We start from the raw sequence: 55,950 nt of genomic DNA on the forward strand, positions 1-55,950 counted from the left end.
CCGGTCATGAAACCCGGCCGGTCTACTTCGATCCGGACCTGCGCTCGTGGGTGGTCAGCGATTACCAATCCGCACGCGAAGTCCTGATCGGCGCCGGGTGGAGCAGCGATCCGATGTCCAGCGCCGCCGCGCGCGAGGCGCTGGCGCATATCGGCATCGACGACTCTCCGTTCGGCCGGTCGATGCTGATGATCGACCCGCCGGACCACACCCGGCTCCGCGATTCGGTGCGCGACGTCTTCACGCCGGGCTACATCGAGCAGCTCCACGATGGTGTCGATGCGATCGCCGCCGACACCATCGATCCGATTCCGGCCGACGTCGAATTCGATCTGATGGCCGAGATCGCGCTGCCGCTGCCGGTCGCGGTCATCAGCGAATGGCTGGCCATCGATGTGCGGGTCGCGCAGATCCTGATGAACGAGGCCGGCGAACTGGTACGGGTGCTCGACGGCGTCGTCGCTCCGGACGCCGCGCTGCCGGCCACCGCGCCATTCGCCGCGCTGCTGTCGGAATTCCTGCCGCTCGCCTCCGAGCGCCGGAACGAACCGGGCGACGATCTGCTCAGCCTCATCGCGAGCGACCCGGCGCTGAGCCTGGACGAAGCCGTGGTGAACGCGATCCTGCTGGCGATCGCCGGGCACGAGACGACCGCAAGTCTGTTGGGTGCGTCCATGATTCGGCTTCTCCACGAATCGGCCGGCCACCGGCTGATCGATCGGATCGACATCACGGACCCGGCCGTCATCGACGAACTGCTGCGGCTCGACGGACCCGCGCAGGCGGTCGGGCGGGCTGCGCTGGAGCCGACCGAGTTGCAGGGCAACCGCATCGAGGCCGGCGATCGGCTGTTGGTGATGCTGGCCGCCGCCAATCGCGACCCCGACGCGTTCGACGATCCCGACGAGTTCCGGCTCGACCGGATCGGCGCACCACCGCACCTGGCCCTCGGTTACGGCCGCCATCGCTGCCTCGGCGCGGCGTTGGCGCGGCTGGAGACCGCTATCGCGCTGCGCCGCATCGCATTCCGGAAGCCGCGGCTGGTCGGCACGCCCGGCTGGCGGGACACCGCGATCCTGCGCGCGCCCACGCACGTCCCCGTCGTCTTCACCGAAGGAGCCCGGCCGTGAACAGCGAAAGACTTGGGAGCAACGAGCAGCCCAGCGTGCCCACCGCACAGACGGTTCGCTCCGGCCGCATCCGCCGCACGGTTCCCATCGCCGGATTCGCGGCCCGATCGGCCGGTGGGCGCATGGTCGCCGGCCTGCGGGCCCGGACCGGCGACCCGGACGCCGTCGACAAGTTTCATCAGCGCACCGCCGAGCGGTATGCCGAGATGCTCGGACACTCCAAGGGCGTGCTGATGAAGGCCGGCCAGCTGCTGTCCACCTATGACATCGATCCCGACAGCGGCGCCGTCTTCTCGACGTATCAGAAAGCGCTGCAACGCCTGCAGTCGGAAGCGCCACCGATGGAGTTCGAGACCGCGCAGGCCGCCATCGAGCAAGATCTCGGCCGACCGATCACGGAACTCTTCGAGAAGATCGAAGAGACGCCGCTGGCGGCCGCGTCGATCGGGCAGGTGCACGAGGCCTGGCTGCCGGACGGCACCCACGTGGCGGTGAAGGTCCAGTATCCCGGCGTCGCCCGCGCCATCCATGACGACCTCGCGAATACCGAACTCCTGGCGACCTTCGTGAAACTCGGAATGTCCATGACTCCCAAGTCGATGCGTACCGATCAACGGGCCGCGGCCGCAGAGATATCCGAGCGCATCGTCGAGGAGATCGACTATCGCCACGAAGCGCGAAGCATCAGGCGATTCGCCGACCTGTACCGCGGCCACCCGTTTATCCGGGTCCCGGAACTCATCGAAAGTCACTGCGGTGAACAGGTTTTGACGATGAGCTACGTCGAAGGCGTCAGTTGGTCGGAGGCGCGGAACGCCGACCAGGACCTGCGCAATCAGTGGGCGGAAGCGATCTCCTACTTCGCTTTCGGCGCTTACCGGCACAGCAACCTCTTCAATGCCGACCCGCATCCCGGCAACTACCGATTCGGCCTGGACGGGACCGTCGGCTTCGTCGATTTCGGCTGCGTCAAGCAGTTTCCGGAGCGGGTCCGCATCGGCATCGTGCGGATGCTTCGCGCGGCCGTCAACGGTGATCGCGACGAGCTCTATCGCGTGATGCGGTCGAGCGGCTGGGTATCTGAGGACTCCGACCTGACACCGGACGATGTGATGGCATGGTGGCGGACCATGGCCGGGCCGGTCTTGGGGTCGCAGCCGCATCGCTACACCGCCGATGACGCCACCGCACTGCTGCAATCGCTGTTCGGAGACAATTCGGCGAGCGCGGCGATCCGCAAGATGGACGTTCCTCCCGACTACGTCATGCTTTCCCGTATCAATCTGGGAATCAACGCGATCCTGGCCGAGCTCGGCGCCGAGCTCAATGTGAAGGCGCAGTCGGACGACATCGACGGCATCGGCGAGCCGCTCACCCACCACGGCAAGCTGCATGTCGCCTGGGCCCGCGAACGCGGACTGCCATTCGGGCTCGATCCGCGGTAGAGCCGCGGTGCAATGAGGATATTCGCTACCGGCGGGACCGGCGCGATCGGCAGGCATGCCGTTCCTGCGCTCGTCGCAGCCGGCCACGACGTCCGCGCTCTCGCCCGGTCGGAGCCGAAAGCACGACAGCTCACCGCACAGGGCGCGCATCCGGTGCGGGTGTCGATCTTCGATCGTGACGGACTCGCCACCGCGATCACCGCATGCGACGCGGTGATCAACCTGGCCTCGTCGTTGCCGTCCACCGCCTCGTTCATCCGTCCGTCCGCCTGGGACGAGTGCACGCGAATTCGTACCGAAGGCTCGGCCGCGGTCGTCGACGCGACGCTCCGGGCAGGCGTACCTCGATTAGTACAGGAATCCGTCGCAATGATCTACCGCGACAACGGTGTTCGATGGATAGATGAAGCATCGCCGGTCGATCACTACCCCATCGCGACCGGCAATCACGCCGCCGAGGCCAACGCGCATCGATTCGCCGCGGCCGGCGGGGTCGGTGTCGTGCTGCGGTTCGGCCTGTTCTACGGACTGGGTGCCGACCACAGCGAGCAGATCGTGGCCCTGCGCCGTCGTCATATCGGTACCACCATCGGCGCACAAAACGCCTACCAATCGTCGATATATCTCCCCGATGCGGCCGCGGCGGTGGTGGCCGCGCTCTCGGCGCCGTCAGGCGTCTACAACGTGGTGGACGATCAGCCCGTCACCAGACGGGAGCACGCGGCCGCCTTGGCGGCAGCGACAGGAGCCCGTCCATGGGTGCCCGGGCCGGGTCGTCTCGCGCGGCTGTTCGGCGATCGAACGACGTCGCTGACGCGGTCCTTGCGGGTCAGCAACGCGCGATTTCGAAACGCCACCGGATGGCAGCCGCGGTTTCCCAGTGTGCGCGAAGGCTATCTCGACATGACCGCGCAGATCGAGGCGTCGCGGCGACGCGGATGATTGCGGACTCGGGCCGTACTCAGCCCAGTCGGCTGAGCGCCGCGACCGAGCCGTTCACACTCGCGTCGTACCGGAACATCCACGGCTGCACCACGCGCACGTTGACGTCATCGGCGCTCTGGCTGACCTTGTACCGCCATACCGGCGCACTGCCGTGCTTGGGATCGTAGGCGGAGATGGCGCCCGGACCGGGTTCGCTCGCAGCCATGTCACCGGTGAGATAGATACGGCTGCCGTCGAATCCGGAGTAGTCCATGTAAATGCTCGCCTGCAGCGAGCCGACCTTCTGGCCGGTATGTGCGTCCAGAACCGTCCAATCCTGGCTGTCGCCCAGCCCGCCGCGGTTGTAATACATCACGTAGTCGGACCCGACGAGCTTCAGATTGTTGCCGCCGTCGTAGTCCAGTCCGCCCTGCTGCCACAGAAGCTTTCCGTCGGCGAGCGAGTACGCGCCGGCAATGTCGTCGTTGTCCACCGCTCGGTACACGGGGATCACGTCCCCTTCGGTCGCGTCCGGGATGAACGGCAGCTGCCATCCGTCGAGCACCCGCCGCTGGATACCGAGCCGGTCGAACATCGTGACATGGTCGTTCTGCCCACTGGAATCGGCGAGGCTGACGGCGAATCCCTCGGCGCTGGCGATGATCTGGATCGTGGCGGAGTGCGTGCCGTCGCCCTCGGCCCGCTTCAGATCGGCGGCACCGTCGTACAGCAGTTGTCCGGAGTCCAGCCCGAACGCCTGCGCTCCGTCGTTATAGCTGGCCAACACGACGACGTTGCCGGCCTCGGAGAGCTCGGGGTTGTCGAGATTCGTTGCGGCCTGGCGGGTCCAGCTGCGGGCCCCGTCGGAGCTGAACCAGTTCAGCGTGATCGTCTTGTCCGAGATGTCGGCGGAGTACGCGGACGTCGGGATGAGGAATCCGTCGCCGGCGCGTTCGATAGCGGCGTAGCCCGGACTGTTGATCGGTTTGCTGCTGATCAGGTTTCCGGTCGCCGGATCGATGATGCCCAACACGGCATGCTTCTCCGACCGATCGGTGTACTGGACGCAGCCGATCCTGCCGTCGCGGCTGATCGCGCATTTGCTCGTCTGGAAGCCGCTGGGGGCCGGCCACAGCGCCTTGCCGGTCTGTGGGTCCACCGCCATGATGGCGCCGTTGAGATTCGGGTCGTCCGACTGCGCTTCGACGACCGCGATCTTCTCGTCCGCGGCCACCGTCATCAGATACTTCGGGCTCGTCTGCGGCCCGAACAGGGCGTGCGCATCGACGCGCCACAGCGGGTTCGGCTGTTCCGCAATCGATTTCAGCACCGGATCGGTGCCGGCGTGAATCGGCGGCGCCGCCGGCAGCGCGGCGGTGCCGGCCGTGCTCACCGTGGGCCGGATCGCGGCGACCGCACCTACGGCGACCAGCGCCACTACTGCGATCACCAATGCGCCGATCCCGGCGGTACGCCTTGCCATGCGATCAGCGAATCAGATCGCCGGCAAGGCGCACAATCGGCCCCATAACCGACACCGGCCGGCGCGCGGACCGCGGGCGATCCCCTAGGTCAGTGCGGCGGCATGCCGGCCGGCGCGACGCCCGAAATAGGACCCCTCACCGAGCTGCGAACCGCTGGCGTAGCCCTTGCTGTCCTGCACCAGGTTGGCCGCGCCCGCGCCGGCCGCGTAGAGGCCGGGGATGGCGTTGCCGGCGGCATCAAGCACCTCGGCGTCGACCGACGTGGCCAGGCCGCCGATGGTGAAGCCGGAGTACAGCGCCTTGCCGAGCGACATGTCGAACGCGCCCCACGGGCCGTTGTCCTGCGGCTCAAGCCATTCCGCACCCTTGTGGAACAGCGGGTCTTCCTTCTTCGCGGCGTTGGCGTTGTACTCGTCCAGCGTCGCCTGCAGGTTGCCGACCGGAATCCCCAGCGCCGCTTCCATTTCCGCGACGGTTTCCCAGCCGTCGATGAATGGACACAGCGGGAAGTCGGGGCGCTCCATATGCGCCTCGTCGACGATCAGGAACGCCGCGGCGTCGGGTTGATCCATCACGTAGCCGGAGGTACGCGAGTGGTACGAGTCCTCGGCGACGAACCGCTTGCCCTCCTTGTTGACGACCAGACCGGTCAGCAGCCGCGACGGCGGGTACACGGGTGCGGTGATGAACGGCTGGTCCATGTGCTTCACGGCGCCGCCGACCGACATCCCCATCCGGATGCCCAGGCCGTCGTCGTAGGTGTTGCCCAGGGTGTAGAACTTGGAGCCGAACTGCGGCACGTACTCGGCCACCATCTCCTCGTTCATCACGAATCCGCCGGCGGCGATGACGACAGCCTTCGCCTTGATGAATCCGCTCTCCTGCAGACGCTTCCAGGCGACGCCGACCACTCGCCCATCGTCCACGACGAGCTGCCGCGCACCGACCTCGTACTCGATCGGAACTTTCAGCGCCTCAAGCCGTTTCACCAACAGATCGGTGACCAGCTTGGCGCCGCCGGTGTCGCCGGGAACCGGGACCTTGTGGCCACGGGGCGCCGGCTTGGCCATGGTGTTGTACGGCCACACCTTCTCGTTGCCGGTGAACATCAGCCCCTGGGTCTGCGGCTGGATGACCGCCTTCTCCGGGTAGTAGGTGCGCTCGAACTGAAAACCCAAGCTCTCCAGCCAATTGAAGTGGTCAACGCTGTCCACGCAGTAGGCGTGGATCTTGTCGGGCTCGGGCTCGCGCGAGACCGCGGTGAGGTACTTCTCCATCTCCGCGGCCGAATCCTCATGCCCGGTCGCCTGCTGCACCGCGGTGCCGCCGCCGAGATAGAAGTGGCCGCCGGCCAGCGCGGACGTGCCGCCCGAGACCGCGGACCGCTCCAGGACCAACACGTTGGCGCCGGCCTCGGCCGCCTCGACGGCAGCACAGCCGCCGGACACGCCCAACCCGATGACCAGCACATCTACCTCATGCGACCACGAGGTGACATCGGCCGCCGACACTACTTCTGGGATCTCCGCCTTCATGGCAACCGAGCCTAGCGGTGCGATAGAACATGTTCTAGTTTTTCGACCGAGGTTCCCGGTCAGCGGACCGTCCAACGGCGCGCGGCCGGCGCATTACCTGTCGGGTAATTGCCGGGCCGCGCGGCGGGTCGCACGATCGATCCATGACCACGACGCTGCATCCGATCGCCGACATGTTCATCCACCAGGTCCTCGCGAACTCGCCGATCGCCAAACACCTGGGCATCACCGTCGAGGCGGCCGACATCGATCACGTCGTGCTGGCCCTGCCGTATGACGATTCGCTGGTCACGGTGGGCAACACCGTGCATGGCGGGGTGATCGCCACGCTGATCGATGTCGCCGGCGCCTCCGCGTCTGGATCGGGAATCGCCGACGACGCCACGACCGGCGGCGCGACGACGGTGCTGAACATCAACTACGTCACGGCCGCCAACGGCACCGACCTGACCGCGACCGCGGACGTCATCCACCGAACCCGACGACAGACGATCACCGACGTGGTGGTCCGCGGCGCTGCCGGTGAATTGGTCGCCACGGCTACCGTGACCAGCCGAATCTTCGTCGGGTAGGCCTCAGGTTGCACGAATCGACTACAGGCTGTAGTAGGAAGCGGTGGTAGGAGTAGATTCCACTACATGTCTGAATCGGTGAACACGCAGAAGGTGGAGCGGCCGGGGCCGTGGAACTACTTCCTGTACTGCTACGGCAAGGTTCTGCCCGCGAAGTACCACCCGTGGGTCGAGCGCGACCTGGCCAGCAAGGGTGCACCGATGCGCATCGTCGTCCGGTTCACTATCCCGGCGATCATCATCCTGTCGCCGCTGCTGCTGTTCCCGACGACCCCGCTGGTGCACGCGTCGATGACGCTTCCCATCCTGATTCCGTTCATCTACTTCGCTTTCGCGCTGAACAAGGTGTACCGCCGCCATCGGCTGTCGCAGCACGGCCTCGATCCGGAGAAGGCCGAGGAGCTGCGGCTGCACAAGGAGCGCCACGACCGCGCGGCCTACGAACGCCGTTACGGCCCACGCTGATTCAGCTCACCTGACCGCACCTGCCCGAGGAGGCCGATGCGCTCCATCCGTCGTCGCGAGGTAGTCCTCGCCGCAGTGCTGTCCATGATCGCCGGCTTCATCGACGCCGTGGGGTTCGTTCATCTGGGCGGCTACTTCGTTTCATTCATGAGCGGTAACACGACGCAGATGTCCGCGGATGCGTCGCTGCACATCTGGTCGTCAGCAGGCAAGGCGGCCGGCCTCGTGGGCACGTTCTTTGCGGGAGTCGTGTTGGGCGCCGCGGTCTCCCGCGTCGGCCGATCACGTATGTCCGTGCTGTGGCTGGTCTGCGCGCTGCTTCTACTGGCCGCCATCGTGGGCAACAACGGCGCGGATATCGCCGGGATGCTGCTGTTGTGCGCCGCGATGGGCGCGATGAACTCGGTGTTCCAGCGCGATGGCGAGGTCGCCGTCGGGCTCACCTACATGACCGGCACGCTCGTGAAATCGGGGCAGCGCCTCATCGACGCGTTCACCGGCGGCGATCGCACGCTCTGGCTGCGCCATCTGCTGCTCTGGTTCGCGCTCGCGGTCGGCGGCTTCGGCGGCGCGCTGGCCTATCACCACCTGGGGCTGCACGTGCTGTGGCTGACCGCCGCCGTCGCCGGCTTGGTCACCGTGATCACCGGACTGGTGCGAGGGCAGCTCTGGTGACGTCAGGCGTTGCGCCGCAAGAACTCCGCGGACGCCTCGTCGGCCGGATAGAACGACTCGATCATCAGCTCCGACACCGTCACATCCTGCGCCGTTCCCACCTGGGCCGCGATGCTGAACGACGACAGGACACTGTCGCCATACCGAAACCGCATGGGCAGCACCACTTCTGACGGATGCGGGTGCTCTTCGCCGCCCGGGTATCCGGACACTTCCTCGAGGAGATCCTCGAGTTTCGGGTCGGCGGTGTATTCGACACGGCGACGCAACTGACTCAGCAGATGCCCGCGCCACTGCGGCAGATTCTCGATCCGCGGCGCCAGCCCGTCCGGATGCAACGACAGCCGGACCACGTTCACCGGCGCCGAAAGTAACTGCGGATCAACGCCTTCGAGGAAGATCGCGATCGCCGGGTTCGCGTCGACGATCTCCCACCACCGATTGAGCACCACCGCCGGATACGGCAGATGACCCTCGAGGACCCGCCGCAGGGAGGCGCGCACCGTCGCCAACTGCGGCCCGTCCAACGCATGTTCGGGGTACGCGGGCGCGAAGCCACCGGCCAGCAGCAGGTCGTTGCGTTCGCGCAGCGGGACGTCCAGATGCTCGGCCAGCCGCAGAATCATCTCCGCGGTCGGCCGCGATCGGCCCGTCTCGAGGAAACTCAGGTGCCGGGTCGAGATGCTCGACTGGTTCGACAGATCGAGCTGGGTGAGGCGCCGCCGCTCGCGCCAGCCGCGCAACAGTCGCCCGAAATCCGCATTGTCGGAGGTCCGCGCAGCCGTCGACGCCGTCATGCCTGCGACGCTATCGGGTGCGACGACGTCAGTCGATTACCTCGGAGGTAGTGCGCTGACATCGCCGCACCCGGATAGGGATTCGCCTGTGCGAGCGCTACTTGGAGTCCAGATCCAGACCGCGCAGCATCAGCTCGCTCATCTTGCGTGGCGCCTCGACGAGCAGGGTGGTCGCCATGAGCGCCTTCGGCAGGGTGACGCGCTCCTTGTTGTTGAGGATCGCGTCGGCGATCTCGGAGGCGACGAAGTCGGGCTCCAGATCCTCCTTCGGCAGGATGTGCAGCTTGGCCGCCCGCTCGACCGCCCGCTGCGCCGGCGGGAAGCTGTTGATGTTGTCGATCATGTCGGTCTTGACGTTGCCGATCTGCACGAGCGTCGTGCCGACCGGCTTACCGGCGAGCTCCATCCGGATGCCCGCGGTGAAGTGGCTCAGACCCGCCTTCGACGTGGCGTACAGCGTGACGCCCGGACTGGTGCTGACCGCAGCCATCGACGACACGTTCACGATGTGGCCGCGGCCGCGCGCGACCATCGCGGGAATCGCCTGGCGGCACAGCTCCATCGGCGACAGCAGGTTCACCTGGATCAGGTTGCGCACCTCATCGGCGGTGGCGTCGGGGAAGAGACCGACGTTGTCCAGACCGGCGTTGTTGACGAGGATGTCGATCGGGCCGCCGTCGGCCTCGATCGTGGCCAGCAACTCGGCGACGGCCGCCGGGTCGGTCAGGTCGCAGGGATAGGCCTTGCCGCCCACCTCTTTTGCGGCCTCGTCGAGCTTGGCGCTCTTGCGCGCCACCATTGCGACGTCGACGCCGCGCTTCGCCAGCTCGGCGGCGATGCTCTTGCCGAGACCCCGGCTGGCGCCGGTGACGACTGCGCGAGTGTTGTTGAGTTTCATGCTGATCCCTCCTGATGCGGTCAGTTCGACACGGACCCGCACATGGATGCGATCCCCGTTTCACAGGCCGGCATGGTCGCCCGCGACATCTCTGTGCGATCACGAATGCACGGTGCGCCATGGGCTAAATGTTGGCCGTGAACAGCACGTTAAGCCCCCGCGCACCCGAAGTTCGCCCAAGGTCCCGTTGTGTGGGAAATCACTTTTTCGGACATGCTGTGAAACAGCTCATGATGTCGTGTATAAGCCCGTCGCCGGTTCGCGCGACGGAAAGCCGGCCGGGCATCGAGCCCGGCCTGCTTGTCCGCAAACGGTTTTCGGCGACCTACTCCTTGGTGGCGGCCACCAGCTTCTCGAGCTCGGCCGCAGCCGCATCGATGAGCGCCCACGTGTCGTCCACGAGCGCCGGATCGCCCTGCACGCCCACATCGATCGAATCGAGATAGCTGAAGACGGTGACGTTCATCCCCATACCCATGTTCAGCGGGCCGACCGGGAAGATGTGCTCGACGCGCGCGCCCGCGAGGTACAGCGGGACCGGCGGGCCGGGGACATTCGAGACGATCAGGTTGGTCTGCAGCGGCAGCTTCTGCTCGAGGCCGGCGTCCTGATACGCGCGCATGAAGAGGGTCAACAGAATCGGCGGAGCGATGTCGGTGAAGCCGACCTTCTCCTTCGCGGTCATGTCCTCGGCCAAACGCTTGACGGCCGCCATCCCGTTGTGGATCGCCGACAGGCGCTTCACGGGATCCTCGACGTCGGTGGCGAGGGAGGCCGCCGACGCGTACACCTGGTTGCCCAGCGCGTTGTCGCCGGCCGCACGCGTATTCATCGGCACCGTGGCGATGACCGGCTGCTCCGGCAGCGCGTCACGGTCGACGAGATAAGACCGGACGGCACCACCGACGACGGACAGAATCACGTCGTTGACGGTCACACCGAAGTAGTTCTTGACGAGCTTCACATCGGCCATCGGCAGTGAGGTGTAAGCGAATTCGCGGCGCGGGCTGATGATCCCGTTGAAGATCGTCCGGGGCGCGCTCAGCGGCCGCGGCGGCGGATCGTCGCTCCGGAGGTGGTTGATCGTCGTCGCCGCGCCCTCCACCGTCTGCACGAGGAACTTGGCCAGCTTCGGCGTGTTGGTGACCGCCGTCGCGGCCCCCTGCAGCAGCAGTTCTCGCTTACCGCGGCGCGGCTGCTCGTCCTCCTTCGGCGGCGTCGGCCGGTCCTTCGGGTTGGCGGAGATGTCGCACAGGACATCCGCGAGCCCGGCGCCGGAGACGCCGTCGAGCATCGCGTGGTGGGTCTTGGTGACGAACGCGACGCGGCCGCCCTCGAGTCCTTCGACAAACCAGCACTGCCACAACGGCTGACCGCGTTCCATCGTGCGCGACAGGATGTGGCTCACGATGTCGGAGAACTCTCGAGGGCCGCCCGGCGAAGGGCAGGCGGCGCGATGCATGTGGGCGTCGATGGTGAAGTCCGGGTAGTCGACCCACACCGGCTTATCGATCTGGAAGGGGACCTGCTGGATCCGCCGCCGGAACTGCGGCATGTAATCGAGCCGGCTCTCCAGATGCGCCTTGATGGTCTCGAATCCGAAGCCCTCTATCTCCGAGGGATCGAGAATCATCATCCCTAAGGTGTGCTGTGGCCACGCGCCACCCTCCATGGACAGAAACATTGCGTCCATGCCTGACAGTCGCTTGGTCACTTGGTACTCCAATCACGCTGAGCTTTGCGATTCGAGGAACCTACTGCCAAGCGGGCCCGAAAGCAGCCTCCGGTCCCGGTAAATGAGACTGTTCGTGGTATAGCGGGGTGCCGATTCCTACCCGCTGCGCAGGGCGCTGAGGATCTCCGGCGTCACCGGATCGGCGATATCGGCGTACCCGTCATGCTTCTTGAGGAAGCCGGCGACGACCGGGCAGACAGGCACGACATGCTTGCCGATGGCGCGCACATGATCGAGCTCCTGCTCGGTCAGGATGCCGGCCAGCCCGCGGCCACCGAACTCCGGCGGCACTTCGGTGTGATAGATGATCCGTTGCGGCACAGCCGATCCCGATTCTCGATCGATGAACTCGGCGAACCCCGCCAGCGTCTCGGACTCCCCGTCGAGCACGAAGATCTCGTATCGACTCGCAGCGTCGTTCACCGCGACGCGTACCGCCGCGCCGGACTTGTCGGTCAGGGTCATCGGGCGCTCCTCCTCAATGCAGCGGCGGATTGCGCCGCGGCTTCATCTGGACCGTGGGCAGTACCGGGGCGGGCAGCCAGCGTGGTTCGCCGACATATCCGACGACCTTGCCGAAACGTTCGGTCTGCTGCTGCCAGTCCTCCCGGAACTGCTCTATCTCAGCGTGCGAGCGGCCCACGAAATTCCACCACATCACGAGTTCCTCGTTGAGCGGTTCACCGCCGAGGATCAGCAGCCGAACGGGTTCGGTTCCGACGGCCTTGAGCGTCAAGGAATCCCGGCCGACGCCCACGCATCCGAGGTCGGCGCGCCCCAGCCGGGTCCCGTTCAACTCGACGACGCCCAGGTCCACCAGCACGCCATGTTCGAAGTCGGTGTCGACCGCGAGCGCCAGCTCGGCGCCGGGCTCGATCGTGAGCTCGGCACCCAGCAGCGGCGTGTAGGTCCGCGCCGGCGACTGCTGTCCGGCAAGCTCGCCGATGAACACCCGCAGCTCGCCACCATCGAGCGAAACCGGTTGCGTCACATAGTGTTCGAAGTCTCGTGCACCGTGGCGGGCCGATTCCGGAAGCGCCACCCAGAGCTGCGCCCCATGCAGCGGCTCGGCCGACGTGGCCACCTCGCTATGACAGATGCCGCCGCCGGAGGTCATCAGATTCAGCTCGCCCGGACGGACCGCCTGGACGCTGCCGATGCTGTCCCGGTGCTCGACGGTCCCGGCGAACAGCCAGGTCACCGTCTGCAGGCCGGTGTGCGGATGCGGCGGCAGATCCATCGAGGCGCCGTCGGCACGATCACCCGGCCCGCCGTAGTGGTCGGCGAAGCACCAGGCACCGACCATCGTGCGGTCGTGCGTCGGCAGGGTGCGACGCACCGTCATCGCGCGTGGCCCGCCGAGCGGCACCTCACGCGGCTCGACCACCTGGACCGGACCGGCGACCGCCGTCGACCCGCACCGGATCTCGTCGGGACGACTCTCCAAGTTGCTCATCACACCCCTGCCGACGAAAGACGCTACCGCTGACAGTGTAGGTCGCCGGCCCGGCCGATCTGCGTCAATCCGCCAATTGCCGCATATCCGTTCTTTGCGATATACGCGGCGGGACAAAGGATTTGACGTATGCTGGCGGCCCATTCCGGCGAGCGGCCGCGTAGCGTGTTCCTGGTGAGTGCGGCACTTTCCTGGCATGCGATAGCCACGTCGTGGACTTTGGACATCCACGCCGTGCTGGCGATCGCCGCCGCCGTCGGCTACAGCCTGGTCTGCAGCAAGGGCGCGCGGATCCGGCCCGATCGTGTCGTCGAACCGGCTCGGCGCGTCAGCTTCTATCTCGGCACCCTGGTGTGGCTGCTGGCCTCGATCAGCTTCGTGGGCGACCTCGCGGCCGAGCGATTCTGGGTGCGCGCATTGCAGATCGTCCTGCTGCTCTATGTGGCCCCGATGATGATGGCGGCCGGACGCCCGATCTCCGCGATCGCAGCGACGTTGTCCCCCGCGGGCCGGTTGGCCGGAATCCGACTGTTGCGCAGCGGATTTCTTCGGACGATCACCAATCCGATCACCACCTCGGCGGCGATGCTGGGCCTGCCCTGGGTGCTGATCTTCAGTCCGTGGAACATCACGTCGGTGCAGCATCAGTGGCTGGACGCGGTCACCCGGCTGATCATCCTCGTGGTGGGATTCGGCTACTTCTACGCCCGGCTGCAGGTCGACCCGGTGCCGCACCGGTACCCGCAGGCACTCAGCCTGATCATCACGCTGGTCGAGACCATCGCCGACGGCGTCCTCGGAGTCGTGCTGTGGCAGGGTCCGACCCTGAATCTCGCCTACTACGAGCGGGTGACCGGCGCGGACGCCGCCATGGTGCGCACCGACCAGATCGCTGCGGCCGGCATCCTCTGGATCCTCGCCGACGTGGTCGGCCTGCCCTTCCTCGCCCTGCTGATGGTCGCCCTCCGCCGCGACGACCGGCGGCATACCGCCGACATCGATGCGCAGCTGGACGCCGCCGACCGGGATCATGCGGCGGAGGCCGACGGCGAGCCCGAGGGCGGCGGGCTGTGGTGGACCCAGGACCCGACCCTCGCGCAGCGTTTCGGCGGCGAGCACTGACGACATCCGTCAGTGCGACGGCTTGGCCTCCGGCAGCTCCAACCATCGACCGACCCCGGCCGGCGCGTGCCGCAGGAGCACGGGCCACACCGCATCGACGACCACCGGCGCGACCAGCACGCCGATCACCCCGACCAGCAGTCCGGCGACCACGTCGCTGGGCCAGTGCGCACCGGCGTACACCCGACTCGTCGCCACGACTATCGCGATCAGCGCGGCGGCCACGACGGCCGCCCAGCGCCACAGGCGATTCGCGACGCCGGCCGTGAGGCTCAGGGCGACGATCAGCACCAGCGCCGTGGTGCCCGAGACATGGCCCGACGGATACGACTGCGACGCCTCCGGCGAGAGCTGGGTCCACGCCGGTGGACGGGGCCTATCGACCGACAGCTTCAGCACCTCGCAGAGCGCACTCGACACGGTCACGGCGCCGAGGACGGTCACGCCGCGCTTGAGCGCTCGATCCCGCCAGCAGAACAGCGCCGCCACCGCGAACGTGATCACCACGATCGCTCCCGGGCTGAAGACGTCGGTGAGCAGATTTGCGAAAGAGTTCATCCCCGCGCTGCGGTGATCGACCACCCAGTGGTTGGCCGACCGGTCCGGCGAGGCGAACGGATTGGCGTGGACCGCGATCAGCACGCCCTCGACCAGGATCACGACCAGGGCGAGGGCCGAAACCCACAGACGCCACGATGTTGCACGCATGCGGCCACTGTGTCCGAACGTCGCTGAGCAATCGCTGAGTCCGATTTCGGCCGCCGGCTCTAGACTTCCGACATGGTCAGCCCCGACGCGCCGCGTCGATCCATTCCGGGAATGCTCGGGTGGGTCCGACGCCACGGCGGCGGCGTCCGGATCCGGCTGACGGTCATCGCCACGGTGCTCGTCGCCCTGGCCCTCGCCGCCGCCGGCGCGATCGTGCTGCTGCTTCTGCACCGCTCCCTCATGCACAACGCGACGAACACCACTGCGGCCAAGACCTCCGACATCGCCGCGGCCATCGCGCCGCACGGGGTGGCCGGCGCCGATCTCGACGGACTGCTGGCGCCGGGCGGGATCGACGTCATCCAGATCGTCGATGACCGCGGCGCGGTGATCGCCGCCGACCCCGCGCATCGCGGGTACCCGCCCCTCGCGGGCGGTCGGCCCGCGCCCGGGCACACCGAGCAGGTCGAGGACGCCGATTTCCCGAACCGGGACACCGACTATCGCGGCACCATCCGGGGTGTGGCGACACCGCAGGGGCCGGTCTGGGTGATCGCCGGAATCGACGAGGATCCGCTCGATCGCACGGTGATCACCGTGGCGATACTGCTGTGCGTCGCCTTCCCGGTGATCCTGCTCCTGGTGGTCGCGGCGGTGTACTGGTTCGTCGGCCGCGCTCTGCGGCCGGTCGACTCGATCACCGCTCGCGTCGGGGAGATATCGAGTTCCGATCTGTCCCAGCGAGTTCCGATGCCGCCAGGGAGCGATGAGATAGCCATGCTGGCGACCACGATGAACGACATGCTCTCCCGGCTGGACGAATCGCAGCGCCGGCAGCGGCAGTTCGTCGGCGACGCGTCGCACGAATTGCGCAGCCCCCTCACGACGCTGGTCGGCATCCTCGATCTGGCGCGAAACACCAAGGAACCCATCGACATCGCCACCGTCGACGACGTGCTGCTGCCCGAGGCGCATCGGCTGCAGGGCCTGGTGGACGACCTGTTGACGCTGGCCCGGTCGGATGAGCAACGGCTGCTGGTCGAGCCGGTCGACGTGGACCTCGACGACGTGGTGAGCGACGAGATCCGGCGGGCGGAACCGCTGCTGGGCGTCGAGCCGGCCGTCACCATCGCGGCAGCCCGGGTGCGCGGGGACCGCGCCGCGCTCGGCCGCGCGATTCGGAATCTGATCGACAACGCATCGCGATACAACCAGGGACACATCAGTATTCACATGTCGACCGATTCGGCCACGGTGTCGGTCGCGGTCAGCGATGACGGTCCCGGTATCGCCGACGCCGACAAGGAGCGCGTGCTGCGCCGGTTCGTCCGGCTCGATGACGACCGTGGACGCGCCGCTGGAGCCCACGCCACCGGGACCGGGCTCGGCCTGTCGATCGTCGACGAGATCGTGCGCGCTCATGGCGGATCGGTGCGCGTCGGCGATACGCCCGGGGGCGGTGCGACGTTCACCATCACCCTGCCGCGGCAGCACGGCTAGCCGCGTCGGCGAAGGTTCAGACGTTCACCTTCCGCGGCCACGCGCGATGCTCCTTGTCGATCACGTACGGATGCGAGTGCACGTAGCCGCAGTCGATCGGAATCGCGTCCACGACATGGTCGTGGTCGACCGGTTCGGCGTGAAAATGACTGAGCTGCTCGGGTTCCCGGCTCGGCCACACCCACCACGCCAGCGCTACGCCGAGCACCGCCAGAACGCTGAGGACGATCCAGGTGGTCGTGAAACCCGCTGCCGTGGCGACCCATCCCGCGATCGGATAGGCGATCAGCCAGCAGGCATGTGACAGCGAGAACTGTGCGGCGAACAACGCGGGCCGGTCCGGCGCACTCGACGATCGGCGAAGGACCTCACCCGCGGGGGTCAGCACGGCGCCCGTCCCGACACCGATCAACGCCCACAGGAAGAACAGGGTCGGCCACCAGGCGCCGTGCGGGACGCGTGACAGCACGACCGCCACGATGCCCGCAACAGCGAGCGCCGTTGCGCCCGAGAGCATTACCGTACGGTCGGTGAACCTGACCAGTAGCCGCGGCGTGACGAACGCGATGACCAGCACCCCTGCGCCGTTGGCCGCGAGCAGCCACGCGACATCGGCCTGCGACCGGCCCAGTTCCTGCTGCACCAGGTTGACGGTGTTCACGATGACGATCGCGCCCACCGCGGCGACGGCCAGATTCAGCCCCAGCAGGCCGCGTAGTCGTGGCGTGGCCGCGAAGATCCGCATTCCGGAGAAGATCCGATCGACCACGCCGTGTCGGTCGGACCACGCCGCGTCAGGAATCCGGCTCGACACCACCATCGCCGCCGACAGCAGAAACCCGACCGCGGTGCCCGCGAATAGCCAATGGAACCCGGTGACCGTCACCAGCACCGCCGCGAGCAGCGGGCTCAGCAGCGTCTCCATCGTCGACGCCAGTTGCGAGTACGACAGGGCGCGCGTGTAGTCGTTCGCGTCCGGGAGGATGTCGGGCAGCACCGCCTGGAAGGTCGGCGTGAACGCCGCCGATGCCGACTGCAGAACCGCGACCAGCACATAGACCTGCCAGATCTGATCGACGAAGGGCAGCACGGCGACGGCTGCGGCCCGGGTCAGGTCCAGTCCGACCAGCAGCCGGCGGCGCGAGAATCGGCCAGCATAGGCACCGGCGATCGGCGCGACGATGACATAGACGACCATCTTGATGGTCAGCGCCGTGCCGAGCACCGCACCCGCGCGTGCCCCGGCGAGCTGGAAGGCGAGTAGCCCGAGGGCGACGGTCGCGAGCCCGTTGCCGCCGAGCGCCACCAGCTGCGCCCCGAACAGGTGCCGGTAGTCCCGGATCTGGAACAGCGACATGACGTTTCGCGAACCGTCAGCCCGCGGTCCGCGGCCGGTCCGCGAGTCCGAGCCGGAGATGCTCGGAGTGATAAACCGCCTCGTCGAGGAGTTGGGCGACATGGTTGTCGTAGAGGCTGTATTTGATTGATCGGCCCGCTCGGGTCCCGACGACGAGACCGAGATTGCGAAGCAACCGCAGCTGATGGGAGACGGCGGACTGTTCCATGCCGATCGCATCGGCCAGATCGGTGACGGCACGCGGGCCGTGGCGTAGCTCGGTGAGGATCAACAGCCGACTGGGGGTGGCCAGCGCCTGCAACGTGGTGGCGACATGCTCGGCCGAATCCGGGTCCAGCCGTGCGGCGGGACGGTCGTGGCCTTCGACTCCGTGTCCCATGCGGAAAGACGTTACCCGCCCACCTACATATGAAGACATCTTCATATGTTCTGTTATTGTCGAGTACGCCCTGTCGTCCGATGTGGAGGTGAGTGATGACCGCGTCCACCGCGGCCGCCCGAGAGGCCGGCGATGTCGGCGCGCCCGCGACGGAGCGTCGAACCCGCTTATGGTCACTGCCGGAAATACGCTGGGCAACAGCTGCTTTGACACTCTTCATGCTCGGCCTCGGCGCCCAGCTGGCGAGTGGGTCGAGCTGGTTATGGTGGGTGCTGTACCTCGCTTGTTATGCCTGCGGCGGCTGGGGCCCCGGGCTGGCGGGGCTGCGTGCCTTGCGCGAGAAAACGCTCGACGTTGATCTGCTCATGGTGGTCGCGGCGCTCGGTGCGGCCTCGATCGGGCAGGTCACCGACGGCGCACTGCTGATCGTCATCTTTGCCACGTCGGGTGCGCTCGAAGCCTTCGCGACCACGCGTACGGAGGACTCCGTCCGTGGACTCCTGCAGCTGGCACCGGAGACGGCCACGCGGGTGCTCGCCGACGGCACCGAGGAGGCCGTCCGCGCGGCTGATCTGGCGGTCGGCGACGTCGTGGCAGTCCGCCCGGGCGAACGCATACCCGCCGATGCCACCGTCGTCGGCGGCGCCAGCGAGGTTGATCAGGCGACGATCACCGGCGAACCGCTGCCCGCGGACAAGAGGATCGGCGACGAAGTGTTCGCTGGCACGCTGAACGGCACCGGCGTGCTGCGGCTGAGAACCGCTCGCCGCGCGGCGGATTCCGTCGTGGCCCGGATCGCCGCCCTCGTCGAGGAAGCCGGCCGGACGAAGGCCGGCGCCCAGCTGTTCATCGAGAAGATCGAGCGGCGCTACTCGATCGGCATGGTGGCGATCACCGTCGCGGTCTTCGTCATCCCGCTGCTGTTGGGGGACTCTGTGCAGGGCGCGCTGCTGCGGGCGATGACCTTCATGATCGTCGCCTCGCCGTGTGCGGTCGTGCTGGCGACCATGCCGCCACTGCTGGCGGCGATCGCCACTGCCGGTCGCCATGGCATCCTCGCCAAGTCCGCCGTCGTGATGGAACGACTCGGTACCACCACGCGCATCGCGTTCGACAAGACCGGCACGCTCACTCGCGGCATGCCGGAACTAGTCGAGATCCATGGCTTCCGTGTCGAATTCGATGACACCGAGCTGCTCCGGCTGACGGCGGCGGCCGAACATTCCAGTGAACATCCGCTCGCCTCGGCGATCGTCCGCGCCGCACGCGAGCGCGGGATCCGGCTACCTCAGGTCTCCGATTTCGTCGCTCGACCCGGACGCGGCGTACGCGCCCGCATCGACCACGGGATCATCGAGGTGGGCTCACCGGAGATCCTGCCGGTCGACGGATCCGCGCGCGCCAACGTCGCGATCGACGCCGTTCAGCAGCAGGGCTATACGGCGGTCGTGGTCGTCCGCAATCGGGAGCCGATCGGCGTCCTGGCCATCAGCGACCGACTGCGGCCCGACGCCCCCGCCGCGGTCGCCGCGTCAACCGCAGTGACCGGCAGCGCACCTGTCCTGCTGACCGGCGACAACCCCGCGACCGCCGCACAGCTCGCCGGCCGGGTGGGCATAACCGACGTCCGCGCCGACCTGCTGCCCGATGACAAGGTCGCCGCGGTACGTGCGCTGCAGGCGGGCGGCGCGCATGTCGCCGTCGTCGGCGACGGGATCAACGACGCCCCCGCCCTCGCCGCCGCACATGTGGGCATCGCAATGGGCGGCGCCGGCAGCGATCTCACGCTGCAAACCGCGGACGCGGTGGTGATTCGCGACGATCTCACCACCATTCCGACCGTCATCAGACTGGCCCAACGGGCGCGTCGGATCGTTGTTGCGAATCTGCTGATCGCCGCCGCATTCATCGCCGTGCTCGTCGTATGGGATCTAGTCGGAACGCTGCCGCTGCCGCTGGGTGTGGCAGGCCACGAGGGATCGACGATCATCGTCGGACTCAACGGTTTACGGCTGCTTCGCACCGCGGCCTGGTGCCGCGCCGGGCGAACCGACTGACCCGGCGCCGACCTACCCGCCGTCGGCGGCGAGACGGTAGCCGACACCGCGCACGGTCTCGATCGCCTTGCGCCCGAACGGGATATCGATCCGTTTACGCAGATAGCCCGCATAGACCTCGACCACGTTCACGTCACCGCGATAGTGTGGATCCCACACTTCACGCAGGATGTCGGTCTTCGACACGACATTGCCGGCGTTCTCCATCAGGTATTCGAGCATCGCGAATTCCTTTGGTGTCAGCTCGATCTCGACCTCGCCTCGCCGGCAGCGGTGCGCGGCCGGATCCAGAGTCAGGTCGCCCGCGGTCAGCACTGTCGGGCGCTGCGGGCCACCCCGCCTGGCCAATGCCCGCAGCCGCGCCACCAGGACCACCACCGAGAACGGCTTCACCAGATAGTCATCGGCCCCGAGGTCGAAGGCGTCGGCCTGGTCGTAGTCGCCGTCCTTGGCCGTCAGCATCAGCACCGGCGTCCAGATGCCGCGGGCGCGCAGCTGCCGCACCACCTCGTAGCCGTTGAGTCCCGGTATCATGATGTCGAGAATGATTACGTCATAACGGTTTTCGGTCGCCTCGTGCAACCCGTCGATTCCGTTCGACGCGAGCTGCGCGGTCCAGCCCTGGGCGACCACGGTCCGTCGCACCGTTTCGGCGACTCCCCGATCGTCCTCGACCACCAGCACCTGCATCGATCGAACCCGATCCTCAGCCTTCGGCGGGGCCGTCGGCCAGGTCGAGGGCCGGCCGGCGGCGGTCCGAATCGTCGTTGAACCACCGCGCCACCGAATTCGGGAACAGCGTGTGCGCCCATGGCCAGACGAGTTCGATGACCGCGGTCACCAGCAGGGCGCATGCCAGCGCGATCAGCACCGCGGCGATCTGATCGCTGGCCCAGCCGGCGCCGATGTAGACGCGGCTCGACGTCACAAATCCGGTCGCGATGGCGGCCGCATCGAGCGCGAGACGCATCCACAGCTTCACCGAGTACGCCGTCGCGACCCACGCGATGATCACCATGAACGCGGTACTGCCGGTCGAGTGCAGCGATGGATACGACGGCGCATCGGACAGCGAGATCAACCGCGACGAGGCCGGCGGCCGCGGGCGGTCGACGAATACTCGCAACACCTGAGCGATGGCCTGGGCGATCAGCACGGTCGCGATGATCGTCACGCCACGCTTCAGGCCGCGGTCACGCCAGATGAAGAAGGCGCCGATGAGGATCGCGAGCACGGTGGCCAGGATCGGTTCGGTGAGGTATTCGATGAGTTTGGCGCCCCACGTGAAGAATCCGTTGCGGTTGTGCAGCGCCCATTGATGCGTCGCATCGTCCATCGTGTCGAGCGGGCTGTTGTCGTCGCGAAGCAGCACGCCCTCGAGAGCCACAACGGCGAATACGGCCACTGCGGCCAGCACTCGCCACCAGGATTCCCGCATGTGATTACAGTGCCGTATCGACCGTCCAAATGTGTAGTTCTACCACTGTGATCGCGCTCAATTTGTGTCCGCGCACACCGTGCGATCACCACGCTTACACCGAACGAGCACATCGGCCGAACCCGAACCAGCATCTCGGCCCAGCCGAACGAGCACCTCGGCGGAGCCGAACGAGCACTCGGTATCGCGTATGGTTCACCCATGGGAATCTTGGACAAGTTCCGGCTCGACGGCCGAGTCGTCATCGTCACCGGCGCCTCCTCGGGGCTGGGTGTGTCATTCGCGAAGGCGGCCGCGGAGGCCGGGGCCGCGGGCGTGGTGCTCGCCGCGCGCCGGGCCGACAAGCTAGCCGATACCGCCGAGCTGGTGTCGGCGGCCGGCGCCAAGCCCCTGGTCGTGGCGGCCGATGTCGCCATGCCCGAGGACGCGACCAAAGTCGTCGAAGCGGCGATGGCGGAGTTCGGGCGGGTCGACGTACTGGTGAACAACGCGGGCATCGGCACCGCGGTCCCGGCCACCAGGGAGACCGTCGACGAGTTCACCCGGGTGGTCGACATCAACCTCAACGGTTCCTATTGGATGGCCCAGGCCTGCGGACGCGTCATGCAGTCCGGCAGCTCGATCATCAACATCGCCAGCATCCTGGGCATCACCACTGCCGGGCTGCCGCAGGCTGCCTACGCCGCCAGCAAGGCCGGCGTCATCGGCCTCACCCGCGACCTCGCCCAGCAGTGGGGCGGCCGAAAAGGCATCCGTGTCAACGCGATTGCGCCGGGCTTCTTCAAGTCCGAGATGACCGACAGCTACAAGCCGGGTTACCTCGAGGCGATGGCGCCGCGGCTGGTCTACGGCCGCACGGGCGACCCCGAAGAGCTTGCGGCGACGATGATCTGGCTGGCCTCGGACGCCGGCGGCTATGTCTGCGGCCAGACGGTGACCGTCGACGGCGGCGTCAGCATCACCTAGCGACCGCCTGGCGCCCGCGTCAATCCGGCGGGTTCCGTCGCCCCGCGATGACACAATCGTCGGGTGTCAGTACCGCATCTCGACCAGGCCGATCTCACGCTCAAACTCAGCCGCGACCAGGAGGCCGAGCGACTGAAGGTCGCGCAGGATCGACTGCTCATCCTTCGGCTGCTGCTCGGCGGCCAGATCGGCACCGGCGAACTGGGGCCGCCGCTGTGCGTGCTCTTCGAAGGCTGGGACGCCGGCGGCAAGGGCGGGGCAATCAAACGCCTTGTCGCGCCGCTTGATCCGCGGCATGTCCGGGTCGCACAGTTCGCCGCGCCGACGCATGACGAGAAGCGGCACCACTTCCTCTGGCGGTTCTGGCCGGCGCTGCCGGGCTGGGGCGGCATGGCCGTGCTGGACCGCTCCTGGTATGGCCGCGTCCTGGTCGAACGCGTGGAAGGCTTTGCAACGGAAGCGGAATGGCGCCGGTCGTATACCGAGATCGTCGACTTCGAACGCAGCCTGGCCGACGAGGGCATGATCATCGTCAAGTTCTGGCTGCACCTGTCGCCGGACGAACAGCTCCGGCGATTCGAGGCGCGCGCCGCCGATCCAACCAAGCGCTGGAAGCTCACCGACGAGGACTGGCGCAACCGCGAGCGGCACGACGACTACGTGGCCGCGGTGAACGAGATGTTTGCGCGCACCAGTCACGACAAAGGCCCGTGGACGGTCGTGTCGGCCGAAGACAAACGCTATGCGCGCGTGCAGGTGGTCGAGACCGTCGCCGACGCGATCGAAACCGATCTGCGTCAACGCGGCATCGAAATTCCCGACCTCTAACTGGCGCCAGCGCAGCGACCGGCCGCGTTATGGCGAAGGCCCGCAAGGGAGAGCGCCTTTGCAGACCTCCGCCAACCTTGCCGGATCGTCCACCTGATCACCAGTCGGTGATGGATCAGGCCAGCTTGGCGAAGTGCTTCGAGGTGCGCTTCATCGCGGTGGCCAGGACGCCGTCGAGCACCTTGCCGGCGAACTTCGGGTTGCCCATCGGACCCGAGCCCTCGAGCGCGAAGGTCCACTCGAAGCGGGCACCGGTCTCGGTCGGCGTGATCACGTAGTCCTCGGCGAAGACCTTCAGCCCGGGGACCGGGAGCGGCAGCTTCTCGATGTAGAACGCCTTGCGCTTGCCCTCTTCCCAGACGAAGAACGTCTCGGTGGCCGCCGGGCCGACGGGCGGTCCGGCCTGGCGGGTGGCGCCGACGCCGGTGCGCTGCGGACCCCACACGACCTTGAGGCCGACCCACTTGAGCGCGTTGTCGCCGGTCAGCTCGCGCCAGACGACGTCGGGCGATACCGGGAGCTCGACCGACTTGGTCACCTTGACCGGTGCGTTTGCCAGAAATGCTTCGTTGGCGGATTGCAGAACAGCCATCATCGGCCTTTCGTCGGGGCAGGCGAGACGATCTCGCCGGGTTGTCTCGGAGTCTAAATCGCTATTGTCTCCGTGTCCAACAAGGATCCGCGGCGCGGTGAATTCCATGTTCCCGCCCGCGTCGCTCTACCCTTTCCCGTATGGCAGCTGTGCACAAGGTATTCGCGGCCCGGCTGGCCGGAATGGTGGTGCTAGGACCCGACGGCGAATCCATCGGCCGAGTGCGCGATGTGGTGGTCTCCATGCGGATCGACAACCGCGAACCGCGGGTACTCGGGCTCGCAGTCGAAATGATCACCCGCCGAAGAATTTTCGTGCCGATGCTGCGCGTCGCGGCGATCGATCCCAGCTCGGTGCATCTGAACACCGGAACCGTCAGCCTGCGCAAGATCGAGCTGCGTCCCGGGGAGGCCCTGGTACTCGGCCAGATTCTCGACTCACCTGTCCAGGTCGACGACCCCGAACTCGAAGATCTCCACGGCCGCGACGTATTCGTGGTGGACCTCGGTCTCGAGCAGACCCGCACGCGCGACTGGCTGATCTCGCGGGTTGCGGTGCGCGCCCCGCGCTCACTGCTCGGCCGACGCGGCGAGACCCATGTCGTCCCGTGGGGCCACGTCCGCGGCCTGACCAGTACCGCGCTCGGCGTACCCGGACACGGCGTCAGCACCGCGTTGGCCCAGTTCGAGGGGATGCGCCCGGCCGACGTCGCGAACGCCCTGCGTGAGCTGCCCGACCAGCGGCGGCACGAGGTAGCCGCGGCACTCGACGACGAACGGCTCGCCGACGTCATCCAGGAGCTCCCCGAGGGCGACCAGACCGATCTGCTCACCCGGCTCGGATCGGCCCGCGCGGCCGACATCCTCGAGGCCATGGACCCGGACGACGCCGCCGACGTCCTCGGTGTGCTGCCGATCAGCGACGCCGAGAAGCTGCTGCAGGAGATGGATCCCGTTGAGTCCGAACCGGTTCGACGACTGCTCACGCACTCCCCGGATACCGCCGGCGGTCTGATGACTCCGGAACCGGTCGTGCTGACCGCGGCGGCGACTGTCGCGGAAGCGCTCGCCCGCGTGCGCAACCCCGACCTGACACCGGCGGCCGCGAGCCTCGCATTCGTCGTCCGACCGCCGACCGCGACGCCGACCGGCAAATATCTCGGCTGCGTGCACCTGCAGGCGCTGCTACGGGAGCCGCCGGCCAACCTGATCGGCGGGATCGTCGATGCCGACCTGCCTCGGCTCAGTCCCGAGGACCCGATCGCCGCGGTCACCCGCTACTTCGCCACCTACAACCTGGTGTGCGGTCCGGTGGTGGACGAGGACGGGCATCTGCTCGGCGCGGTCACCGTCGACGACCTCCTCGACAAACTGCTGCCCGACGACTGGCGTGAACGCGAACCCGAAGCCACGACGGTGGAGGCCGAGTGATGGCGACGGAGAAGCGGTCGGGCAAGAAGCAGCGTCCCGACAAGCCGAAGCGCAGTGCCCGCGCCACGACCACCCGGCTCGGCGGCCTCGACATGCCCGGGGTGCGGCGCCGTCGGCTGAGCCTGGACGCCGAGATCATCGGTGTCTACAGCGAACGCGTCGCCCGATTCCTGGGCACCGGGCGCTACCTGGCGATGCAGACGATCTTCGTCGTCATCTGGATCGCGCTGAACCTGTCGGCCATCGCGATCCGCTGGGATCCGTACCCCTTCATCCTGCTCAACCTCGCGTTCTCGACCCAGGCCGCCTACGCCGCGCCGCTGATCCTCCTCGCCCAGAACCGGCAGGAGAACCGCGACCGCATCGCGCTCGAAGAGGATCGAATGCGCGCCGCACAGACCAAGGCCGACACCGAGTTTCTCGCCCGCGAACTCGCCTCGGTCCGGTTGGCGGTCGGCGACGCCGTCAGTCGCGACTATCTGCGCAAGGAACTCGACAATCTGCTCGACGAGCTGACCGACCGGATCGAGAAGCTCCGCGAAGCACCGCAACCAGGCCCGACCCCCTATAAGTCGGACGAATAGGCCCAATCGGTCGATCGTTTGGACTCTGTGTTAGGTATGGCTTAACTTAATCGCGTGGTGTGGGCAGACGCGGTACCTAACCTGCTGATCGGGCTCCGAGAAGGTCTTGAAGCCGGATTGGTGATCAGTATCCTTCTGGCTGCTCTGCGCAAGCTGCCGCCGGCCGATTCGACGGACGCGAACGCACACCGCTCCAGCGCGCCGATCTGGCTCGGCGTGCTCGGCGCGCTGTCGCTGTCGGTCAGTTTCGCCGCGGTCCTGACGTTCAGCACTGACGTACTCTCCGGCGGCGCGCAGGACGCCGTCGCCGGCGTCCTGAGTGTTCTCGCCGTCGGCCTGGTCACCGCCATGATCTTCTGGATGCGGCGCACGGCGGCATCGCTGTCGGGGCAGCTCCGCGGCGAGGTCGTGACTGCTCTGAGTCTCGGCGCCGGCGCACTCGCGCTGACCGCGTTCCTCGCGGTCGGGCGCGAGGGACTGGAGACCACACTCTTCCTGTGGACCGCAGCCAAGGCATCCGGCCACGCCGTCGAGCCGATCATCGGTGCCGCGATCGGCATCATCATCGCGATCGTGCTGTGCTGGCTGCTCTACCGCCAGGCAGTGCGACTCAATCTCGGGGTCTTCTTCTCGCGCACCGCGATTCTGCTCATCGTGATCGCCGCGGGTGTGCTCGCCTACGGGCTGGGCGACCTGCAGACGGCGGGCTGGCTGCCCGGAGCCCAATGGATCGCCTTCGACTTCAGCACGCACATCGACAGCAATTCCTGGTGGGCGTCCATCATCACGGGCATCACTCAGCTGACGCCGAAAATGACGGTGCTGCAGGTGACCGCATGGGTGGTCTACCTGGTCATCGTGCTGGCCCTGTTCCTGCGACCGCAGCCGGCACCGGTCGCGAAGCCCGCCGCCGCGGTTTCCGACGAGCAGTCGGCCACCTGGCTCGAAAAGGTCGCCGGTCGCCGGCTGTGGGCCACCGCCGCGACGCTTGTCCTGGTTCCTGCCGTCATCGCCGTGATCTTCATCGTGGCGCTGCCCTCGGCGAAGTCCACCCGCACCGACGTGACCCTGACCAAGAAGGACTGCGCCAAGAGCTGGCGCTCGGCGCATTCGGGCAAGCAGACCATCTCGGTGGAGAACAAGTCGGGCAAGGCCGCGGAGATCAACATGGTCAACGGGTCGGGAGCCGTTGTCGCCGAGATCGAAATGCTGGGCCCGGCCACGACCGCCGACATGCCGGTCACCCTCACCGAGGGCAACTACACGATCAAATGCTTGATGGCCGGACAGAAGACGCTCAGTTCGGCCACCCTCGCCGTCAGCGGCGGCAGCCATCTGCAGGCGCCGCCTCCGGTCGCCAAACTGACCGATGACGATCTGAAGGCGCCCAACGACCAGTACCAGCAGTACGCGGCCGGCGAACTGACGACGTTCAACGGGCTCGTCACGACTCTGCGCAATGACATCGCGGGCGGCAATCTCGATGCCGCGCGGACGGATTGGCTACCGGCCTACCTGTCCTGGGAGCGGGTCGGCGCGTCGTACAACAGCTTCGGCGATGCCGGCACCGCGGTCGCCGGGTTGCCCGATGGGTTGCCGGATGGGGTCAACGACTCCGGCTTCACCGGTCTGCATCGTCTCGAATACGGGCTCTGGCACGGCCAGAACGCGGCGCAGTTGACACCGGTCGCCGACCAATTGCTCTCGGATATCGCGTCACTGCAGAAGAATCTGACCTCCGATGACGTCGCCGGTGATCCGACAAACCTGCCGCTGCGCGCTCACGAGATACTGGAAGACGCTCTACGCGATCATCTTTCGGGCATGGACGACCAGGGTTCGAATGCCGCGTTCCCGGCCACCTACGCCGACATCGCCGTCACCCGTACGGTGCTGACCGAAGTCGCTCCGCTGGTGAACCCGCAGCGACCGACATTGATCGCGGCCGCGAACCAGAAGCTTGATGCGCTGCAGGCCGCGCTCGATGCGGTCCAGGCCGGCAGCCCGACGCAGTTCGTGCCCTTCAATCAGGCGACACTCGCACAGCGGCAGCGGATCAACGGCGCAATCGGCGACGCATTGCAGACGCTGGCCGGAATACCGCCGCTGCTCGACACGAAGACTCCGCAATGACCGAATCCGATACCGCCGGAACAGAACCGACAGAGGTACCAGAGCCAACAGGGAGCACCTCGATGAACGTCAATCGCCGCCGATTCCTGCAGGGCGCGGCCGCCGGCGTCGGCGGCACCGCACTGGTGGGCGGCATGGTGATCGGCGGTATCCAGGCCGACAACGATGCCGCCGACCACAGCGTGCCCACCAAGGGCGACTACCCGTTTCACGGGAAGCATCAGTCCGGCATCTTCACTCCCGGTCCGGAGGAGAAGCAGGCCGCGTCGAGCTACGCGTCCTTTGATCTGTTGTGTGCCAACAAGGCCGAGTTGACCGCCCTCATGAAGACGCTGACCGATCGGGCTCGCGTGCTCACGTCCGGGGGCGCACCGACCGACCTCGGCGTGGGCGAACCGCCCGCGGACAGCGATGTGCTCGGCCCGGATATGCCGGCCGACGGCCTCACCGTCACCATCGGCTTCGGCGCCAGTGCCTTCGATGACCGATACGGCCTGGCCGATCGCAAACCGAAACTGCTGCGCGCGATGGACGTGTTCCCGGACGACTCGCCGGACCCGAAGTGGATGCACGGCGATCTGATCCTGCAGCTGTGCGCGAACCACCAGGACACGGTGCACCACGCGCTGCGTGACATCACCAAGCACACCCGGGGCGCCATGCAGATGCGGTGGAAGATCGACGGCTACGCCGCCCCGCCGCGCCCGTCCGGTACCACTCGAAACCTGCTGGGATTCAAGGACGGAACCGCGAACCCCACCGGGTCCGAAGCCAAGGATCTGGTATGGGTGACCGACGACGCCGGCGAGCCGGCATGGGCCGTCGGCGGCAGCTACCAGGTGATCCGGATCATCCGGATGCTCGTCGAGTTCTGGGATCGCGTGTCGATCAACGAGCAGGAGAACATGTTCGGACGTCGACGCGACTCCGGGGCGCCGCTGGACGGCAACGCCGAATTCGATGAGCCGGACTTCAAGAAGGATCCCGACGGCGCGGTCATCCCGCTCGATTCCCATATCCGCGTCGCGAATCCGCGCACGCCGGAGACCGAGAACCAGCGCCTCATCCGCCGCTCGTACAACTACGACCTCGGCGTCGACCTGAACGGCAACATGCAGACCGGCCACGTCTTCGTCTGCTACCAGCAGGACCTGGAACGCCAGTTCGTCACGGTGCAGAAGCGTCTGGCCGGCGAGCCGCTCATCGACTACGTGCAGCCGTTCGGCGGCGGATACTTCTTCGTGCTGCCCGGCGTGCGGGACGACAAGGACTGGTACGCCAGCGGTCTGCTGACCTGACCGCCCGGCGCCCCGATCCGACCTACGCGGCGCCCCCGGTACCGCCGGACCCGGCGGTCGCTACTGACCGTCGCCGCCGTTGTCGTCCGGGTCGGTTCCGGCGCCATGGTTCGGATTGGTGCAGATGGTGCCCTCGCAGGGCACGTCCTGCCCGTCGCCATTCGGGTTCTGCATATCTGACCCGCCGTTCTCGCTGGGGTCGGTCCCGGCACCGTGGTTCGGGTTGGTGCAGACCGTGCCCTCGCACGGGACTAGGTTGCCCTGTCCGTTCGGGTTCGGCATCACACTCTGCGCAACGTACGAACCTGCCGGGCATCCCGGATCCTGATGCGTCGCACAGTAATTGCGCGTCAGATTGTTGCCCGTCGAGCCATCCGCCCCGCGTGGCCCGCCGTTCACCGGGTTGCCGTTGGCGTCCCAGGAGCCGGCAGCCGGCGCCGGACCGGAGTTGTGGTTGCCCGGCGTGGAGCCGTGCGCCGCGGTGGTACTGGTCGCCGACGATGTCGCCGAGGCCGATGAGCTCGCGCTCGATGTGTCGCCGTTGCCCGACGACGATGAACAGGCGCCGACGAAAGCGACCACGAGACAGAGAAATCCGATCAGCACAGAAAACCGACGCATCAAACACGCTCCCCTTGGCAATGTGAATCTGCTGTGCTTCGGAACATACAACGGCGGTTGTCGACATTTCCGGCGAATTGCAGCATTGCTCGCGTACGCCCCGTTGGGCGCGTCTACGCCTGTGCCCGCGACCTTTCCGCGTGCGGGACGGGGCAGCCGGTCGGAAAGGTCCCGATCCTGCTCAGCTCGAAGCCATTGGGATAGCTGCGAACTCGGTAGTCGTCGGCCATCAGTTTCGCCTTACGCCGCGCCGGCAGCGCCCGGGTCAATTGCGACCGCGCCCTCAACGCAGCGGCCGACATCCGTCGCACCGGCAGCGACGGCCGGCGGTACCGGAACGCGGTCAGCAACGGCTCGTCCATCAGCGCCCGGCTGAAGAGATCGACGGCCGGCGCCGCGACGCGCGGGTAGAAGGACGTCAGCAGTTCGAGGGTGGCGTCGGCGACCTTGCGGGCGCCGTCGTCGTAGGCGAAGTGTTGGCGCTCATAGGAATCGAGGAAGTCCTCGAACTCGGCATAGTCGGCCGGGATGTCCTTGATATTCATGTGTCTGCCGACGGACTGGTAGTACCGCACCACCGCGGTGAGCTCGTCGCGCGACAGCGGACGCCAGCAGTAGTCGTCGAACCAGCGCTTCGGCACCACGACGAAAGTCGCCAGCACATAGCGCATGTCGTCGTTCGAGATGTCGTAGCTGTGGTGCATGGCGTTGATGCGGCGGAAGGCATCCCGCGCCTGCGTGCTGCCGAAGCCGTACTGCATCGGCGCCTCCAGCAGCAGCGCGGTGTCGTCGTAACGCTGCTGCGTGCGCTCGGTGAATTCGCCGGTCTCATAGAGGAGTCGGCCGATCGATGGCACCGCATAGGTCCGGAACAGCGCGAAACTCAGTGCCTGGTTGATATCCCAGGGGAATTCGTACAACGCCAGATTGCGGTAGATCTCGGCATAGTCCGTCTCCGGATCAAGACCGTGGTTTCGACTCGATGTGCGCACGACGCGCTCCCTTCGGCTGTGCAGCCACTATAAGTCGACTTATAATCGGGAGGCAAGGGTTGATTTCACTGGAGGAAAACGATGTCGACAGCCGAGCAGCGGCACACCCGGTTTCTCGACGCCGGCCTGCGGATTCTGGGCACCGACGGCTACCCGGGCCTGAAACAGTCGGCCGTGTGCACCACCGTCGGCGTCACGACCGGCTCGTTCTACTACGCGTTCGGCAGCTGGGCCGATTACACATCCGCACTGATCGGCTACTGGCGCGACCAGGCGAACGACCTGCTGATCGCCCGGGTCGAATCGATCGACGACCCGCAGGAACGAATCGATGCGCTGACTGAGGTCGGCCTCCAGCTGCCGCATGCCTCCGAGGCGGCGATCCGCGTCTGGGCCGCGCATGATCCGGACGTGCACCGTGCCATCACCGAGGTCGACGACGCGCGTATCGCCGTCATCGCCGACAGCTACACCCGGCTCGGGTTACCCGCCGTCACCGCGCGCCACTACGCGGTCACGGCGGTCCTGATGATGATCGGCTACCAATCGGCCGGCCGATCCGACATCGTCGACCTGGACTGGGCGTTCCAGTCGTTGCGCGCGCAAGCGGCCGCGGCAGCGGACGTCGCCGGCTGACAAACGAATTCGGCCACCGATCCCGAATGGGCCGGTGGCCGAACGTCCTTGCCCGGTCAGGCTGCGGCCGCGACCTCCTCTTCGGCCTGCGCCTTGTTGAAGATCGCCTGGTAAACGAGAGCGGCGATGATGCCACCGACGATCGGGGCCACCCAGAACAACCACAGCTGACCCGGCGCACCGTTGCCGTTGAAGAACGCCACGGCGGTCGACCGCATCGGGTTCACCGAGGTGTTGCTGATCGGGATCGAGATCAGGTGGATCAGCGTGAGCGTCAAGCCGATTGCCGCGGGTGCGGCAGACGCCAGCTTCGAGCTGGCGGTGACCGCCAGGATGACGAATACGAAGATCGCGGTCAGCACGATCTCGGCGGCCAGCACCGCGCCGAGTCCGTAGCCGTCGGGCGAATGCGATCCATAGCCGTTGGCGGCCATGTGCCCCTTGGCCTCGAAACCGTCTTTGCCCTTGGCGATTCCGAAGACGGCCAGTCCGCCGATCAGACCACCGATCACCTGCGTCACGATGTACGGGATCAGCAGCTTCGGGTCGAGTCGGCCCGCGAGGGTCGCCCCGACGCTCACCGCCGGATTGAAGTGGCCGCCGGAGATGCCGCCCACCGCGTACGCCATGACGAGTACCGACAGTCCGAACGCAAGCGCGACGCCGACGTACCCGATTCCCACCGGGATTGAATTGTTGTCCTTGTCGGTCGCGACCTGTATGGCAGCGAATACCGCGCTGCCGCAGCCCGCGAACACGAGCCAGAACGACCCGACCAGTTCGGCCGCAAGGGCCGGCACGAGTTTCACGATTGCAATTCCTTTCAGAAGATTCCGGTCATCGACCGACTCACGTCCACTCGTGCGAGCCGTGTCCCTTCCGAAGGGAATGTATGTTGCACAGGACCGCTTTGCAGTCCGGTTTGCCTAATCGTTAGATTTCGTAGCCGAAAGTTTTCGATCCGCTTCCATATCAATGCGCAATTCGTCATATTCAATGTCGACAACGCTCGTTTTCGTCGGCCTCTCGGCCCCGATTCGCAGCAGCCCCACAGCGCTGATCGCCGCGACGACCGACGTTCCGGCCAGCCAGGCGAACACCTGTGTGAATGAATCCGCGCTGTTCATGCCGCTGGCGGTGGCCCGATAGAGGACAACGGCCAGTATCGCCGACCCGACCGAGCCGCCGATGCGCTGAGCGATATTCACCAACGCGGCAGCGTCGGGCAACTGGCTTCTTTGCACGGTGGCGTAGGCCGCCGTGATTACCGGCATCGCCGTCAGACCGATCGCAAATCCCCGAATCAGCAGCAGGGCCTGGAGCAGAATCGCGTTCGGATCGCTACTCAGAAAAATGAACGGAAAAGATGTGACTGCAGCCAACGCAGCACCAAGGAAACCGATCCGGCCGGCGCCAAAACGCTCCGACAGCTGGGCCGCGACCGGCATCGCGATCATTCCGCCGACGCCGAAAAGAATCAATGACACCCCGGTCGACACCACCGATTCATGCCGCACCTGCTGGAAATAGAGCGGCAGCACCAGCATCGTCCCGAATAGCGCGGCACCGTTGAACGCGGTCGCGATGGTTGCCGCGCTGAAGGTTCGATCCCGGAACACCGCCAAGTCCAGGATCGGATGTTCGCTGCGGCGCGCGACCACCACGTAGAGTGCCAGCAGCACGACACCGGCGAGCGTCGGAAGCCAGGCCGAAACTGCTGTGACACTGCCCTTCTCGCCGATCTCGGTCACGCCATATACCAGCAACGGCACTCCGAGTGCCGTCAGGACCAGGCCGCGGACGTCCAGCGGGCCCGCCTGGCCACCGTCGCCCCGCGGGATCACGCGCAATCCGAGTATCACCGCCATGATCCCCAACGGGATGTTGATCAGGAACAACCATTCCCACGACGACCAGCGCAACAGCAACCCGCCGACGGTCGGTCCGATCGCCGGGCCCACCACCACCGCGATACCGATCAGGCTCATCACCCGGCCGAGCCGTTTGGGTCCGGCCGCGGCGCCGATGATCGCCTGGCCGGCCGGCAGCAGCAGCCCGGCCGCAAGACCCTGCAGCACCCTTATCGCGATCAACATCGGCAGCGTCGTGGCCGCCGCGCACAGCGCGGAGGTGATGGTGAAGGCGGCCATCGCGCCGATCCAGACCGGCGCACCCCCGAATCTGCGGATCAACCAGCCGCACACGGGCAACGACACCGCCAATGCCAGCAGATAGCCGCTCGCGATCCACTGCACCGCGCCGAGATCGGCATGCAGATCGACGCCGATGGTGTGCAGACCGATGGTCACCAGTGAGGTGTCCAACGTGCTCATCAGGGCACCGAAGACGATCACGCCTGCTATCCGCCACACGTGCCGCGGCACGTTTCCGGTATCCGCTTCCACCGCGTCCGATTCCATCCGCCGACTCCGATCGATAGTTGCGTACTCTTACAATTGCGGACGCTATCAACAATTGAGAGGGTCGACAAGCGCTATTCTGTGCTCATGCCTGGCGTTCCGACTCAGCCCACCGCCACGACCGAGGTGCAATCGTTGTATCGCTGGCCGACCTACGTCCTCGGCCGCTTGCATCAGGACTTTCACCGACGCATCGGCTCGAACCTGCGCGAACACTGGATCCTGACCGTGCTGGACGAGCACGAGCCGCTGACGCTTTCACAGCAGGATGTGTGCAACGCACTCGACATCGATCGCAGTGAGATGGTGCGGATCATCGATCGGCTCGAGGCCGACGGCCGGGTCGAACGAGTCCGATCGGCCGAGGACCGGCGCCGCTACGCGCTGCGCATCACCGATGTCGGCCGCGCACAGCTTGCGGCGACGCTGCAGGAGTTCGCGGAGGTGAACGCGCAGACCTTCGCCCGCCTGACCCCGGACGAGCTGCGCTCGCTACATCGCCTGGCGCTCAAGGCCGTCGGCGCCTCGGAGACATTCGCCGACCACGGCTAGTCTCCTTTGAACGGCTCCGTGCCGAGTACCAGCTTCAAGCCGTCGATCCCGGAATTGGCCCGGGCGTACTGCAATTCGTGATTCAGGTCGCCGATGTTGTTGAGCACCGGCCAGCTGAGGCCGACCGTCGACAGCACGCCCAGCGCGCGGCCCTGCGAATCGAGATAGGCGCTGCCGCTGTCGCCGGGGATACCCGGGATGCGCATCTGCACCGTGTGCGACCAGCCGTCCGTGACGCTCCGATCGATGCGACCGACGCCGTGCTGCTTGGACAGTCTCGCCAGACTGAACTTGAGACTGGAGCTGCCGTAGCTGTAAACCTCTGCGGGACCGATGATTCCGCTGGTGTTGAGGCCGGTCGGGCCGCCCCAGAACGGCACCGAAGGATTGACCTTCGAGACATCGTCCGGGTTCACCTCGATCAGCGCGAGGTCGTTGTACTGACACGTCGCCGGGTCGCTCTCGCCCCGGCGCTGCATGGTCAGCCAGCTGTCGTAAACGAGGGTGCCGGACCCGAGTTCCGTGCCCTCACCGGTGATCGGATTGCCGCCCTTGTTGAACGTGACGGTGGTGCCCACCGGCAGGCTGTCGATCTGGCAGCCGTTGGTCTGGGTCTCCTTGCCCGTGCCCGAACAATGTGCGGCCTGGCCAAGGTAGACCTTGCCGGCATTGTCGACGAAGACGTAGTTGGTGGTGCATTGCGCGTCGTCGGTATAGGTCTGCACGCCCGGGGTGATGGTCGCCGAATCGGCGTCGGCGAACGGGACCTTGGAGTCGGCCGCGGATACCGTCAGCTGCGGCGCGGGTGGGACGCTGGGCGACTCGCCCAGCGAGCCGGTGCCGTCGTCATTGCACGCGGTCGCCGCAACCACGATCAGCGCGACCGCGCCTGCGGCAGAGATGGCCTGCCGCAGCCGGGTCCCGGTGTTCGTCATTCCCACTCGCGCAGCGTATCGATCATTTCCGCGCGCCGGTGTCGTGCGATCGGCTAGAGGCGTTCGATGCCTAGAGACGCTCGACAATCGTCGCGTTGGCCATACCGCCGGCCTCGCACATCGTCTGCAGGCCGTAGCGGCCGCCGGTGGTCTCCAGACCGTGGAGCATCGTGGTCATCAGGCGACCGCCCGAGGCACCCAGCGGGTGGCCGAGGGAGATGGCGCCGCCACGCGGGTTCAGCTTGGCCGGGTCGGCGTCGAAATGCGACTGCCAGGCCATCGGCACCGACGCGAACGCCTCGTTGACCTCGTAGTGGTCGATGTCGGAGATCGACAATCCGCTGCGCCGCAGCGCTTTTTCGGTCGCCGGGATCGGTCCGGTGAGCATCGTGACCGGGTCGTCGCCGGCCAGGCCGAACGCATGGAATCGGGCGCGCGGGCGCAGGCCGAGTGCGTTCGCCTTCTCCTCGGACATGATCAGCACCGCGGAGGCGCCGTCGGTGAGCTGCGAGGAGTTGCCGGGCGTGATCTTCCATTCGCCGATCTCCGGGAAGCGCTCGTCCATCTCGTCGGTGCGGAACACCGCATTGAGCTGGCCCAGCGACTGGGCAGTCGTCTGCGGGCGGATGGTCTCGTCGGCCGACACCACGGTGCCGTCGGGCAGCGTGATGGGGACGATCTCGCCCGACCGATCGGCCGCATCGGCACGCTGGTGCGACCGCGCCGAGTACTCGTCCAGCGCCTGCCGGTCCAGCTTGTAGCGGGCGGCGACCAGCTCGGCGGACACGCCCTGGGTGATCAGCCCGGGCGCGTAGCGGGCTGTGGCCGACGGGCCGACCGGATCCATGCCGACGCGTGCGGTGCCCATCGGGACCCGGCTCATCGACTCGACGCCGGAGGCGATGACGATGTCATTGGCGCCGGCCAGGATCGACTGCGCCGCGAAGTCGCAGGCCTGCTGGCTGGAGCCGCAGGCGCGGTTGATGGTGACGGACGGAACGCCTTCCGGCAGCCCGGCGGCCAGCCACGCCCAGCGGCCGACGGTGCCGGCCTGCTCGCCCGCGCCGCTGACGCATCCGGTGATGACGTCATCGACGGTGGCCGGATCGAGGTCGTTGCGCTCGACGAGCTGCCGCAGCACCTGACCGAGCAGCTCCACCGGGTGCAACGTGCTCAGGGAGCCGCCGGGCCGGTCGCCCTTGGCCATTTTTCCTTTGCCCATCGGCGAACGGACGGCATCAACGATTACTGCAGTGGTCATGGTGTGATCATCGCACCGGGCGAGACGCGCATGTGCGCCCGGTCTCATTCAACGGACCGCTGTTCGATGCCCGCCCGAAATCCGCGCCGACTTTGTGGATCCGCGCCGGTTGCAGGCGGCGCGGATCCACATTTCGGGCGCGGATTTCGCAAAGGGCGCCGCCGAACTCAGATGACGCCCGCGTCGTGCAGCTCGCCCAGCTCACTGTCGGTCAGGCCGAGAATCGATCCGAGGATCTCGTCAGTATGTGCACCCAGTTCCGGTGCGGGTACGGTGCCGCTGTACTCCGCGTCGATCCGCAGGGGTGAATGCGCCGACACCACCTGCCCGATGCCCGGCTGCTCCAGGTCGGCGAGGACGGGAAGTGTTGCGCCGCTACGCAGTTGATCGACGACGCCGGCAAGCGTCCGGTACTGGCTCCACAGCGCGCCCGCTTCCGTGAGTCCCGCGCGCACCTCGTCGATCCCGTGCGCGTTGAACCATGGCCGCAGCACTGCGGCGATGACCTCACGGTGCCGATACCGCTCCGCTTCGTCCCGGAAGTCCGCATCCAGCGACTTCTCCAGCGCGGCAAAGACTTCCGTGTTGCCGGTGGCCGTGCCCAGCGCCGCCCACTGCCGCGGCGTGAGAGCCACCACCATCACCCGCTCGCCGTCGCTGGTGGTGAAGTCGACGCCGAAGCTGCCATACATGTAGTTGCCATGCCGCGGCCGGTCACCACGCTCGGCAACCTCCGAGAGCCAGCCCAGGTTGGCGACGCCGGCCAGCGTCACGTCCGCGAGCGCCAGCTGCAGATACGAACCGACGCCCGTGCGCGATCGTTTGTGCAGCGCCGCAAGCAGCCCCGTCGTCGCGGTCATGCCCGCGATCAGGTCCCACGCCGGCAGCACCGCGTTCACCGGCGTCGCCGAATCCATCGGCCCGGTCAGCTCGGCCACGCCGTATTCGGTGTTGACGGTGTAGTCGACAGCCGCCCGACCGTCCGCGTGTCCCTCGATATGCACCTGGATCATGTCCGGCCGCCGCGCCGCGAACGCCTCGTAGCCGAACCAGGGACGATTCGGATTGTTGTCGATCACCAGCCCCGTGTCCGGACCGGGCGCGGTGGCGAGCCCCAGCACCAGCTCCTGGCCCCGCGGATCCCGCACATTGATCGCGACGCTGCGCTTTCCGCGGTTGAGCGAGTTCCAGTACAGGCTCTTGCCCGTCTGCTGCGATACCGGCCAGCGGTTGTAGTCGGCGGCGCCGCCCAGGGGGTCGATCCGGATGACATCGGCACCGAGTTGGCCGAGCGTCATGCCGCCTGACGGACCGGCGACGAAGCTGGCGAACTCGACGATTCGCAGCCCCACCAGCGGCTTGTCCGACGATGCGTGCACATTCTCAGGCATTTCATCCCTTCAGACGGCCACGCAAACCGGGGCCATCGCATCCCGCTGAACCGATAATATATATTATCAACTAGCGACCGACATCTCGGCAGGAGGTACCGATGTCCGCTCCCGGCGCGAATCGACTCGCCGCTACCGACGGGCTCACCGACACCCAGCGCGACATCCTCGAGACGGTCCGCAGGTTCGTCGACACCGAGGTCCTTCCGGTCGCCACCGAGTTGGAGCATGCCGACGAATACCCGACCGACATCGTCGCGAAGATGCGGGAGCTCGGCATCTTCGGCATCACCATCCCCGAGGAGTTCGGCGGCCTGGGCGAGTCGCTGCTGACCTACGCGCTGTGCGTCGAGGAGATCTCGCGCGGCTGGATGAGCGTCTCCGGCATCATCAACACCCATTTCATCGTCGCCTACCTGCTGCTGAATCACGGCACCGTCGAACAACAGCGGAAGTTCTTGCCGCGCATGGCGACCGGCGAACTGACCGGCGCGTTCTCGATGTCCGAACCCGCCCTCGGCAGCGACGTCGCGGCGATCACCACGACCGCAGCCGCGACCACCGACGGCGCATACGAGATCACCGGCCAGAAGATGTGGCTCACCAACGGCGGCTCGTCCAGCCTGGTCGCGGTGCTGGTGCGGACCCCGCTGGGACACGATCGACCGCACCAGAACCTGACGACCTTCCTCGTCGAGAAAACGCCCGGCTTCGGAAAGGTGCTACCTGGTGTCACCATCCCCGGAAAGATCGACAAGATGGGCTACAAGGGGGTCGACACCACCGAGCTCATCTTCGACGGCTACCGCGCCGACGCCGGCCAGATCCTCGGTGGCATACCGGGTCGCGGCTTCTATCAGATGATGGACGGCGTCGAGGTCGGGCGCGTCAACGTGGCGGCGCGAGCTTCCGGTGTCGCCCAGCGCGCCTTCGAACTCGGTGTGGCCTACGCCCAGCAACGGGAGACCTTCGGCAAACGCATCGCCGACCACCAGGCGGTGCTCTTCCGGATCGCCGAGATGGGCACGAAAGTCGAAGCGGCACATCAGATGGTGGTGCGCGCGGCCCGGCTCAAGGATACCGGTGCGCGCAACGACCTCGAGGCCGGCATGGCCAAATACCTTGCGTCGGAATACTGCCGGGACGTTGTCGAGGACGCGTTCCGCATTCACGGCGGATACGGCTACGCCAAGGAGTACGAGATCGAACGCCTGTACCGAGAGGCGCCGATGCTGCTGATCGGCGAGGGCACCGCCGACATCCAACGAATGATCATCGGCCGACGATTGCTGGAGAACTACGCGCTCTAGCCCACCCATCGATATCCGAGCCACCTATATTGGGTCTGCGGACCCGCAAGCGGAAGCGAGTGCACATGACCGAGGTCAGCCCCGAGGACTTTTCGATGATCCTTGAGCAGGTGCGGGATTTCGTCAGGTCGACGGTCGTCCCGCGCGAACAGGAGATCGCGGACACCGATGCGATCCCCGATGATCTGCGCCAGATCTGCAAGGACATGGGGCTCTTCGGGTTCGCCATCCCGCAGCAGTGGGGCGGTCTCGGGCTCGACCTGAGCCAGGACGTCGAGCTGGCAATGGAATTGGGCTACACCTCGCTCTCGCTGCGATCGATGTTCGGCACCAACAACGGCATCGCCGGGCAGGTGCTCGTCAACTTCGGTACGCCTGCCCAGCAGGAGGAATGGCTGCCGAAGATCGCCTCCGGCGAGGTGGTCGCGTCGTTCGCGCTCACCGAGCCGGGCGCGGGCTCCAACCCCGCCGGGCTGCGCACCAAAGCCGCACGCGATGGTGACGATTGGATCATCGACGGCGAGAAATGCTTCATCACAAACGCCAACACCGCCGACCTGTTCGTCACCTTCGCCCGCACTCGGCCGGCCGACGAAAAAGGCACCGGCATAGCGGTTTTCCTGGTACCGGCCGATGCCCACGGCGTCACCGTCGCGCCCAAGGACAAGAAGATGGGTCAGGAGGGATCCACCACGGCCGTCGTCACCTTCGACGGTGTCCGGGTCCCGGCCGGCGCGCTGGTCGGCGGCGACGTGGAGCAGGGCTACCGAGCGGCGATGACGTCGCTGGCCCGCGGGCGCGTGCATATTTCGGCCGTCGCGGTCGGAGCCGCGCAGCGCGCACTCGACGAGTCGGTGCGCTATGCCGCGACGGCTACGCAGGGCGGCACGCCGATCGGCGACTTCCAACTCGTCCAGGCGATGATCGCCGATCAGCAGACCGATGTGCTCGCCGGCCGCGCGCTGGTCCGCGATACCGCAGCCAAGTGGGTGTCCGAGGAGGACCGCCGGATCGCGCCGTCGGCCTGCAAGCTCTTCTGCACCGAGATGGTCGGCCGCGTCGCCGATCTCGCCGTCCAGGTGCACGGCGGCAGCGGCTATATGCGCGGAGTTCCTGTCGAACGCATCTACCGCGACGTCCGGCTGCTGCGCCTGTACGAGGGCACCAGCGAAATCCAGCGGCTCATCGTCGGCGGCGGCCTGGTCCGCGCCGAGAAGAAGCGCTCCTGAACTTCCCGACAAACACCGAAACACGTACGGAGGCATCATGTCCGGCCCATTGCTAGACGGAAAGACCGCGGTCATCACCGGCGGTGCGCAGGGTCTCGGCCTCGCGATCGCCACCCTCTTTGTCGCCGAAGGCGCCCGCGTCGTACTCGGCGACATCAACGGTGACGCTGCCGCCGAGGCCGCTGCAGCGCTCGGCGGGTCCGACGTCGCCGTCGGCGCAGCCTGCGACGTGTCGGCGATGGCCGACATCGACTCGCTGCTGAAGACCGCGATCGACACCTTCGGCAGCCTCGACGTGATGGTGAACAACGCCGGCATCACCCGCGACGCGACCATGCGCAAGATGACCGAGGAGCAATTCGATCAGGTCATCACCGTGCACCTGCGCGGAACCTGGAACGGCACCCGCCAAGCCGCCGGCATCATGCGCGAGAACGGCGGCGGCACCATCGTCAACATGTCGTCGATCTCCGGCAAGATCGGCAACCTCGGGCAGACCAACTACTCGGCCGCAAAGGCCGGGATCGTCGGCCTCACCAAGGCCGCGGCCAAAGAGGTTGCCTACCAGGGTGTCCGGATCAACGCGATCCAGCCCGGGTTGATCCGCACGGCGATGACCGAGGCGATGCCCCAGGCGGCGTGGGATTCCAAGCTGGCCGATATCCCGATGGGCCGCGCCGGCGAACCCGACGAGGTCGCGAAGGTGGCGCTGTTCCTCGCGTCGGACCTGTCGTCGTACATGACCGGCACCGTGCTCGAGGTGACCGGCGGAAGGCATATGTAGTGCCGGCCCCGGACTATCCCGGCTGGCATCCGCAGGCCGTCGCCACCGTCGAGACCATCGACCCTGGCCCGATCGCCACGCTGGCGTCGCTGTTCGACGACGGGCTGGCGGCACCCAGCGTCGGCGATCCGCTGCCGCCGCTGTGGCACTGGGTCGCGCTGTCCCGGTGGGCCGCATCATCCGAACTCGGACCCGACGGACATCCGGCGCGCGGCGCGTTCATGCCCCCGATCGACCTCCCGCGGCGGATGTTCGCCGGCGGCACTGTGCAGTTCGGTGCGCCGCTGATCGTCGGCGATCAGATCCGGCGTGAATCGATCGTCGAATCGGTGACGGAAAAGCAGGGCAAGTCGGGGCCGCTGGTGATCGTGGTCGTCCGCACCGTGCTCTACGGACCCGACGGCTCGGTGTCGGTGGACGAACGGCAGAACATCGTCTATCGCAATGCGGCACAGGCTGATCCGGCGACCGTGCCCGACGCCGCGGAGCCGGCGGCCATGCTGCCGGTCGAACGCGCGATCAGCCCGGCGAGCGTGGGCGTGTGGGATTTCCGCACCGACCCGACGCTCCTGATGCGCTTCTCCGCCGCTACGTCGAACGCCCACCGCATTCATTACGACTGGCCGTACGCGACCCGGATCGAGGGGTACCCCGGGCTGGTCGTGCACGGCCCGTTGATGACACTCGCGCTGGTGCAGACCTACCGGTTGACCGGGTCGCTGCAGCCGATCGCCAGCCTGCGCCACCGCAATCTGGCACCGTTGTTCTGTGGTCAGCCCGCACAGCTTCGAGCGACCGCGACCGATGCCGGGACGACGGTCGACCTCATCGGCCCGGGCGGGGCTGAGGCGGGGCCGCACACCACCATCGACCTCACATTCGGCTGATCCCTCGCAATCAACCCGCCACCCGAAAGGACCACCATGCCACGCATTTTCACCTCCCTTGACGAGATCCGCGCCGCCATCGGCGAGGAGGTCGGTCCCAGCGACCCGGTGACGATCGAGCAGGACCGGATCAATGCCTTCGCGGACGCCACCGGTGATCATCAGTGGATACATGTCGACACCGAGCGCGCCGCGGCCGGTCCGTACGGCGCCACCATCGCCCACGGGTATCTGACACTGTCGCTGTTGCCGATGTTCGCGCAGAACCTCTACCAGCTGGACTTCGGCAGCTCCCGGGTCAACTACGGCAGCAACAAGGTCCGCTTCCCGTCGCCGGTGCCGGTGGGGTCGACGCTGCGGGCAACATCGACCTTCACCGACCTGTCCGAGGGCGCCGGCAGCTTCGTGCTCACCACCAAGTTCGTCGTCACCGCCGATGGGGCGAGCAAGCCCGCCTGCGTGGCCGAGACCTTGACGGTTCTGGTCCCCTGACCAGCGCATACCGCATAATCTCCACGAATCCCCGTGTCCGCGCGGTCATCCCCGATGGTGCCGGGCCGCCGCCCGTCGCACCGCTTAGGCTGAGCGGATGGGTCACCCGCACAGTCACGGCAGCACCGGACCGGTCCCGCTGTCCCCGTGGGTCGCGCGCGCCGTCGTCGGCGTGCTGGTGGCTGCCACGGTCGCGGTCGTCATCGGCGTCGTCATGCTGTGGCCGCAGAACCGGCACCATGACATCCCGCTGCAGTTCCAGTCGGCCACGGGCGGGCCGGCCCAGCTGACCACCGGGACTGTCACCGGTCAGACCCAATCGGACTGCCGCACCCCGGGCGCCGGTCAGGCGACCGACACCCCGCCGACCATCACTCCGGTGCCCGACGGCCCGTGCCTGAGCAGCATCGTCTCGCTGACCTCCGGACCCGACAAGGGCTCGTCGGTGGTTCTCCAGATCCCCACCCACCGCGCCGGCGGCGGCCTCACCCCGGACAGCGGCAGCCCGGAGATGTCCCAGCAGCAGCTGAACAGTCCGCAGGCCAATCAGCCGGACCTGAAGATGGGCAACCATATTCGGCTGGTCATCTTCCCGAGCCCGACCGGCCGCAACTACGCGTTCTACGATTTCGACCGCGGCGCATCCACCATCTGGTGGATCGTCGCGTTCGCGGTCGCCATCATCGCGGTCGCGGCCTGGCGCGGCGTCGGCTCCCTGCTGGGCCTGGCATTCGCCTTCGCCGCACTCATCTGGTTTGCCCTGCCGTCCCTGCTCGACGGGCATTCGCCGGTAGCGGTGGCCCTGGTCGCGTCGGCGGCAATCCTCATCGTGGTGATCTTTCTGGCGCATGGCGTCAGCCTCCGCACCAGTGCCGCCCTGCTCGGCACCCTGGTCTCGCTCGGGGTGGCGACAGGGCTGTCGCAGCTGGCGGTGACGACCATGCACCTGTCGGGATTCTCGGACGACAACAGCGCGCTGCAGGCGTATCAGAACGGCATCTCGATCAAGGGAATCGTGCTGGCGGGCTTCATCATCGGCGCCCTCGGTGTGCTCAACGACGTGACCGTCACCCAGGCCTCGACGGTCTTCGAATTGGCGAATATGGGCAGCTCCGGCCGATGGCGCACCTTCGGCTCGGCGATGCGGGTCGGCCGCGACCACATCTCGAGCACCGTCTACACCCTGATGTTCGCCTACGCCGGCGCCGCGCTTCCGCTGCTGATGCTGTATTCGGTGTCCGGACAATCATTTTCGACGAGTGCCACCCGAGACACGATCGCGATCGAGATCGCGCGATCGTGTGTCGGCGGTATCGCACTGGCCCTGTCGGTCCCGCTCACCACCGGAATCGCCACCCTGCTCGCCGATCATCGGCGCCCGACGCCCACCCCGGTTCACGACGATCATCGCGCCGCGACCCCACCGCCATCGCCCAGCCGGGGACGGCATTCCCTCCCCGAGTGATACCCGCGGCAACTAATACCGAGTGCGTCCGTGGTACCCGGAGGATGGCCTATATTGCAGGTCAACGGACCAGTCCATGACGACACTGAAGGAGCCGGCCCCCATGGCAAGCGCGGAGGACATCGCCGGCATCCCTGCCCGCGACCGGCGACGTCAGCTCCCTGACGAGGTCGCCGCCTACGTGCGCGAGCAGATCATGTCGGGCAATCTGCGGCCCGGCGACTTCCTCCGGATGGAACCGATCGCGGCTGCCGTCGGCGTCAGCAACACGCCCGTTCGCGAAGGCCTGCTGCGCCTGAGCAGCGAAGGCTTCGTGACGCTGGTCCCGCGGCGAGGTTTCGTGGTGGCACCGTTCACCCGGCAGGACGTCACCGATCTGTTCTGGGCGCTGGGCCAACTGGTCGGCGAGCTGGCCGCGCGCACCGCCGAGCACATCACCCCGGAACAGATCGCACGGCTGGAGGCCATCGAGGACCGTTTCGATCAGGCGATCGCCGACCAGGATGGCCATCTGATCGCCGAACTCGGCCATGCCTTCCATCGCGAGATCAACCTGGCCGCCGATTCGCATCGGCTCGCTTTGGTCGCCGGCGGCGTCGCCAAGCATCTGCCGAATCACTTCTACGCGACCCTGGAATCACAGGTCACCGAGAGCCGCAGCGATCACCGCGCGATCATCGACGCCCTGCGTGACCACGACGGCGACAAGGCCCGAGCGGCCATGCGATCGCATATGGCCCGCAGCGCCGAGCATGTGGTAACCATCCTCGAGGAACGCGGGCTCTGGGCCTAGACCGCCTCGAAGGTCGCCGCCAACCCCTGTCCGCCGCCGATGCACATGGTGGCAAGGCCCTTACCGCCGCCTCGGCGATGCAGCTCGTGCAGCAGGGTCGTCACCATCCGGACTCCGGTGGCGCCGATCGGGTGGCCCAACGAGATCCCGGAACCGTTGACGTTCAACCGATCCTGGTCGTCCCAACCCCATCCCTTGAGTACTGCCAGTACCTGCACGGCGAACGCCTCGTTGAGCTCGATCAGATCGAGTCCGCCGAGGAGTTCGGACACCGAAACGCCGCTACGGGCAGCAAGTTTCGCGACGGCCGGCACCGGTCCGAAACCCATGCGTGACGGCTCGCAGCCCGCGGCGGCCCAGCCGTCCAGGAAGCCGATGGGCTCCAGCCCGAGCGCCTCCAGCCGATCCTCGGCGACCACCAGGCACGCCGCGGCCGCATCGTTCTGTTGGCTCGCGTTGCCCGCGGTCACGGTGCCGTTCGGCATCACCGTGCGCAGCTTGGCCAGGGTCTCGACCGTCGAATCGGGCCGTACGCCCTCGTCGGTCTCCACCAGGACCGGATCACCCTTGCGCCGCGGCACGGTCACCGGCACCACCTCGTCGGCGAACTTGCCCTCGGCCCACGCCGCGGCCGCGCGCTGATGGCTGCGCGCCGCGTACGCGTCGGCTGCCTCACGAGAGATGTTGTGGTCCTTGGCCAGATTCTCCGCGGTCTCGATCATCCCGGAGATCTTCCCGAACCGATCCTCCGGCTGCGAACGCTCGCGACCACGGTCGAGCCGGTCGTACAGCATCGTGTTGCCCGACCGCGCGCCCCATCGGGTGCCGGTGCTGTAGTACTCGATCCGGCTCATCGACTCGACGCCGCCGGCGAGGACGGCGTCGGCCGCCCCGGTCTGCACCATCATGGCCGAGGTGACCAGCGCCTGCAGTCCACCTCCGCAGCGACGATCGAGCTGCATCCCGGGGACCTCGATGGGTAGGCCCGCGTGCAGCGCCAGCCAGCGGCCCACGCAGGGCACCTCCGAGTTGGCATAGGACTGGGCGAATACCACATCGTCGATGCGCGCGGGGTCTATTTTCGATTGCTCCACAACGGCTTTGACGATGTGGGCGCCGAGGTCCTCCACCGGCACGTCACGGAGCGAACCGCCGAAGGTGCCGACCGGGGTACGCAGCGGCGCAACGATGGCGGCGCGGCGCAGGGTGTTCGATGCCATGTTCTGTACGGCTCCTGAATCGTGTCGCGGCTAGATCTTGTTGCGGGCGACCAGCTGCCCGGCGATGACGTTGCGCTGGATCTCGTTGGTGCCCTCACCGACGATCATCAGCGGAGCGTCGCGGAAGTAGCGCTCGACGTCGTATTCGCGGGAGTATCCGTAGCCGCCGTGCACGCGGATGGCATCCAGCGCGATCTGCATCGCCGCCTCGGACGCGAAGAGCTTGGCCATGCCGGCCTCCATGTCGACCCGCTTGCCCGAGTCGAGCCGCTCGGCGGCGTCCTGCGTCAGCAGCCGCGCCGCCTGCTGTTTGGTCGCCATGTCCGCCAACAGGTTTCCGACCGACTGATGTTTCCAGATCGGCTTGCCGAACGATTCTCGTTCTTGCGCATAGCGGATCGCGTCGTTGAGCGCGGCCTGTCCGACGCCGAGGGCGCGGGAAGCCACCTGAATGCGGCCGACCTCGAGCCCGCGCATCATATGTCCCCAGCCGAGATTCGGTTCGCCGCCCAGGATCGCGTCATCGGGCACGACGCGACTGTCGAACACCAGCTCGCAGGCCTCGACTCCGCGGTAGCCGAGTTTCGGCAGCTTCTTGCTGATCGTGAAGCCATCGCCGGGCTCGACCAGGATGACGCTCATACCCTTGTGTGCCGGCGAGACATCTCGGTCGGTGATGCACAGCAGCCCGAAGAGACCCGAGTGCGCGGCATTGGAGATCCAGGTCTTGGACCCGCTGATCGACCAGCCGCCATCGACCCGAGTTGCATTGGTACGCATGGCCTGCAGGTCGCTGCCACCGCCGGGTTCGGTGAGCGCCATGGTCGCGCGGATCTCTCCGGTGGCCATCTTCGGCAGGTACTTGGACTTCTGCTCGTCGGTGCCGAAATTCCTGATCAGGTAGGTGATGACGGAGTGACCGCCGATCGCGCCGGCCAAGCTCATCCAGCCGCGCGCCAGCTCCTCGGTGACCCGCGCGAAGCAGGCCGTGCTCACGTCGACGCCGCCGAATTCGGCCGGAGCCAGCATGCCGAAGAAGCCCAGCTCTTTCATGGCATCGATGAACTCGGCCGGGTAGATGTCGTCCTGCTCGAACTCCCGCACCCGCGGACGCACCCGGTCGTCGACGAAGTCGGCGACCAGCGCGACCATCTGCTCCTCGTCCGCGCTCAGCCCCATGATTCGATCCTTCCCGGCGATCGGTGTCGCAACACCCTCGCGGCCGCTTGACCCGTTCGGCGTATAAAATAAAATATCATAATTGCGGGAGGTCGGTTCCCGCGCACCAACGACCAGGGGGCTGACATGCCGACACGGGACTCAACGACACCCGCGGCCCGGCGCCAGTCGCTGCCTACGAGTCTGAAAATCGTTGCGGCCGATGAGGTCCGGCGACAGATCTTTGAGGGTCGGCTGCGCCCGGGCACCCGCATCGACCAGGACCGCATCGCCGAGCAGCTCGGCATCAGCAAGCTGCCCGTACGGGAGGCCGTCATCGAGTTGTCGGCCGAAGGCATCGTGCAGCTGGAGCCGCGACGCGGGGCCTTCGTCGCGACGCTCGCCCGCGAGGACATCCTCGACCAGTACTGGATGCTCGGCGTCATCTCCGGGATGGCCGCCGAACGATCCGCGGCCCGTCTCACCGACGCCGACCTCGACACCCTCGCGTCGATGGCTGCCGACATGGAGTCGGCGACCAGCACCGAGGCCGAGGAGCTGCTCAATCACGAGTTCCACCGGGTGATCAACCGGGCCACCGGTTCTCGACGGCTGACCGCCGAGATCAAGACGCTCAGCCGGGCCATCCCGCAGGGCTTCTACGAGTCGCATGCCGGCTGGCGCGAGTCCATGACCCACGATCACCACGAGATCGTCGAGGCGCTACGGGTCCGCGACGGCGCGGCCGCGCGACGACTGACCGAGGAGCACTTCCGCCGCGGCGGCGATCAGGCGGTGGCGCTGCTCGAGGCGCGCGGATTCTGGTCGGACGCCGGGGCATAGCGCAGCACGCCGTCATCGTCGACGGTCTGCGCCCGACCCTGTAGGCGGAGCATCTCCAGATGCGCGCGGATCTCACTGATCGCGATCATCTGATGCTCGACCGGCAGATCGTCCAGGGCCCGCGCCCGCCGCGTCCATTTCATTTGGCGCGCAACCTCATACGACGACGACGGCCGGCGGCCGATCAGTTCCAGCACTTCGGCGAGCCGTTCGTCGTGATGGGCGATCTGCTCTTTGACGCGCGCATGCGTGCTGCCCAGGACCGGGCCGTGCGCCGGCAGCAGCGCACCGTCCGGGAGCTCCAGCGTCTGGCCCAGGGATCGCAGGAACGATTGCAGCGGTTGCGGTTCCGGCGACCACTCGAACCCGATCGACGGCGTGATGAACGGCAGCACGTGATCGCCCGTCACCAGCACGCCGCTCGCGGTGTGCCGCAGGATCACGTGGCCGCGGGTGTGCCCCGGCGTCGCGATCACCTCCAAGCCGCCGTCGGCCAGCTCGATCCGGTCACCGCCGGACAGCCAGCCGTCCGGCGGACCGTAGGGCGTGTTCTGCTCCATCTCCGACGGTTCGCCCTCGGCGATGGCCCGCGACACCGCCTGCGCGCCGGCCTCGGCCAGCTGCTCGGTCTGCGTCGGGTAGCGCACCTCCGCATCCAGGTCGAAGCCTAGGATGCTGTGTCGTTCCTCATGGCCGATGTAGAGCTTGCTGCCGATCTCGCCCCGCCACGCGTACGCCTGCGCATAGTGATCCCAGTGATGATGCGTCGCAATGCAGGTCGTGATGTCGGAAATGGAATGACCGAGCTCGGCGAATGCCCGCTCGATGGCCTGCCGGTTCGCGTCGTCACTGAACCCCGGATCCACGTAGACGAGACCGTCTGCGCCGGTGAAGAGATAACTGTTGACCGCCGTCAAGCCCTGCATGGGCAGCGGCAGCGGGATTCGGTATACGCCGGGAGCCACCTCGTACACCCCCGGCATCGTCCATTCGTCACGATTCGCTGCGCTCACGTGCCCACCGCCGATACTCGTTCTGTTGTTCCTGTAAATCCGTTGTATCAGGACCGTCGACGGCGGATTCGCGCCGGGGGCACATCACGCGCGACGGTCACCGCGAGCCCGGCAGCCGGGGCTGATCGCGCAGTCAGTGCGGATTCGTCCACACTTCCTGCGCCCGGTAACAGAGAAACGCGGCCAACGCGAACGTCACTACGAGGACAAGATCCGCTCGCCGACCCTCGGCGCGCGCCGAATAGCACCACCCGGCAGGCACGATCGCCGCGGCGGTGACGGCGTATCCGGCGAATACACCCGGCCGTGCCGGCGGGGTGCCGGTCATCCAGGCCGCCATTCCGGTTGCAAGCCAGGATATTACGAGCGACGTGATGATCGCCGACGGCATCCACGATGCACGAGAGCGGACTCCTATGAGCGCTCGAGCAGCTGACCACACCGCGGCGGCCGCCGCACACCCGACGGCGACGGCCGCAACTGTTGGATTCATGACGTGGAGGCCGCCGACCGTACCCGCGCCTTCTTGTTCCGGGAGGTCCGGCGCCGCACCAGCCACGTCGACATGCCGGTGACCATCAACGCCAGCGGGGTCAGACCGAACACGAACCACACTGCACGCCACCAGGGATTGACCGACACACCATAGTGGAGCGTGGGTTGCGCCAGATCATTAATGATCTTGTTGGACAAGGTCTTCGGCGGACCGGTCATCACCTTCACATTGCTCGCATCGTGCTCGTCGACACCGAGATACCTGTTGCCGCTGTACGTCGGGTAGTACTTCCACAGGTCTGCGTTGGAACCGTTCGCTCCATGATCGAAAAGGGTGAAGGTGTAATAGGCCTGCCCCGCTGCCGGCAGGCCAACGGCCGTGATCTCGGAATTCGGGAAGTGCGCTCGGGCAGCCGCGGCTGCGGTCGGCAGCGCGATCTCCGGCCCGGTACCGCTCGCCGTCATCGTGTACGCGTCGTCGGCGACGGCCCGCCCGCCGGTCGCCGAATACCAGAGCTTCGAGACCTGCGGGATCTCGAAATTCATTCCGGTGAGCGCCCACACCAGCAATGCCGGAGTCGCGATGATTCCGATGACATTGTGCAGGTCGTAGTCACGGGCGAATCGTCCACGCCCGAATCGAACCCGGAAGCCGTGCCGCAGTCTCTTTCGGCCGGGCCACCAGATGATCGCTCCGCCGACCGCGAGACCGAGCAGGAGCAAGCCGGTTCCGCCGAGAATCACCGCTCCCCAAGTCATTCCGGCGAACCATGGAACGTGCGCGATCACCGACGGACGCGCCAGCCACGGTTGATACCCGGCGTAACCCTGGCAGGTGAGCCCGCAGTCGTGCAGGTTGACCAGAAAGCCGATGACGCCGCCGTACAGGTTGGCGTGACCATTGATCTTTCCGGTGCCCGCGTCGACGAAGTATTGCTCGCCCGATGCCGGCTGATCCCCGGTGACGATGTACACGTCGTTCTTCAACGACACCTGGGTCGGATGGAACCGCGGGTCGGCGGACTGCACCGAGTGCTCGGCCGTTTCGAATCCGACCGGTTGCGGCGAATGCGTGCCGTGCAACAGATTCCCGTTGAGCGCGCGCATCATCTCCGGCGCATAGACGAGGGCCGCGCCCGAGGTGCACACGATCACCAGCACCAGTCCGAGCACGAGCGCCGACCATCGATGCGTGAGCACCAGGACCTTGCGTACCGGCTTCCGCGTGTTTCGTTTGCGTGCGGGCCGGCGCTTACGAGGTGACGGCGGTGCCGAGGTCTCGCCCGTGCGGACGGTGTCGTCGCGCACGCTGTCCAGGTGCGATGCCGCGCCAGCCATGGTTAGTTAGGTTAGCATCACCTAATTACGTCTCGCAGGGCGGCGAGTATCAGCTTGCCTCATGGGTCTGCGCGGGTCGACCCGCGAGCGACGACCCTTCCGCTCCGAAGTCGAGCAGGAATCGAGAAGTGCAATCACCACGGGCGGCCATACCGTCGCCACATGACATCAATCGATTCGGTAACTCTTCAGGTGAACGACCTCGGCGCGGCGCAGCGCTTCTACGACAAGGCTTTCGGACTGGGCGACACGATCAAGCTGGCGCAGTCGGACGCCCCGACCGACGGCTTCCGCGGTTTCACGCTATCGCTGGTCGCCGCCCAACCCTCCACTGCCCGAGGCTTTTTCGATTCCGCGGTGGCCGCGGGCGGGACACCGATCAAGCCGTTCGCCAAATCGTTCTGGGGCGTCGGCGGCACGGTCGTCGCGCCCGACGGCACGATCTGGAAGTTCGCATCGTCGGCGAAGAAGGACACCGGTCCGGCGACGCGCGAGGTCGACCAGATCGTGCTGCTGCTCGGCACCGCGAATGTGGCCGCCAGCAAGGCTTTCTACACCGACCAGGGCATCCCGGTCGCCAAGAGCTTCATGAACAAGTACGTCCAGTTCGATCTGCCGGACAGCCCGATCCAGTTGGCGCTCTACGGTCACAAGGCGCTGGCGAAGGATGCCGGCGTCCCGGCCGACGGTGACGGCTCACACCGGCTCGTCGTCAACGGCTCGAGGGCGCCGATCACCGATCCGGACGGTTTCGAATGGGCACCGGCAGCCTGAACAGAGCGGATAAAGAACCCGTATAGGTCCGTTGACAGCTGCATTTTCCCAGCGCATAGTCGGTTTGCGATGACATATGCCGGGATTCGACACCGGTCGGATCCCTACGCGAAGGAGGTGCTCGCCATGAAGGCGTTCGCTATCCATCACAACCACTCGCTGGGTCACCTGGCATCGACCTGCCGGCACCGATTCCAGGACGTCTGGGATCGTCGGCTGTTGACCCCGCAGGAGCGGGCGAACCTCATCGCCTCGCATTCGCCGGTCGCGATCTACACGGCGTCCCTCGGCGGGCATCCGCATCATTTCGACAACTGACACCGATGGCTCCGCATTCATGGTGATGCGGAGCCGTCGGTGTCTCAATCACCTTGCTTGCAAGGCGGATTGAGCGGTCTTACAGATTGAGTCGCCCGGCCCATTGCACGCCGTCCTCGACGACGCATTCCAGCGCCGTACAGGTGACGACGAGCTCCGGGCTCGGCGCCACGCGCAGCGCCTCGCGCAGCAATTCGACCGAGCCGGCGGTATCGGCGACGGCATCCACCCCGGCGGGCGCGAGTTCACCGAGCGCCTCGGTGAGGTTTTCGGTACACGAAATCGGTTCCACACCAAGTGAATCCAGATAGTCCAGGTCGGCGTCGAACCCGGTGCCGATCACTCGCATCCCGCGGCCGACGGCGATCTGGGCGATCATCGATCCCACATTGCCCGAAGCGCCCAGCACCAGAATCGTGTTGACCGACGGCTGCGTCAGATACGCCATGACGTCCCACGCGGTACTGCCCCCGTGCACTCCGTCCAGGTCGGACCGGTCGAACACGACCTGGTCGGCCTCCATTGCCTGCGTCACCCCGACTCCTCACGACAAATCGTCAATCCTGCGGGCACGGGCCCGCCTTCCCCGATGTTCGGTTTACCAAACATCGACCCGGAATTTCAGCCGATCGTCGACATTAGTAGGAGGTGCGCAGGATCTCCTGCCGACTTGTGCCGCCTGAACGCCCGCGCAGCGGTACTTGCTCGAGTCGGCCCCGCTGGAAATCGGATCGGTATCGAACGGGCGATACCGGTCGCGTGGCGCACGGCACAATCTAGACTTCGGCCCCAGGGGCGACGCCGCAGCGCAGATAGGGTTTCCGGATGGCCAACACCTTCAACCCGTTCGGACTGGTGAGCCGGGCGGTCGACGTGGTCCGGACAGGCGTCGACATCACCAGCTGGACCCAGAATGAGATCAACGACCTGATCCGTCGCGGGCTCAACGAGCTCGATCCCAATCCGCGGCCGACACTGCAGCTCGAGGTCGCTCCCAGCAAACCGCCGGAGGAACCGGTCGTGCTGGTCGCCAAGCCGGCCGAGGATTCGCTGCACAACAAGCTCAACGGGCTGCTCGACCGGGCGCTGGACCAGGACACCCAGACCAGCCAGACCGAGCTCTACCACCACCTGCTCAACCAACTCGTCCCCGACGAGGCCCGGATCCTCGGCGCGCTGTCGGACGGCGGATCGTCGCCGATGGTCAATGTGTACGGGTGGACTCGCTCGAAGGCCCAGTCGAAGGCGGTGCTGAAGAACGCGTCGCTGGTCGGCCGCACCGCGAACGTCTCGCTGATCCAGCTGACGCCGCAGTATGTGACGCATCTGCTGACGCTCGGTCTCGTGGAGTCGGGACCGGAGGACCCGTCACTCAAGACCGACTACGAGATCCTGCTGGCCGAGCCGATCGTGATCGACGCCGTCAACGCCGCGTCGATGGGGCCGATCCCGGCGCGCGTCGACCGCTTCACCGTGACGATCTCGGAACTGGGCGCGGCGCTCTGGGCGGCCGCCGAAGGCACCGGAAAGTAGCGCGCAGATGATGTCCTGGCACGAGATCCTCGATGATTTCGGCTCGTACTGGTTCATCTATCTGTCGATGCCGCTGGTGGCGGCGTTCGTCGGCTGGAGCACCAAGATCGTTGCGATGGAGATGATCTACCGGCCGGAGGAGTTCGTCGGTATCGGCCCGATCGGCTGGCAGGGCATCATTCCGCGACGGGCCGGCAAGGTGGGTTCCAAGACGATCGAGCTGTTCACCGAGAACCTTCTCAAACCCGAGGAACTGCTCGACCGCATCGACGCCGACGAGGCGGTAGTCGCACTGCGGGAACCGATTTCGAATGCCATCGACAAGGTGGCCCGCGACGTCGCCGAGCAGGTGCGCCCCGGTGTGTGGGATGCGCTGCCCGATGCCGGCCGGCGGGCGATCGTCAATCGCATCCAGTCACAGGTGCCGCGGGTCACGGGCAAGATGCTCGAGGAGATGAAGGCGGACCTGCCGCGGTTCATCGACCTGCAGTACCTGGCGATCACCACCCTGGTGCGCAACAAGTCGAAGCTGAACCGGCTGCTGCGCGGGGTCAGCGCCGACGCCATGGCGTTCATCCGCAAGGCGGGTATCTACTTCGGTCTCGGCATCGGCGTCGTGCAGATGATCGTCTGGGCGCTGTTCAAGAACCCGTGGATCATGCCGGCGTTCGGCTTCGGCATCGGTCTGGTGAGCGACTGGCTGGCCCTGAACATGCTGTTCCGGCCGATCTACCGCAAATCGTATTTCCGAGGCCTGTTCCACTTCCAGGGCATGCTGCATGCCCAGCGCGACAAGATCACTCGCGACTACGCCCGGCTGCTTGCCACCGATCTGTTCTCGCCGGAGATCCTGATCGACAGCATTTTGCGCGGCCCCGGGGCCGACCGCCTGTTCGCGCTGATCGCCAAGGAAGTGAACACGGCGATCGACGAGGAGACAGGTATCGGTGGATCGGTGCTCAAGTTCGCGGTCGGCACCGCGCGGTACCAGGCGCTCAAGGACAGCATCGTCACCCTGGTGCTCGACGAGCTGCCCAATACCCTCGCCGCCGCAGAGGAATACACGCTCAATGTCATCGATCTCGAGAACACGATCGTCGAGAAGATGAATCAGCTCACTCCCGAGGAGTATGAGAGCATTCTTCGTCCGATCTTCAAAGACGATGAGCCACTGCTAATTTCACTCGGCGCGGTGCTCGGCGGTCTGGTAGGCGAGCTGCAGGTACAGATCATCGAGCTGCTCACTCACCACTGACCACACCCGCCGATATCACGACGCTCGCCGTCATCCAGGTCCTCAGATCCCCGGGATCGCCCGCAACCTCTCGTATTCGTCGGCCGTTGGAACCCACTGCGCTGCCGCCGCATTCGCCTGAACCTGGGCGGGCGATGTCGCACCCGCGATCACCGACGCCACGGTTGGCGCCGCGGCCAATCCGCCGATCGCGACGTCGAGGAGCGTTCGGCCATGGCTATCCGCGAACTGCTGGAGACGATCGATCGCGTCGAAGGTCTGGGAATTGAGCCGTGCCTGCATTCCCCACGATTCGATACGACTTCCCTTCGGCGCGTCCGCGTCCCGGCGGTACTTGCCGGTCAGTAGACCACTGGCGAGCGGGAAGTACGGCAGCAGCCCGAGGCCATACTCCTGCAGGGCAGGCACCAGATCCGTCTCGGCCTCCCGGTGCAGCAGGCTGTACTCGTTCTGCGCACTGATGAATCGGACGTAGTTCCGCTGCCGTGCGGTCCATTCAGCATGCGCCACTTGCCATCCGGAGAAGTTCGAGTGACCGATGTAGCGGATCTTCCCTTCGCGTACCAGGTCGTCGAGTGCGGACAACGTTTCGTCGATCGGAGTCTGCGGGTCGGGCTGGTGCAGCTGGTAGAGATCGATCCAGTCGGTCTGCAGCCGCCGCAATGACGCCTCGACGGCCCGTCGAATGTATCGGCGAGAACCCCGCGCTCCCCAGTCGTCGCCGTTG

General features: G+C 66.7%; 56 protein-coding genes (2 of these 56 only partly in view). 29 read left to right on the top strand and 27 right to left on the bottom strand.

Translation table 11 applies throughout. The features are described from left to right. The 3 genes in view from G341_RS0108980 to G341_RS0108990 are tightly spaced (at most 35 nt apart) and all read left to right on the top strand, a layout consistent with a single transcriptional unit that may run on beyond the window. Positions 1 to 1,130: the 3' portion of a cytochrome P450 gene (locus tag G341_RS0108980; RefSeq protein ID WP_018178791.1), read on the top strand. Its footprint begins 19 nt before the window's first position; the window shows 1,130 of its 1,149 coding nt (coding positions 20-1,149); its start codon lies off the left edge, out of view; the stop codon is at positions 1,128 to 1,130. 35 nt (positions 1,131 to 1,165) lie between these two features. Further along, entirely contained in the window at positions 1,166 to 2,575 is a 1,410-nt protein-coding gene (locus tag G341_RS0108985; protein ID WP_018178792.1) for an ABC1 kinase family protein, read from the top strand. A gap of 12 nt (positions 2,576 to 2,587) precedes the next feature. Beyond that, positions 2,588 to 3,517, top strand: coding sequence for an NAD-dependent epimerase/dehydratase family protein (locus tag G341_RS0108990; RefSeq protein WP_018178793.1), 930 nt, complete (start codon positions 2,588 to 2,590; stop codon positions 3,515 to 3,517). A 19-nt stretch (positions 3,518 to 3,536) separates the two neighbouring features. Here the strand turns inward: G341_RS0108990 and G341_RS0108995 are convergent, their stop codons facing one another. Both G341_RS0108995 and G341_RS0109000 read right to left on the bottom strand, forming a co-directional pair. Next, the gene (locus G341_RS0108995) at positions 3,537 to 4,982 is read right to left on the bottom strand and encodes a PQQ-binding-like beta-propeller repeat protein (protein WP_155826882.1); all 1,446 of its coding nucleotides are present in this window, start codon (positions 4,980 to 4,982) and stop codon (positions 3,537 to 3,539) included. A gap of 84 nt (positions 4,983 to 5,066) precedes the next feature. Beyond that, positions 5,067 to 6,518, bottom strand: a complete 1,452-nt coding sequence (locus G341_RS0109000; protein WP_018178795.1) for an FAD-binding protein — start codon at positions 6,516 to 6,518, stop codon at positions 5,067 to 5,069. A gap of 143 nt (positions 6,519 to 6,661) precedes the next feature. Here G341_RS0109000 and G341_RS0109005 point away from each other — a divergent pair, with 143 nt between their 5' ends. From G341_RS0109005 to G341_RS21545, 3 genes are all read left to right on the top strand, one after another. Next, the gene (locus G341_RS0109005) at positions 6,662 to 7,090 is read left to right on the top strand and encodes a PaaI family thioesterase (RefSeq protein WP_018178796.1); all 429 of its coding nucleotides are present in this window, start codon (positions 6,662 to 6,664) and stop codon (positions 7,088 to 7,090) included. 66 nt (positions 7,091 to 7,156) lie between these two features. Further along, positions 7,157 to 7,555, top strand: coding sequence for a DUF5313 domain-containing protein (locus tag G341_RS0109010; RefSeq protein WP_018178797.1), 399 nt, complete (start codon positions 7,157 to 7,159; stop codon positions 7,553 to 7,555). Between the two features lie 36 nt (positions 7,556 to 7,591). Further along, positions 7,592 to 8,230: a YoaK family protein gene (locus tag G341_RS21545; RefSeq protein WP_043451058.1), complete on the top strand. Its 639-nt coding sequence runs from the start codon at positions 7,592 to 7,594 to the stop codon at positions 8,228 to 8,230. A 2-nt stretch (positions 8,231 to 8,232) separates the two neighbouring features. Here the strand turns inward: G341_RS21545 and G341_RS0109020 are convergent, their stop codons facing one another. The 5 genes from G341_RS0109020 to G341_RS0109040 all read right to left on the bottom strand — a co-directional run bounded on the left by G341_RS0109020 (position 8,233) and on the right by G341_RS0109040 (position 13,116). Continuing rightward, on the bottom strand, positions 8,233 to 9,027 hold the full coding sequence (locus G341_RS0109020) for a helix-turn-helix domain-containing protein (protein WP_018178799.1): 795 nt from the start codon (positions 9,025 to 9,027) through the stop codon (positions 8,233 to 8,235). 97 nt (positions 9,028 to 9,124) lie between these two features. Next, a complete protein-coding gene (locus G341_RS0109025; protein WP_018178800.1) occupies positions 9,125 to 9,925 on the bottom strand; it encodes an SDR family NAD(P)-dependent oxidoreductase in 801 nt (266 codons plus the stop codon). A 325-nt stretch (positions 9,926 to 10,250) separates the two neighbouring features. Beyond that, positions 10,251 to 11,618 (bottom strand): WS/DGAT/MGAT family O-acyltransferase, encoded by a 1,368-nt coding sequence (locus G341_RS0109030; RefSeq protein ID WP_043451060.1) that lies wholly within the window; start codon positions 11,616 to 11,618, stop codon positions 10,251 to 10,253. A gap of 138 nt (positions 11,619 to 11,756) precedes the next feature. Then, on the bottom strand, positions 11,757 to 12,125 hold the full coding sequence (locus G341_RS0109035; protein WP_018178802.1) for a GNAT family N-acetyltransferase: 369 nt from the start codon (positions 12,123 to 12,125) through the stop codon (positions 11,757 to 11,759). A 13-nt stretch (positions 12,126 to 12,138) separates the two neighbouring features. After that, entirely contained in the window at positions 12,139 to 13,116 is a 978-nt protein-coding gene (locus tag G341_RS0109040; protein ID WP_018178803.1) for a pirin family protein, read from the bottom strand. A gap of 174 nt (positions 13,117 to 13,290) precedes the next feature. Between G341_RS0109040 and G341_RS0109045 the strand changes: the two genes are divergently transcribed. After that, positions 13,291 to 14,238 (top strand): cytochrome c oxidase assembly protein, encoded by a 948-nt coding sequence (locus G341_RS0109045; RefSeq protein WP_026303443.1) that lies wholly within the window; start codon positions 13,291 to 13,293, stop codon positions 14,236 to 14,238. Positions 14,239 to 14,247: 9 nt separating this feature from the next. Here the strand turns inward: G341_RS0109045 and G341_RS21550 are convergent, their stop codons facing one another. Next, positions 14,248 to 14,946, bottom strand: a complete 699-nt coding sequence (locus G341_RS21550; protein WP_018178805.1) for a phosphatase PAP2 family protein — start codon at positions 14,944 to 14,946, stop codon at positions 14,248 to 14,250. A 72-nt stretch (positions 14,947 to 15,018) separates the two neighbouring features. On the opposite strand from G341_RS21550, the gene G341_RS0109055 reads away from it, so the two are divergent. Further along, positions 15,019 to 16,446: a sensor histidine kinase gene (locus G341_RS0109055; RefSeq protein WP_245556947.1), complete on the top strand. Its 1,428-nt coding sequence runs from the start codon at positions 15,019 to 15,021 to the stop codon at positions 16,444 to 16,446. Between the two features lie 16 nt (positions 16,447 to 16,462). Here G341_RS0109055 and G341_RS0109060 read toward each other — a convergent pair whose 3' ends face one another. Both G341_RS0109060 and G341_RS0109065 read right to left on the bottom strand, forming a co-directional pair. Further along, the gene (locus tag G341_RS0109060; RefSeq protein ID WP_018178807.1) at positions 16,463 to 17,803 is read right to left on the bottom strand and encodes an MFS transporter; all 1,341 of its coding nucleotides are present in this window, start codon (positions 17,801 to 17,803) and stop codon (positions 16,463 to 16,465) included. Positions 17,804 to 17,819: 16 nt separating this feature from the next. Next, complete coding sequence (locus G341_RS0109065; protein ID WP_018178808.1) at positions 17,820 to 18,182, bottom strand: ArsR/SmtB family transcription factor; 363 nt, start codon at positions 18,180 to 18,182, stop codon at positions 17,820 to 17,822. Positions 18,183 to 18,277: 95 nt separating this feature from the next. On the opposite strand from G341_RS0109065, the gene G341_RS0109070 reads away from it, so the two are divergent. Beyond that, on the top strand, positions 18,278 to 20,239 hold the full coding sequence (locus G341_RS0109070) for a heavy metal translocating P-type ATPase (protein ID WP_026303444.1): 1,962 nt from the start codon (positions 18,278 to 18,280) through the stop codon (positions 20,237 to 20,239). Positions 20,240 to 20,251: 12 nt separating this feature from the next. Here the strand turns inward: G341_RS0109070 and G341_RS0109075 are convergent, their stop codons facing one another. After that, on the bottom strand, positions 20,252 to 20,929 hold the full coding sequence (locus G341_RS0109075) for a response regulator transcription factor (protein WP_018178810.1): 678 nt from the start codon (positions 20,927 to 20,929) through the stop codon (positions 20,252 to 20,254). A gap of 16 nt (positions 20,930 to 20,945) precedes the next feature. Further along, positions 20,946 to 21,677 carry a phosphatase PAP2 family protein gene (locus G341_RS0109080; protein WP_018178811.1) on the bottom strand — a complete coding sequence of 244 codons (732 nt, stop codon included), beginning with the start codon at positions 21,675 to 21,677 and terminating at the stop codon, positions 20,946 to 20,948. Between the two features lie 201 nt (positions 21,678 to 21,878). Here G341_RS0109080 and G341_RS0109085 point away from each other — a divergent pair, with 201 nt between their 5' ends. Together G341_RS0109085 and G341_RS0109090 are read left to right on the top strand one after the other, a co-directional pair. Further along, complete coding sequence (locus G341_RS0109085) at positions 21,879 to 22,643, top strand: SDR family NAD(P)-dependent oxidoreductase (RefSeq protein WP_018178812.1); 765 nt, start codon at positions 21,879 to 21,881, stop codon at positions 22,641 to 22,643. 63 nt (positions 22,644 to 22,706) lie between these two features. After that, entirely contained in the window at positions 22,707 to 23,471 is a 765-nt protein-coding gene (locus G341_RS0109090) for a polyphosphate kinase 2 family protein (protein ID WP_018178813.1), read from the top strand. A gap of 115 nt (positions 23,472 to 23,586) precedes the next feature. On the opposite strand, the gene G341_RS0109095 is transcribed toward G341_RS0109090, so the two are convergent. Further along, entirely contained in the window at positions 23,587 to 24,063 is a 477-nt protein-coding gene (locus tag G341_RS0109095; RefSeq protein ID WP_026303445.1) for an SRPBCC family protein, read from the bottom strand. A 140-nt stretch (positions 24,064 to 24,203) separates the two neighbouring features. Between G341_RS0109095 and G341_RS0109100 the strand changes: the two genes are divergently transcribed. The 4 genes from G341_RS0109100 (at position 24,204) to efeB (ending at position 29,508) form a co-directional block, all read left to right on the top strand. Beyond that, positions 24,204 to 25,493, top strand: coding sequence for a magnesium transporter MgtE N-terminal domain-containing protein (locus G341_RS0109100; RefSeq protein ID WP_018178815.1), 1,290 nt, complete (start codon positions 24,204 to 24,206; stop codon positions 25,491 to 25,493). 92 nt (positions 25,494 to 25,585) lie between these two features. Beyond that, on the top strand, positions 25,586 to 26,077 hold the full coding sequence (locus G341_RS0109105; RefSeq protein ID WP_026303446.1) for a DUF1003 domain-containing protein: 492 nt from the start codon (positions 25,586 to 25,588) through the stop codon (positions 26,075 to 26,077). 54 nt (positions 26,078 to 26,131) lie between these two features. Beyond that, on the top strand, positions 26,132 to 28,210 hold the full coding sequence (efeU, locus tag G341_RS0109110) for an iron uptake transporter permease EfeU (RefSeq protein WP_026303447.1): 2,079 nt from the start codon (positions 26,132 to 26,134) through the stop codon (positions 28,208 to 28,210). A gap of 62 nt (positions 28,211 to 28,272) precedes the next feature. After that, a complete protein-coding gene (gene efeB / locus G341_RS0109115; RefSeq protein WP_018178818.1) occupies positions 28,273 to 29,508 on the top strand; it encodes an iron uptake transporter deferrochelatase/peroxidase subunit in 1,236 nt (411 codons plus the stop codon). Between the two features lie 60 nt (positions 29,509 to 29,568). Here the strand turns inward: efeB and G341_RS0109120 are convergent, their stop codons facing one another. After that, positions 29,569 to 30,129 (bottom strand): hypothetical protein, encoded by a 561-nt coding sequence (locus tag G341_RS0109120; protein WP_155826884.1) that lies wholly within the window; start codon positions 30,127 to 30,129, stop codon positions 29,569 to 29,571. A gap of 113 nt (positions 30,130 to 30,242) precedes the next feature. Next, positions 30,243 to 31,121: an oxygenase MpaB family protein gene (locus G341_RS0109125; RefSeq protein ID WP_018178820.1), complete on the bottom strand. Its 879-nt coding sequence runs from the start codon at positions 31,119 to 31,121 to the stop codon at positions 30,243 to 30,245. A gap of 81 nt (positions 31,122 to 31,202) precedes the next feature. On the opposite strand from G341_RS0109125, the gene G341_RS0109130 reads away from it, so the two are divergent. Then, on the top strand, positions 31,203 to 31,757 hold the full coding sequence (locus G341_RS0109130; RefSeq protein ID WP_018178821.1) for a TetR/AcrR family transcriptional regulator: 555 nt from the start codon (positions 31,203 to 31,205) through the stop codon (positions 31,755 to 31,757). A 56-nt stretch (positions 31,758 to 31,813) separates the two neighbouring features. On the opposite strand, the gene aqpZ is transcribed toward G341_RS0109130, so the two are convergent. After that, positions 31,814 to 32,569 carry an aquaporin Z gene (gene aqpZ / locus G341_RS0109135; protein ID WP_043451062.1) on the bottom strand — a complete coding sequence of 252 codons (756 nt, stop codon included), beginning with the start codon at positions 32,567 to 32,569 and terminating at the stop codon, positions 31,814 to 31,816. A gap of 114 nt (positions 32,570 to 32,683) precedes the next feature. Next, entirely contained in the window at positions 32,684 to 34,177 is a 1,494-nt protein-coding gene (locus G341_RS0109140; RefSeq protein WP_018178823.1) for a DHA2 family efflux MFS transporter permease subunit, read from the bottom strand. Between the two features lie 87 nt (positions 34,178 to 34,264). Here G341_RS0109140 and G341_RS0109145 point away from each other — a divergent pair, with 87 nt between their 5' ends. Then, on the top strand, positions 34,265 to 34,729 hold the full coding sequence (locus tag G341_RS0109145; RefSeq protein ID WP_018178824.1) for a MarR family winged helix-turn-helix transcriptional regulator: 465 nt from the start codon (positions 34,265 to 34,267) through the stop codon (positions 34,727 to 34,729). On the opposite strand, the gene G341_RS0109150 is transcribed toward G341_RS0109145, so the two are convergent. The 3 genes from G341_RS0109150 to G341_RS0109160 form a co-directional block, all read right to left on the bottom strand. Next, a complete protein-coding gene (locus G341_RS0109150) occupies positions 34,726 to 35,664 on the bottom strand; it encodes a hypothetical protein (protein WP_018178825.1) in 939 nt (312 codons plus the stop codon). The two genes, G341_RS0109145 and G341_RS0109150, sit on opposite strands and share 4 nt — an antisense overlap. A 70-nt stretch (positions 35,665 to 35,734) precedes the next feature. Beyond that, positions 35,735 to 36,925, bottom strand: coding sequence for a thiolase family protein (locus G341_RS0109155; RefSeq protein ID WP_026303449.1), 1,191 nt, complete (start codon positions 36,923 to 36,925; stop codon positions 35,735 to 35,737). A gap of 167 nt (positions 36,926 to 37,092) precedes the next feature. After that, a complete protein-coding gene (locus G341_RS0109160; RefSeq protein ID WP_018178827.1) occupies positions 37,093 to 38,316 on the bottom strand; it encodes a CoA transferase in 1,224 nt (407 codons plus the stop codon). A gap of 101 nt (positions 38,317 to 38,417) precedes the next feature. Between G341_RS0109160 and G341_RS0109165 the strand changes: the two genes are divergently transcribed. The 7 genes from G341_RS0109165 to G341_RS0109195 all read left to right on the top strand — a co-directional run bounded on the left by G341_RS0109165 (position 38,418) and on the right by G341_RS0109195 (position 45,276). Beyond that, the gene (locus G341_RS0109165; protein WP_018178828.1) at positions 38,418 to 39,626 is read left to right on the top strand and encodes an acyl-CoA dehydrogenase family protein; all 1,209 of its coding nucleotides are present in this window, start codon (positions 38,418 to 38,420) and stop codon (positions 39,624 to 39,626) included. 65 nt (positions 39,627 to 39,691) lie between these two features. Next, entirely contained in the window at positions 39,692 to 40,855 is a 1,164-nt protein-coding gene (locus G341_RS0109170) for an acyl-CoA dehydrogenase family protein (RefSeq protein ID WP_043451102.1), read from the top strand. 37 nt (positions 40,856 to 40,892) lie between these two features. Then, positions 40,893 to 41,639: a 3-oxoacyl-ACP reductase FabG gene (fabG, locus tag G341_RS0109175; protein WP_018178830.1), complete on the top strand. Its 747-nt coding sequence runs from the start codon at positions 40,893 to 40,895 to the stop codon at positions 41,637 to 41,639. Beyond that, positions 41,639 to 42,526: an HTD2 family dehydratase gene (locus G341_RS0109180; protein ID WP_018178831.1), complete on the top strand. Its 888-nt coding sequence runs from the start codon at positions 41,639 to 41,641 to the stop codon at positions 42,524 to 42,526. Before fabG ends, G341_RS0109180 begins: the two co-directional genes overlap by 1 nt. 36 nt (positions 42,527 to 42,562) lie before the next feature. Beyond that, complete coding sequence (locus G341_RS0109185; RefSeq protein WP_018178832.1) at positions 42,563 to 43,018, top strand: MaoC family dehydratase; 456 nt, start codon at positions 42,563 to 42,565, stop codon at positions 43,016 to 43,018. 97 nt (positions 43,019 to 43,115) lie between these two features. Beyond that, complete coding sequence (locus tag G341_RS21555) at positions 43,116 to 44,483, top strand: YibE/F family protein (protein WP_018178833.1); 1,368 nt, start codon at positions 43,116 to 43,118, stop codon at positions 44,481 to 44,483. A gap of 103 nt (positions 44,484 to 44,586) precedes the next feature. Beyond that, complete coding sequence (locus G341_RS0109195; protein WP_018178834.1) at positions 44,587 to 45,276, top strand: GntR family transcriptional regulator; 690 nt, start codon at positions 44,587 to 44,589, stop codon at positions 45,274 to 45,276. Here G341_RS0109195 and G341_RS0109200 read toward each other — a convergent pair. After that, positions 45,273 to 46,496 (bottom strand): acetyl-CoA C-acetyltransferase, encoded by a 1,224-nt coding sequence (locus G341_RS0109200; protein ID WP_018178835.1) that lies wholly within the window; start codon positions 46,494 to 46,496, stop codon positions 45,273 to 45,275. The two genes, G341_RS0109195 and G341_RS0109200, sit on opposite strands and share 4 nt — an antisense overlap. A gap of 30 nt (positions 46,497 to 46,526) precedes the next feature. Next, the gene (locus G341_RS0109205) at positions 46,527 to 47,675 is read right to left on the bottom strand and encodes an acyl-CoA dehydrogenase family protein (protein ID WP_018178836.1); all 1,149 of its coding nucleotides are present in this window, start codon (positions 47,673 to 47,675) and stop codon (positions 46,527 to 46,529) included. Between the two features lie 126 nt (positions 47,676 to 47,801). On the opposite strand from G341_RS0109205, the gene G341_RS0109210 reads away from it, so the two are divergent. Then, positions 47,802 to 48,497: a GntR family transcriptional regulator gene (locus G341_RS0109210; protein ID WP_018178837.1), complete on the top strand. Its 696-nt coding sequence runs from the start codon at positions 47,802 to 47,804 to the stop codon at positions 48,495 to 48,497. On the opposite strand, the gene G341_RS0109215 is transcribed toward G341_RS0109210, so the two are convergent. From G341_RS0109215 to G341_RS0109225, 3 genes are all read right to left on the bottom strand, one after another. After that, positions 48,443 to 49,510 (bottom strand): MBL fold metallo-hydrolase, encoded by a 1,068-nt coding sequence (locus G341_RS0109215; protein ID WP_245556949.1) that lies wholly within the window; start codon positions 49,508 to 49,510, stop codon positions 48,443 to 48,445. The genes G341_RS0109210 and G341_RS0109215 overlap by 55 nt on opposite strands. Before the next feature lie 133 nt (positions 49,511 to 49,643). Next, positions 49,644 to 49,838: a hypothetical protein gene (locus tag G341_RS23030; RefSeq protein ID WP_155826886.1), complete on the bottom strand. Its 195-nt coding sequence runs from the start codon at positions 49,836 to 49,838 to the stop codon at positions 49,644 to 49,646. Between the two features lie 161 nt (positions 49,839 to 49,999). Continuing rightward, entirely contained in the window at positions 50,000 to 51,343 is a 1,344-nt protein-coding gene (locus tag G341_RS0109225) for a PepSY-associated TM helix domain-containing protein (protein ID WP_018178840.1), read from the bottom strand. Positions 51,344 to 51,505: 162 nt separating this feature from the next. Here G341_RS0109225 and G341_RS0109230 point away from each other — a divergent pair, with 162 nt between their 5' ends. After that, positions 51,506 to 52,117, top strand: coding sequence for a VOC family protein (locus G341_RS0109230; RefSeq protein WP_026303453.1), 612 nt, complete (start codon positions 51,506 to 51,508; stop codon positions 52,115 to 52,117). Positions 52,118 to 52,243: 126 nt separating this feature from the next. Continuing rightward, positions 52,244 to 52,435: a hypothetical protein gene (locus tag G341_RS21565; RefSeq protein ID WP_155826888.1), complete on the top strand. Its 192-nt coding sequence runs from the start codon at positions 52,244 to 52,246 to the stop codon at positions 52,433 to 52,435. Positions 52,436 to 52,514: 79 nt separating this feature from the next. Here G341_RS21565 and G341_RS23035 read toward each other — a convergent pair whose 3' ends face one another. Beyond that, positions 52,515 to 52,970, bottom strand: a complete 456-nt coding sequence (locus G341_RS23035; protein ID WP_155826889.1) for a zinc-binding dehydrogenase — start codon at positions 52,968 to 52,970, stop codon at positions 52,515 to 52,517. A gap of 290 nt (positions 52,971 to 53,260) precedes the next feature. Here G341_RS23035 and G341_RS0109245 point away from each other — a divergent pair, with 290 nt between their 5' ends. Together G341_RS0109245 and G341_RS0109250 are read left to right on the top strand one after the other, a co-directional pair. Next, a complete protein-coding gene (locus tag G341_RS0109245) occupies positions 53,261 to 53,968 on the top strand; it encodes an Abi-alpha family protein (RefSeq protein ID WP_018178844.1) in 708 nt (235 codons plus the stop codon). Between the two features lie 7 nt (positions 53,969 to 53,975). Continuing rightward, positions 53,976 to 55,223, top strand: a complete 1,248-nt coding sequence (locus G341_RS0109250) for a DUF445 domain-containing protein (protein ID WP_018178845.1) — start codon at positions 53,976 to 53,978, stop codon at positions 55,221 to 55,223. A 42-nt stretch (positions 55,224 to 55,265) separates the two neighbouring features. Here the strand turns inward: G341_RS0109250 and G341_RS0109255 are convergent, their stop codons facing one another. Further along, positions 55,266 to 55,950, bottom strand: the 3' portion of a protein-coding gene (locus G341_RS0109255) for an aldo/keto reductase (RefSeq protein ID WP_018178846.1). 260 nt of this gene lie beyond the right edge of the window; 685 of the gene's 945 nt are visible here — the last part of the coding sequence; its start codon lies beyond the right edge, outside the window — the gene reads right to left on this strand; the stop codon is at positions 55,266 to 55,268.

The organism is Jongsikchunia kroppenstedtii DSM 45133 (genome assembly GCF_000380485.1).
GTDB lineage: Bacteria > Actinomycetota > Actinomycetes > Mycobacteriales > Mycobacteriaceae > Jongsikchunia > Jongsikchunia kroppenstedtii.

Bases quoted from the DNA above. Each gene is read 5' to 3' on its own strand.
- G341_RS0108990 (WP_018178793.1), top strand. From the start codon at position 2,588: ATGAGGATATTCGCTACCGGCGGGACCGGCGCGATCGGCAGGCATGCC.
- G341_RS0108995 (WP_155826882.1), bottom strand. From the start codon at position 4,982: ATGGCAAGGCGTACCGCCGGGATCGGCGCATTGGTGATCGCAGTAGTG.
- G341_RS0109000 (WP_018178795.1), bottom strand. From the start codon at position 6,518: ATGAAGGCGGAGATCCCAGAAGTAGTGTCGGCGGCCGATGTCACCTCG.
- G341_RS0109005 (WP_018178796.1), top strand. From the start codon at position 6,662: ATGACCACGACGCTGCATCCGATCGCCGACATGTTCATCCACCAGGTC.
- G341_RS0109010 (WP_018178797.1), top strand. From the start codon at position 7,157: ATGTCTGAATCGGTGAACACGCAGAAGGTGGAGCGGCCGGGGCCGTGG.
- G341_RS21545 (WP_043451058.1), top strand. From the start codon at position 7,592: ATGCGCTCCATCCGTCGTCGCGAGGTAGTCCTCGCCGCAGTGCTGTCC.
- G341_RS0109020 (WP_018178799.1), bottom strand. From the start codon at position 9,027: ATGACGGCGTCGACGGCTGCGCGGACCTCCGACAATGCGGATTTCGGG.
- G341_RS0109025 (WP_018178800.1), bottom strand. From the start codon at position 9,925: ATGAAACTCAACAACACTCGCGCAGTCGTCACCGGCGCCAGCCGGGGT.
- G341_RS0109030 (WP_043451060.1), bottom strand. From the start codon at position 11,618: ATGGACGCAATGTTTCTGTCCATGGAGGGTGGCGCGTGGCCACAGCAC.
- G341_RS0109035 (WP_018178802.1), bottom strand. From the start codon at position 12,125: ATGACCCTGACCGACAAGTCCGGCGCGGCGGTACGCGTCGCGGTGAAC.
- G341_RS0109040 (WP_018178803.1), bottom strand. From the start codon at position 13,116: ATGAGCAACTTGGAGAGTCGTCCCGACGAGATCCGGTGCGGGTCGACG.
- G341_RS21550 (WP_018178805.1), bottom strand. From the start codon at position 14,946: ATGCGTGCAACATCGTGGCGTCTGTGGGTTTCGGCCCTCGCCCTGGTC.
- G341_RS0109055 (WP_245556947.1), top strand. From the start codon at position 15,019: ATGGTCAGCCCCGACGCGCCGCGTCGATCCATTCCGGGAATGCTCGGG.
- G341_RS0109060 (WP_018178807.1), bottom strand. From the start codon at position 17,803: ATGTCGCTGTTCCAGATCCGGGACTACCGGCACCTGTTCGGGGCGCAG.
- G341_RS0109065 (WP_018178808.1), bottom strand. From the start codon at position 18,182: ATGGGACACGGAGTCGAAGGCCACGACCGTCCCGCCGCACGGCTGGAC.
- G341_RS0109070 (WP_026303444.1), top strand. From the start codon at position 18,278: ATGACCGCGTCCACCGCGGCCGCCCGAGAGGCCGGCGATGTCGGCGCG.
- G341_RS0109075 (WP_018178810.1), bottom strand. From the start codon at position 20,929: ATGCAGGTGCTGGTGGTCGAGGACGATCGGGGAGTCGCCGAAACGGTG.
- G341_RS0109080 (WP_018178811.1), bottom strand. From the start codon at position 21,677: ATGCGGGAATCCTGGTGGCGAGTGCTGGCCGCAGTGGCCGTATTCGCC.
- G341_RS0109085 (WP_018178812.1), top strand. From the start codon at position 21,879: ATGGGAATCTTGGACAAGTTCCGGCTCGACGGCCGAGTCGTCATCGTC.
- G341_RS0109095 (WP_026303445.1), bottom strand. From the start codon at position 24,063: ATGGCTGTTCTGCAATCCGCCAACGAAGCATTTCTGGCAAACGCACCG.
- G341_RS0109100 (WP_018178815.1), top strand. From the start codon at position 24,204: ATGGCAGCTGTGCACAAGGTATTCGCGGCCCGGCTGGCCGGAATGGTG.
- G341_RS0109105 (WP_026303446.1), top strand. From the start codon at position 25,586: ATGCCCGGGGTGCGGCGCCGTCGGCTGAGCCTGGACGCCGAGATCATC.
- efeB (WP_018178818.1), top strand. From the start codon at position 28,273: ATGAACGTCAATCGCCGCCGATTCCTGCAGGGCGCGGCCGCCGGCGTC.
- G341_RS0109120 (WP_155826884.1), bottom strand. From the start codon at position 30,129: ATGCGTCGGTTTTCTGTGCTGATCGGATTTCTCTGTCTCGTGGTCGCT.
- G341_RS0109130 (WP_018178821.1), top strand. From the start codon at position 31,203: ATGTCGACAGCCGAGCAGCGGCACACCCGGTTTCTCGACGCCGGCCTG.
- G341_RS0109140 (WP_018178823.1), bottom strand. From the start codon at position 34,177: ATGGAATCGGACGCGGTGGAAGCGGATACCGGAAACGTGCCGCGGCAC.
- G341_RS0109145 (WP_018178824.1), top strand. From the start codon at position 34,265: ATGCCTGGCGTTCCGACTCAGCCCACCGCCACGACCGAGGTGCAATCG.
- G341_RS0109150 (WP_018178825.1), bottom strand. From the start codon at position 35,664: ATGACGAACACCGGGACCCGGCTGCGGCAGGCCATCTCTGCCGCAGGC.
- G341_RS0109155 (WP_026303449.1), bottom strand. From the start codon at position 36,925: ATGACCACTGCAGTAATCGTTGATGCCGTCCGTTCGCCGATGGGCAAA.
- G341_RS0109160 (WP_018178827.1), bottom strand. From the start codon at position 38,316: ATGCCTGAGAATGTGCACGCATCGTCGGACAAGCCGCTGGTGGGGCTG.
- G341_RS0109165 (WP_018178828.1), top strand. From the start codon at position 38,418: ATGTCCGCTCCCGGCGCGAATCGACTCGCCGCTACCGACGGGCTCACC.
- G341_RS0109170 (WP_043451102.1), top strand. From the start codon at position 39,692: ATGACCGAGGTCAGCCCCGAGGACTTTTCGATGATCCTTGAGCAGGTG.
- fabG (WP_018178830.1), top strand. From the start codon at position 40,893: ATGTCCGGCCCATTGCTAGACGGAAAGACCGCGGTCATCACCGGCGGT.
- G341_RS0109185 (WP_018178832.1), top strand. From the start codon at position 42,563: ATGCCACGCATTTTCACCTCCCTTGACGAGATCCGCGCCGCCATCGGC.
- G341_RS21555 (WP_018178833.1), top strand. From the start codon at position 43,116: ATGGGTCACCCGCACAGTCACGGCAGCACCGGACCGGTCCCGCTGTCC.
- G341_RS0109195 (WP_018178834.1), top strand. From the start codon at position 44,587: ATGGCAAGCGCGGAGGACATCGCCGGCATCCCTGCCCGCGACCGGCGA.
- G341_RS0109200 (WP_018178835.1), bottom strand. From the start codon at position 46,496: ATGGCATCGAACACCCTGCGCCGCGCCGCCATCGTTGCGCCGCTGCGT.
- G341_RS0109205 (WP_018178836.1), bottom strand. From the start codon at position 47,675: ATGGGGCTGAGCGCGGACGAGGAGCAGATGGTCGCGCTGGTCGCCGAC.
- G341_RS0109210 (WP_018178837.1), top strand. From the start codon at position 47,802: ATGCCGACACGGGACTCAACGACACCCGCGGCCCGGCGCCAGTCGCTG.
- G341_RS23030 (WP_155826886.1), bottom strand. From the start codon at position 49,838: ATGACCGGCACCCCGCCGGCACGGCCGGGTGTATTCGCCGGATACGCC.
- G341_RS0109225 (WP_018178840.1), bottom strand. From the start codon at position 51,343: ATGGCTGGCGCGGCATCGCACCTGGACAGCGTGCGCGACGACACCGTC.
- G341_RS0109230 (WP_026303453.1), top strand. From the start codon at position 51,506: ATGACATCAATCGATTCGGTAACTCTTCAGGTGAACGACCTCGGCGCG.
- G341_RS21565 (WP_155826888.1), top strand. From the start codon at position 52,244: ATGAAGGCGTTCGCTATCCATCACAACCACTCGCTGGGTCACCTGGCA.
- G341_RS0109245 (WP_018178844.1), top strand. From the start codon at position 53,261: ATGGCCAACACCTTCAACCCGTTCGGACTGGTGAGCCGGGCGGTCGAC.
- G341_RS0109250 (WP_018178845.1), top strand. From the start codon at position 53,976: ATGATGTCCTGGCACGAGATCCTCGATGATTTCGGCTCGTACTGGTTC.